This window comes from Actinospica acidithermotolerans (genome assembly GCF_018139625.1).
GTDB classification, from domain to species: Bacteria; Actinomycetota; Actinomycetes; order Streptomycetales; family Catenulisporaceae; genus Actinospica; species Actinospica acidithermotolerans.
Genome location: NZ_JAGSOH010000057.1, coordinates 1 through 45,123 on the forward strand (window position 1 = coordinate 1; position 45,123 = coordinate 45,123).

Here is a 45,123-nt window from a genome sequence, read left to right on the forward strand (position 1 = left end):
TGCGGCCGAAGCGCCGGAACCCGCGCCAACGCCTCAGCCGCCGTCGACGCCTCACCCACCACCTCGAACTCCCCCTCAACCTCCAACAGATCCTTGATACCCCGGCGAACCACCTCGTGATCATCCAGCAGGAAGATCCGCGCCGGGGCGTCGGAGGTGCGCGGCTGCGGGTTCGGCGTCTGCGTCATGAGCACACGCTAGAACCAGCGGTCCGGCTTCGCGCAGGGCCGAAGGTCCCGAGATCCGGCGGGCCCAGGCCCGGGCCGAAGGGCCGCGAGAAGGCGCGACCGAGGGCCCGGGCGGAGCCCGCGCGGCGGGTGGATGGTTTCGGTGCACAGCGAAGACGCGCACGTCACCGAGACCCGGCCCGGCAGGTGCCGGACCAACCGAAGGGACCCAACCACCATGCTGCACGCCGCCCGCTCCCTCGTCCGCTGGCTCGCCGCCCTCACCGGCGCGGCCCTGCTCGTCGCCGGCCCGATCATGATCGGCGTCGGGATCTCCGGACAGCACCAGGTCACCGACCAGCTCACCGCCCAGCAGATCACCTTCCCGGCCAGGGGCTCCGCCTCGCTGCCCGCCGCCGAGGCCGGCTACGCCGGACAGCTGGTCACCACCGGACCCCAGGCCAAGGCCTTCTCCGACATGATCGAAACCCACATCAAGGAGGCCACCGGCGGCAAGACCTACAGCCAGGTCTCCGGCGCGTACATGGCCGCCGCGGCCGACAAGAGCACCCCCGCCGCCACCCTCGCCACGCTCGCGAACCAGCGCCAGACCGCCTTCATGGGCGAATCCCTGCGCGGCTCGCTCCTGTCCGCCTACCAGGCCTGGGAGGTCACCTACCTCGTCATCGGCCTCGGCATCGCCTTCACCGGCATCGGCGCCGTCACGCTGTTCGGCGCGGCCGTCGCCCTCGCCACCGCCCGCCGCAGCCGGAAGATCACCGTCCCGGACACGGCGGCCGCTCTCACCGAGCCCGGCCTGAACGTGTAATGGCCCGTGCAAAGACCGGCACAGCGGCCCGCGCCGATCGGCGCGGGCCGCTCGCGCGTGCGCGGGGTAGCCTTCTGACGTGGCTGTCGACCTGGTGTTGTTGTCGCGGGTGGCCTATCGGGGGCGGGAGATCGCAGGGTCCCGGTTGGGCGGCCTGCTCGCGTTGCTGGCGGACGAGCCGGGTGCAGGGTGCAGCACGTCGCGGCTGGTCGAGAGGCTGTGGACGGACGCGATGCCCGAGCATCCGACGCGGGCGCTCCAGGTGCTGGTCTCCCGCGCGCGGGCGCAGATCGGCGGCGACACGATCGTCAGCACGCCGGTCGGCTACCGGCTGGCGCTGAGCGAGGAGCAGATCGACGCCACCGCTGTATCCGTATATGCCGCGGCCGCCGCGCGGTGCACGCAGGCCGGCGACCAGACCGGAGCACTGGCTCAGTCCGAAGCGGCCCTAGCCCTGTGGGACGGCACTCCGAGCAGTGAGTTCGCACTCGGCGACCCGCTCTCCGAGCTGCGCGCGTCCCGTGCGGCGACGTACCGGTCGCTGGTCCGCGTCCGCGCGCTGGCGCTGAGCGCGCTCGACCGGCGTGCCGAGGCGGCCGAGACGCTCAATGAGCTGATCCGCGAGAATCCGCGCGACGAAGAGGTCCTGGCGCAGCTGCTCCTGCTGGAGGCCGCGACGCTCGGCCCCGCGGCCGCGCTGACGAGGTACGACGCGTACCGCCGCACCCTTCGTGACGAGTTGGGCAGCGATCCGGGCCCGGACATGCAGCGGGTCTACCGCCAGTTGCTGGAGAGCGAGCGGCCGGTCGTACGCCGCGGCATTCCGCACGCGCCCAACGAACTGCTCGGACGCGGCGACGACATCGCCAAGGTGCACGACCTGCTGCGCACCTCGCGCGTCGTCTCGATCATCGGTCCCGGAGGCCTCGGCAAGACGCGCTTGGCGTACGCCGTCGCCGGCGCAGTGGGGCAGCGCGTAGTCCATCTCGTCGCTCTCGCGGCCGTCACCGCCGACGCGGACGTCCTCGGCGAGGTGTCGTCCGCGCTCGGCGTCGCGGAGCGCGGGCCCGCGGCGGCCGGACCGCGCGCCGTCGCGACGGATCCGCTCACCGGCATCGTCAACGCGCTCGGACCCGGCCCGGCGCTGCTCGTGCTGGACAACTGCGAGCAGGTCATCGACGGTGCGACGGAGCTGGTCCGCGACCTGGTGGCCAGGAGCGCGGAGCTGCGCGTGCTCACGACGAGCCGCACCCCGCTCGGCCTGTCGTCCGAGTCCGTGTACTTGCTGCCCGAGCTGAGCCTCACGACGAGCGTCGAGCTGTTCCGCCAGCGCGCGAGCTCGGCTCGGCCGGGCGTCGAGCTGTCCGAGGAGCCGGTGCGCGACCTCTGCCGCCGTCTCGACGGACTGCCGCTCGCGGTGGAGCTGGCCGCGGCACGCGTGCGCGTGATGTCAGTGGCCGAAATCGCGCGACGGCTCGGGGACCGGTTCACGCTGCTGCGCGGCGCCGCGCGGGACGCGCCGGAGCGCCATCGCACCCTGCACGCGGTCATCGACTGGAGCTGGAACCTGCTCACGCCGGACGGCCGGGCGGCGATGCGCGTCCTGTCTGTCTTTCCCGGCGGATTCACGGCCGAGGCGGCGCGGAACGTCCTCGGCCGGGACGGCGCCGTGGACGTGCTGTGGGTCCTGGAGCAGCTGGTGGACCAGTCGCTCGTCCAGGCGCTCGACACCGCCGCGGGGACGCGCTTCCAGATGCTGGAGACCGTGCGCGAGTTCAGCGCGGCGCGACGCGCGGAGGCGGGCGAGGGTGAGGCGGTCGTCGAGCGGTTCCTCGCCTGGGCGCGGGATCTCGCCCTGGCCCACCACGAGGCGATGCTCGGCACGGACGTGGTCACCTCGGCGGCCCTGGCCAGGGACGAGCAGGAGAACCTGCTGCTGGCGCTGCGTCTCGGGCTCGAGCGCGAGGACGGCCCGTCCGTCGTCGCCGCGGCCGCCCTGCTCGGTGCACTGTGGATGTTCGAGGTCGACTTCGCGCGCCTGACCTCGCTGACCGGCCAGACCGCGGGCATGCTCTCCCGGCTGCGGCCGGAGCCGGAGTACGTCGAACTCGCCAGGACGGCCGTCGTGCTGGCCGTCGTCAGCGCCATGATCCTGCAGCACCCCGCCGCCGCGCGGACGCTGGTCGCCCTGCGGCATCTGCCGCCGGCCGCGCCGGACACCGCGGCGCGGGCGATCTGGGCCGTCTTCGCCGCCCTCGTCGAGGCGCGCGACGAGCCGTTCGCCGCGCTGCACATGCTCTGCGACAGCGACGAGCCGATGCTCGCGGCCATGGCGAACATCGTGGCCAGCTTCATGTGGCAGAGCGTCAACGACCCGGACAGCGCGCTGAAGGCCGCGCGGCGCACCCTGGCCGCGTTCGAGGGCAGGCCGTACCCGTGGTTCAGGGTCATGACGCACAGCCGGATCGGCGAGCTGTGCCTCGATCTGGGCCGCGGCGACGAGGCGCACGAGCACTTCGCCGCGACGCTGGCGGTCCTGGCCGAACTGCCGGGCCTCAACGCGTTCGAGAACGGGTCAAGCGCGGCCCGCGTCCGGTCCGCGATGGTGCTGGCCAACCTCCAGCGCGGTGCCGTCGCCGAGGCCGAGCACTGGCTGGAGTTGACGGTGCGCGAGGACGGCGAGGAGGCCGCCGGCCTGCCGACGTTCGTCCTCGTGGCCCGCGCGGAGATCCTGCTCGCGCGCGGCGAGGTCGATGCGGGCCTGGCGCTGTGGAGGCAGGCTGCCGACGCGCTGCGCGACCCGCGCAACCGGGCGCTGAACGAGAAGGCGTACGCCGTCGAGAGCTGGACGCTGGAGGTGGAGGCGATGGCCGTGATCGCGCACGCGCAGCACGGCCGGCTGCACGAGGTCGGCGGGCTCTGCGGCCGTCTGCCGCGCGGCGCCGCGGCGCTGCTCCGGGAGCGGATCGGCAGCCCGGCGGCCTCGTACTCCGACAACCCGATCATCGGGACGATGCTGGTGGCCCTGGCCGCGCTCGACCTCGAGCGCGGGCAGCGGACCGGGGACGCGGCGGCGACCGGCTCCGGCGCGCGGATGATCGCGCTCGCCGAGAGCCTCAGGTTCCACAGCGGTTTCCAGCCGACCATGTCCGCGGGCCGGATCCGCGGGCTCGTCGGGACGGCCGGCAGGCCGGCGTACACCGAAGCGGTATCGGCGTACACCGGCCTGGACTGGAACGAACTGCGGGCCGCCGTGTCCGCGGCCCTGCTGGCCCGCGATCACGATCGCGAGCACGTCAGCGGGCCGCGCTCCGCTTGAACAGGGACACCGACCAGAGGAAGCCCGCGACGGCGAGCCCGAGGCACCAGGCGACGGCGATGAACCCGCTGTGCCCGATCGGCGTGCCCAGCAGCAGGCCGCGCAGGGTGTCGATGACCGGGGTGAACGGCTGGTTGTGCGCGAACCAGCGCACCGCGACCGACATCGTGGCGGTCGGCACGAAGGCGCTGCTGATGAACGGAAGCAGCTGCACGAGGAGTGCGAACCCGCTGGTGCCCTCGACGCTGCCGGCGGCCAGCCCGACCGCGACGGCGAGCCAGCTCAGGGCGAGGGTGAGCAACGCGAGCAGCCCCGCCGCACCCAGCCACTCGAGGACGGTCGCGTTCGAGCGGTAGCCCATCAGCAGCGCGACCCCGACGAGTACGACGGCGCTCACCATCGTGCGGATCAGCGCTCCGACGACGTGGCCGGTCAGCACGGAACTGCGGGAGATCGCCATGGTGCGGAATCGGGCGATGATGCCCTCGGTCATGTCCCTGTTCACCGACTGCGAAGTGGTCGAGGCGCCGTAGCCGACGGTCATCAGCAGGATGCCGGGCACCACGTAGTCGATGTACCTGCCGCCGCTCGGCACCGAGCCCGCGCCGAGCGCGCCGCCGAAGACGCCGACGAACAGCAGCAGGAGCATCGCCGGAACGCCGAGGGCCACGATCAGGGTCACCGGGTAGCGCACGGTGTGCAGCAGACTGCGCTTGAGCATCGTCGCCGAGTCGCGCGCCGCGAAGGTAAGAGTGCTCATCGTCCGGACTCCTTCTGCACGAGGTGGTTCTCAGTGGTCTGGTCATCGTCGTCCGCGGTCTCGCCCGCGGTCTCGTTCGCGGTCTCTCCCGCCTCGGCGGCCGGGCGGCCGGTGAGGGCGAAGAAGACGTCGTCGAGGTCCGGCGTGTGCACGGAGAGCGCGTCGACCTCGATCGCGGCCTCGTCGAGCCGGGTGAGCAGCGCGCGCAGGGCGCCGACCCCGGCGTCGCCGGGCACGTTCAGGAACAGCTCGCCCTCGCGCGAGGAGCCCGCGAGCAGCCGCTCGGCCGAGGCCGCCCGCGCCTCGTCGGGGAACTGCAGCCGGATGTGGCCGCCGGGAACGCGGCGCTTGAGCTCGGCCGGGGTCCCGCTGGCGACGATCCTGCCCTGGTCCAGCACCGCGATCCGGTCGGCGAGCTCGTCGGCCTCGTCGAGGTACTGGGTGGTCAGGAAGATGGTCACGCCGCGGTCGACCAGGTCGCGCACGATCTGCCACATGGTGCGGCGGCTGCGCGGGTCGAGGCCGGTGGTCGGCTCGTCGAGGAAGATGATCTTCGGCTCGCCGACCAGCGTCATCGCCAGATCGAGGCGGCGGCGCATGCCGCCGGAGTAGGTGGAGGCCCGTCGGTCGGCGGCGTCCACCAGGTCGAAGCGCTCCAGCAGCTCGGCGGCGCGCTCGCGCCGCCGGCGGCCGGGCAGGTGGTGCAGGTCGGCCATCAGCAGCAGGTTCTCCCGGCCGGTGAGCAGGCCGTCGACCGCGGAGAACTGCCCGGTGACGCCGATCGCCGAGCGCACGGCCGCGGACTCGCGCACCGGGTCGTGCCCGGCGACCCGCAGCGTGCCGCCGTCGGCCTCGATCAGCGTGGACAGGATGCGCACGGCCGTGGTCTTGCCGGCCCCGTTCGGGCCGAGCAGGCAGAAGACAGTGCCCTCGGCGACGCTCAGGTCGACGCCGTCCAGCACGGCCTTCTCCCCGAAGGACTTACGCAGCCCGGCTGCCGTGATCGCCGGGCTCGGCGCAGCGGTGTTCATGACTCTCCCTCCGTGTCGCGACCGGTCGGCCGCGACAGGCACCAGAGTGCGCTCGGGCGGATTCACCGCCGTTTCACGCCGCTTTCACGGCCCCGGACGCGGTGAAAGCGGTCACACCTCCGGGCCTTCCGGGATGCACGAGCCCGCGCCGGGCGCGAGCCTGGGAAGTGGAGGGAGTGCCGATGACGCAGGGAGTGCCGGACCCGGAGAGCGGTTCCTCGTCGCCTCCCGCCGGACGCCTGCTCGTCCTGCGGACCGCGGCACGCACGCTGGCGGTCATCGCGGGCCTCGTCGTCGCGTACTACAAGCTGCCGATGGACAAGCCGTTCGACGGCGCCTACGCGGTGGGGCTCGTGCTCGGCCTGGTCGGCGTCGCCGTGCTGCTGGCCTGGCAGATCCGGGGGATCGTGAACTCGCCCCACCCGCGCCTGCGCGCGGTCGACGCGCTCGCCTCGACGCTCACGCCGTTCCTGCTGATCTACGCGGCGGCCTACTACCTGATGGAGCGGAGCAATCCCGCCGACTTCACGCAGCTGCTGACGCGGACGGACGCGCTCTACTTCACCGTGACCACGTTCAGCACGGTCGGCTTCGGCGACATCACCGCCCACACGGAGGCGGCCCGCGTCATCGTGATCACCCAGATGATCGGCGACCTGCTGCTCGTCGGCCTCGCGGCCCGCGTCGTGGTCGGCGCGGTCCAGGAAGGCATGCGACGGCGGGTCGAATAGCCGATCCCGGGCCGAACCGGGTCGTAGACCGGCGCGTGTAGGGCATGACGGAGTCAAACACAAGTCTTGGACGGACCCGCCGGGGTTTTCTAAGGTGCTGTCGCCAGCCCTGCCGACTTCCCACGATCGGCAGGACACGATCGAGACCCACCGAGGAGGGCTCGAACCATGACAATGCACATCGGAGTGCCCCGGGAGCGCCTTGCCGGCGAGACACGCGTGGCGGCGACGCCGCGTACCGTCGAGCAGTTGAGCGCACTCGGATACGAAGTGGTCGTCGAGGAGGGCGCGGGAGCACTCTCGTCGTTCCCCGACGAGGCGTACGCGGCGGCCGGAGCGCGCATCGGCGAACCGGAGGAGGTCTGGGCGGCCGACGTCGTGTTCAAGGTGAACGCGCCGGACGCCGCGGAGATCGAGCGGCTGCACGAGGGGGTCACCCTCGTCTCCCTGCTCGCGCCCGGCCTGAACCCCGAGCTCGTCGAGACGCTCGCCGCGAAGCCGATCACGGCGCTCGCGATGGACGCCGTGCCGCGCATCTCGCGCGCGCAGTCTCTGGACGTGCTCAGCTCGATGGCGAACATCGCCGGGTACCGCGCCGTGATCGAGGCGGCGCACGTGTTCGGGCGCTTCTTCACCGGACAGGTCACCGCCGCCGGCAAGGTCCCGCCGGCCAAGGTGCTCGTCGCCGGAGCGGGCGTCGCCGGGCTCGCCGCGATCGGCGCGGCGAGCAGCCTCGGGGCGATCGTCTACGCCACCGACCCGCGCCCGGAGGTCGCCGACCAGGTCAAGTCGCTCGGCGGCGAGTTCCTGGCCGTGCAGTCTGCCGAGGCCGAGGTCAGCTCCAGCGGCTACGCCAAGGAGATGTCGCAGGACTACAACGCCCTCGCCGCGCAGCTCTACGCCGCGCAGGCGCCCGAGGTGGACATCATCGTCACCACGGCGCTCATCCCGGGCCGTCCCGCGCCGCGCCTGATCACCGCGGACATGGTCGCCTCCATGAAGTCCGGCAGCGTCATCGTCGACATGGCGGCCGCGCAGGGCGGCAACGTCGAGGGGACCCGCGCGGGCGAGGTCGTCGTGACCGGCAACGGCGTGACCATCATCGGCTACACCGACCTCGCCGGCCGGCTGCCGGCGCAGGCCTCGCAGCTGTACGGCACGAACCTCGTCAACCTGATGAAGCTGCTCACGCCCGCCAAGGACGGCGAGCTCGTGCTCGACTTCGACGACGTGGTCCAGCGCGGCATCACGGTCGTGCACCGCGGCGAGAAGATGTGGCCGCCGCCCCCGGTCCAGGTCTCGGCCGCCCCGGCCGCGGCCGCCGCCGCACCGGTCAAGGCGGCGCCCGAGAAGAAGAGGATGTCGAACACCCGCAAGCTCACGCTCACCGGGATCGGCATCGCGGCGCTGTGGCTCGTCAACGCGTTCGCGCCGCAGCCGCTGCCCGAGCACTTCACGGTCCTGATGCTCGCCACCGTCATCGGCTACTACGTCATCGGCAAGGTGCACCACGCGCTGCACACGCCGCTGATGTCGGTCACCAACGCGATCTCCGGGATCATCGTGGTGGGCGCGCTGCTGCAGATCGGCAACGGCAGCACGGTCATCAGGGTCCTGTCGTTCGTGGCGATCCTGCTCGCGTCCATCAACATCTTCGGCGGATTCGCCGTGACCCGCCGCATGCTCGGCATGTTCTCGAAGGGCTGACCCGTGACCGCTCAGAGCATCGCCGACGCCGCGTACATCATCGCGGCGCTGTTGTTCATCCTCACCCTGGCCGGGCTCTCGAAGCACGAGACCTCGCGGCAGGGCATCGTCTTCGGCATCGCGGGCATGGCCGTCGCGCTCGCCGCCACGGTCGGCGTGGCGGTCCAGAACGCCGCCGCCATCGCCGTGACGCTGCTGTTCGTCGCCGTCGCGTGCGGCGCCGTGATCGGCCTGTGGCGGGCCCGGATCGTCGAGATGACCGGGATGCCGGAACTCATCGCCCTGCTGCACAGCTTCGTGGGTCTCGCCGCGGTGCTGGTCGGCTGGGACGGGTTCTTCTCCGTCGAGAACAACGCCGGCCAGACCGAATTCGCCGGCTCCCTGCTGCACATCCACCACGCCGAGGTCTTCATCGGCGTGTTCATCGGCGGCGTCACCTTCACCGGCTCGATCGTCGCCAACCTCAAGCTGTCCGGGCGGATGAAGTCCGCGCCGCTGATGCTGCCCGGCAAGAACTACCTCAACCTCGGGGCGCTGGCCGCCTTCGGCATCCTGACCGGCGTCTTCGTCGGCTCCCCGGACCTCGGCCTGCTGATCGCCGTCACCCTCGTGGCCCTCGCCCTCGGCTGGCACCTCGTGGCCTCGATCGGCGGCGGCGACATGCCCGTCGTCGTCTCGATGCTCAACAGCTACTCCGGCTGGGCCGCCGCCGCGTCGGGGTTCCTCCTGAACAACAACCTGCTGATCGTCACCGGCGCCCTCGTCGGCTCCTCCGGCGCGTACCTGTCGTACATCATGTGCCAGGCGATGAATCGCTCGTTCATCTCCGTCATCGCCGGCGGCTTCGGCATGGAGGCCCCGACCAGCTCGGACACCGACTACGGCGACTACCGCGAGGTCAACGCCACCGAGGTGGCCGCGCTGCTGACGAACGCCAAGTCGGTCGTCATCACCCCCGGCTACGGCATGGCCGTGGCCCAGGCCCAGTACCCCGTCGCCGAGCTGACCCAGAAGCTGCGCGACCGCGGCGTGGACGTCCGCTTCGGCATCCACCCGGTGGCCGGACGGCTCCCCGGCCACATGAACGTGCTGCTGGCCGAGGCCAAGGTGCCGTACGACATCGTCCTCGAGATGGACGAGATCAACGACGACTTCGCCGACACCTCCGTCGTCCTCGTCATCGGCGCCAACGACACCGTCAACCCGGCCGCCGCCGAAGACCCCGGCTCCCCCATCGCCGGCATGCCCGTGCTGCGCGTGTGGGAAGCGGCCGACGTCGTCGTCTTCAAGCGCTCGATGGCTGCAGGCTACGCCGGCGTCCAGAACCCGCTGTTCTTCCGCGACAACGCCCAGATGCTCTTCGGCGACGCGAAGAGCATGGTCGAGGAGGTCCTGAGGGCGATCTGACGGCCGTTACATCGCCAGCACGTTTCGAGGCACGCTCCTGGACGACGGTGGTCCGGGGGCGTGCCTCGGTCGTCGTGGAGCGGCGGTGGCCTCAGGTCGGCGGCCGAGGTTCGGCGTGCTGTCGCATCCCGTCCCCCGCCGCTCAATTCGGCTTCGCGGTCGGGTAGCGTCCGATGCATGGATGCTCCCGCCACAGCCGTCCGCGCCCTCGACGAGACCGCCGCCGGAAACGCCGAGGTCGTGCTTCGCTACCTGCGCGTTTTCGAGACCAGGCAGGTGGAGGAGTTTCAGCACATCGTGGCGGAGGACGTGCACGTCCACGGCGCGGGGAGCCACGTGCGGGGCCGCGCCTACCCGGAGAGCTCGGTTCTTTCGCCCGGTCTCTCCAACTGCCGGGTGAAGGTCGACGACCTGTTCGCCGCGGGCGATCGCGTTACGGTTGCCGCCACGCTGACCTACCTGCACGACCGTTCTGGCCACGAGGCGACGATGTCGGTGTGCAAGACATACCGGCTCGACGGCGGGGTGATCGTCGAGTTCTGGGGCGAGACAGACCTCCACGGCTTTCTGCGTCAGCTCGGGCTTGCTCCGGCCGTGATTCCAGACTTCTGATTCCGAGGGCCTTCCATCGGCCTTTGGGCTGAAATCGCGGGCGGAACCGCCGCGCAGGGGGACGCAGGTCGGGCACAAGCAAACCGCGGGGTGCGAAAATCGCCCCGAGACCCCAGCCGCCACCCTGAGCCCCGGCAGTCGCATCCCGCCTGGTCAGGCCGCCGCGCCGTACCAGCGGAAGGTCGGACCAATCCGTTCGCCTGCCGGCGTCGAACACTCGGAAGAACAGTCCGAGTGGAGGGCGAAGGGAGCGGGCGAGCGGATGGCACCGGTGGAGGACGGCGTGGAGCGGACCCCGGCCGCGGCAGGGCGGCCGCGGATCGCGGTGGTGGGCTCGGGCGTGGCCGGGCTGACGGCCGCGTATCTGCTGCAACGGCGGTACGACGTGCTGCTGTTCGAGGCGGACGACCGGCTCGGCGGGCACGCGCACACCCACGACCTGGCCGACCCGCGGGCCGGGGCGCTGGCCGTGGACAGCGGGTTCATCGTGCACAACGAGCGGACGTACCCGAACCTGCTGCGGCTGTTCCGCGAGCTGGGGGTGGCCACGCAGGAGACCGAGATGTCGATGAGCGTGCGCTGCCTGGGCTGCGGCCTGGAGTACGCGGGCGCGAAGGGGCCGCGCGGGGTCTTCGCCCGGCCGGGCAGCCTGGCCGACCCGCGCTTCCTGCGGATGATCGGCGAGATCAGGCGCTTCCACCGGCACGCGCGCAGGCTGCTGGCCGACGGCTCCGAGCTGCGGGAGGCCGTGGTCGGCACCACGCTCGGGCACTTCCTCGAGCAGGGCGGGTACTCGCGCTACTTCGCCGACCACTTCCTGGTGCCGCTGGTCTCGGCGGTCTGGTCGACCGGCCCCGAGCTGGTGCTGCGCTACCCGGCGCGCTACCTGTTCGAGTTCCTGGACCACCACGGCATGCTCAGCGTCACCGGCTCCCCGCGCTGGCGGACGGTGGTCGGCGGTTCGCGCACGTACGTGGAGCGGGCGGCGAAGGGCTTGTCGGCGGTCAACGTCTCGACTCCGGTGCGCGCCGTCCAGCGCGGCGCTTCGGGCGTGACGTTGTGGGATGAGTCCGGGACGCGCCACGAGGCGGACGGCGTCGTGCTGGCCACGCACCCTGACCAGGCGCTGCACATGCTCGCGGACGCCTCCCGGGACGAGAGCGCCGTTCTGGGCGCGATCACGTACTCACGCAACGAGACGGTTCTGCACACCGACGCTTCGGTACTCCCCCGCAGGTCAGCCGCGCGGAGCTGCTGGAACTACCTCGTTCCGCACTGCGGCACGCCGATGGGGCCGAGCACCGAGCGCGCGTTGGTCACCTACGACATGAATCGCCTCCAGCGCTTCGACGCCGAAAAGGACTACCTGGTCACACTGAACGCGACCGATCTGATCGACCCAGCGCAGGTGCTCACTCGGATGGTCTACGAGCACCCCGTCTATACGCCCGAATCGGTGGCGGCGCAGGCCCGCCTGCCCGAGCTGACGACGGCGCGGACGGCGTATGCGGGCGCGTATCACGGCTGGGGATTCCACGAGGACGGATGCGCGTCGGGCGTCGTGGCGGCGGCGGCCTTCGGCGTGCGGTGGTGAGGCGCATCGTGACGGCGCCACGCATCTACGACTGCACGGTTCGGCATGTGCGGACGCAGCCGGTGCGCAACGATTTCACCTATCGGACCGTCATGTGGCTGGTCGACCTCGACAATCTTCCGCGCATCCCGCGCGCCCTCCGCGCGCTCGCCGGGTTCCGAGCGGCCGACCACGTCGGCGATCCGGCGCTCAGCCTGCGGCGCAACGTGGACGCGTACCTTGCGCAGGAGGGGATCGATCTGCGCGGCGGACGCGTCCTGATGCTCGCCGCGGCGCGCTCACTCGGGCACGTATTCAACCCGCTGACCGTCTATTGGTGTCATCGGGAGGACGGCGCGCTCGCCTGCGTGATCGCCGAGGTGCACAACACCTACCGCGGCAGGCACCGGTACCTGCTGCGGCCCGACGAGGCGGGGCGTGCCGAGGCGGAGAAGGATTTCTACGTCTCGCCGTTCTTCCCGGTCAGCGGCCGGTACCGGATGTCCGTGCCCGTGCCCGGCGACGAGCTGGCGCTGAGCATCCGGTACCAGCCGCCGGGCGCGGCCCCGTTCGCGGCCGTGCTGCGCGGCCGCGGCAAGCCGGCCACCACACGGACAGTGCTGAGCCACGCGCTCCGCCAGCCGTCCCCGACGCTGATCGCCGCAGCGCGCATCCGAATGCAGGGAATCAAGCTCTTTTTGAGAGGACTGCCCGTCGTGCCCCGTGAGAAGGAAAATCCCGCCACCGCGCCGGCCGCCGTCGCCGGGCGGATCTCCCGGCTCTACCAGCGGCTGACCGGCGCGCGCGAGCTGCCGATCGGCGTCCGCGCCTGGGACGGCAGCCACGCGGGCCCGGACGGCAAGCCGACGCTCGTGCTCGACTCGCCGCGCGCGCTGCGCCGCCTGGTCTGGGCGCCGAACGAGCTCGGACTCGCGCAGGCGTACGTCACCGGGGAACTCGACGTGGAGGGAGACGTGGCCGAGGGGCTGCGTCGGGTGTGGGCGAGCGTGCGCCCGGAGACACGTCCGCCGCGCATCGCCACACCGGGCAACGCGGCGCGGCTGCTGGCCGGCGCGGTCCGCCTCGGCGCGATCGGCCCGCGTCCCGCTCCCCCGCGCTCGCAGGCGCGCGTGCGCGGAGGGCTGCACACGCCTGCCCGCGACCGCGCGGTGATCGCGCACCACTACGACCTCTCGAACGACTTCTACGCGCTCCTGCTCGACGAATCGATGGCGTATTCGAGCGCGTACTGGAGGTCGGATGCACCCGGCTACACGCTGGAAAACGCCCAGCGCGACAAGCTTGACTTGATCTGCCGCAAGTTGGAGCTCGAACCCGGCATGCGGCTGCTCGACGTCGGCTGCGGCTGGGGCGGGCTGCTGATGCACGCGGCCGAGCACTACGGCGTCACCGGAGTCGGGCTCACGATCTCGCGCCAGCAGGCCGCGTTCATCGCCGACCGGCTGGCGCGGCGAGGCCTGGCGGGCCGGGTCGAGGTGCGCATCCAGCACTTCCGCGAGTTCGTCGAGCCGCACGCCTTCGACGCCGCCGCGTCGATCGAGATGGGCGAGCACGTCGGCGCCGAGGCGTACCCGGCCTACGCGCGCATGGTGCACACCTCGCTCAAGCCCGGCGGCCGCGCGCTGATCCAGCAGATGTCCCGCGCGGCGGACGCGGCACCCGGCGGCGGGCCGTTCATCGAGTCCTTCATCGCGCCCGACATGTGCATGCGTCCGCTCGACGAGACCGTCGTGCAGTGGCGCGCGGCCGGTTTCACGCTGCTCGACACGGAATCGCTGCGTGAGCACTACGCGCGGACGGTCGACGCCTGGCGGTCGAAGCTGGAGGAGGCGTGGCCGAGGGCGGTCGAGCTGGTGGGTGAGGAGACGGCGCGGGTGTGGCGGTTGTACCTGGCCGGCGGACAGCTCGCCTTCGAGCAGGGCCGGATGGGCGTTGACCAGATTCTTCTGACGAAAGCGAGCCATGTCGAACACTGATCTGAGCGCTTGGGCGGTCGGCCTGCCGGTCACGGCGGCCACGTCGCTGGCGCTTTTCACGGTCTTCTTCGCGATCGGAGCGCGAACCAAACGGCATCGGGTGGTGGACGTGGCGTGGGGACTGGCGTTCACGGCTGTGGCGCTGGTGGGCTTCGCGCTCTCCTCCGGTCACGGCGATACCGGTCGCCGGGTTCTCGCGCTGGCACTGACCGCCGTGTGGGGCCTGCGGCTGGCCGCTCACATCGGCTCGCGCTCGCGCGGCAAGCCCGAAGACCCGCGCTACGAGAAACTGCTCTCCAAGGCCCCGGGCTCAGCGCTCTGGTATGCGTTCACGCACGTCTACCTGCTCCAGGCCGCCCTCGTCTGGTTCATCTCGCTGCCGGTCCAGGTCGCGCAGTACGGTCGCGGCACGCTGGGCCCGCTCGCCATCGTCGCGATCGTGCTCTGGCTGATCGGCTTCGTCTTCGAGGCCGTCGGCGACTGGCAGCTCACGCGCTTCAAGGCGGATCCAGCGCATCGCGGCAAGCTGATGAAGACCGGGCTCTGGCGCTACACGCGTCACCCGAACTACTTCGGCGACGCGTGCGTCTGGTGGGGCCTCTTCCTGCTCGCGGCCGACCAGTGGGCGGGGCTGTGCACCATCGCCTCGCCCATCGTCATGACGCTGCTGCTGACCGCGGGCAGCGGGATGCGCCTGACGGACCGGCACATGGCCGACACCCGTCCGGAGTACGCCGAATACATGCGGCGCACCAGCGGTTTCATCCCGCTGCCACCTCGTCATGCCCGCTCCTAGCTCGTAGGTCGTAGGTCGTAGCTCGTAGCTCGTAGCTCCTGGCTCGTAGCTCCTAGATCCCGGCTCCTAGCTCCCAGCTCCCAGGCTGGGAGCTAGGAGCTCTCAGGCCTCGAGGGCGGCGACCATCACCGGCAGCGTCGTCGGCTTGACGCTTCCGCCACTCGGCTCAATCGTCATACCGACGGCGGTCTCGCCGGCCAGTCCCTCGACGAGCAGCGGATGGTTCGGCGTGGACTCCATCAGGCCGACGGAGCGCGCCGCACCCGTGGCCGTCATCAGCCACAGCTGGTAGATCTTGCCCGACGGCGCCGACGCGACCCCGGTGAAGCTCACCGCGACCTCGTTGCGGCTGCGCGAGTCGACGACCAGGGCGGTGCCGCCACCGGTGACCGGCACGCGGGTCGCTGAGGCGTCCGGCGCGGCGAGCAGCTGCGAGATCTGCGTCGACTGCGCGTTCAGGGCGTTGATCTGGTTCTGCTGGTCGGCGACCCGCCAGCCGAGCCCGGCCACGACGAGCGCGAGCACGGCGGCGATCGCCCAGGCCGCGCGCCTGCGCTGCGCACTGCCGCGCTGGGCCGGGACCGCGGCCTGCGGCTCCTGCGCGTGCGGGTCGGTGAGCGGCGGGTCCTGCCGGGTGACGCGGATCCGGGCGTCGACCGCGTCCTTGAGCGAGGCCGGGGGCCGCGTGGCCACGGCGTCCGCCATGACGGCGCCGACCTCGCGCAGCTCGCGGACCTCCGCCGCGCACTCCGGGCACTGGGCCATGTGCTGCTCGAACGCGGCACGTTCGCCCTCGCCGAGGGCGTCGCACACGTACGCGCCGGTCAGCGTGTGCACATCCGCTTCCGTCATGCTCGTCACCTCCCCACCCCCAGGCAGTCGCGCAGCCGGGCGAGCCCGTCGCGCATCCTCGTCTTGACCGTGCCAAGCGGCGCGCCCAGAAGCTCCGCTACCTGCTGATATGTATACCCGCTGTAATACGCCAGGGTCACCGACTCGCGCTGGAGGTCGGTCAGGCCGCCCATGCAGCGGCGCAGTCGCTGGCGCTCCAGCCGGCCCTCGACCGCCTCGGCCACGTCCTCCTCGGGCAGCATCGGCGCGGTCTCCCGCGCGTTGCGCTCCTGCCGGTCGGCCGCCGCCTGCTCGGCCCGGACCCGGTCGACCGAGCGCCGGTGCGCGATCGTCATCACCCAGGCGCGCGCCGAGCCGCGCGCCGGATCGAACCTGCTCGCCTGCCGCCACACCTCGACCAGAACCTCCTGCGCCACCTCCTCGGCCTGCGCCGGGTCGCGCAGGATGCGCGTGGCGAGGCCGTAGACCGGGCCGGAGATCTCCGCGTAGACGTGGTCGAACGCGTCCTGCCGACCGAGGCTGACCCGGCGCAGCCACACGTCGAGCCCCTCCGGTTCCGCGCCGGGCGCCTGGCTCGCGGCGTGCAGCGGTTCCCGGCCGGTCATCCGCGCTCTCCCATCGTCGCCGGAGTCGGCGGCTCAGTCTTCTTCGACAAGGTCATGCCGCCTATTCGGAGCCGTTCTGGATTCGGATTGGTCGACCAGGCACGCCTCGAGCGCGGCGTCGAGCGAGGTCAGCACGAAGGGCACCGGCGGTCGCGCGCGCAGCCAGCCGGGTCCGGCGGGCAGGGTCGCGCTGCGGGCGCGCGCACCGGCCGCAGGCAGGCAGGCGGGGTCGGCGGTGGCGGCGGTCTGCGACCAGACCAGGACGCGGGACGGCTCGATGCGCCGCACGGCCGCGCGCAGGGCCTCGGTCGGGACCGCCGCGCCGAGCATGCAGACGGGCACGCCGCGCCGGCCCAGCTCCGCGCCGAGCACCTCCAGCGGCAGGTGATGCCACTCCCCCGGCGCGGCAGCCAATATCACCGCAGGTCGGCGGGATGCGCGGGCGCTCGTCAGCGCCGGGCGGAACCGGTGCAGCGCGGCGGCGACGCACCACGAGAGCATGTGCTCGACCTCGACGTAGCGCCCCGAGCTCTCGCTCCACTTGCGCCCGACGGCCAGCAGCGCGGGCGCGATCGTGTTCTCCCAGGCGCCGACCACGCCCTCGCGCTCGATCGCGGCCTCGATCAGGTCGAGCACCTGCGCCGTGTCCAGCCGGATCGCGCTGCGGGCCAGTCCGCGGGCCGCCGCGCTCCCGGTCCGGCCGACCGGCAGGGTGTGGCCGCCGCCCGATCGGGACGAAGGCGCCGGGAGCGGCGGATCGGCCGCCTCGTACCCGGCGAGGACGGCGCTCGCGGCCTCGGGCGCGGCGGCGCCGGAGCCGACCAGGCGGCAGAAGCGCTCGAGCCGTTCCATGTCCGCGGGCGAATACCTGCGGTGCGCGCCGGGCACGTGCTCGCGCGGGCCGAGGCCGTAGCGCGTCTCCCAGCTGCGCAGCGTCTCGACAGCGACGCCCAGCCGGCGCGCCGCGGCGCCGATCGTCAGCGCCGGGGCCGGCGGTGCTGGTGCGGACATCGACCCAACCTTTCGCAATAATCTATGCAGAAACTATGCAACTTGCATTCCATGGTAACGCAGAGGATTCTTATGCGCACCCGGAGGAAAGGATCCGTCCGCGATGACCGCGCTGCTCTGGTTCCGCCGCGACCTGCGGCTGCACGACCACCCCGCGCTGCGCGCCGCGATGGAGAACGGCGAGCCCGTCCTGCCCGTCTTCTGCCTGGACGAGCGCCTGCTGCACGGACGCCACTCCTCCGGGGCACGGACGCAGTTCCTGCTCGAGGCACTCGCGGACCTCGGGCAGGAACTGTCAGAAGCCGGCTCGCGGCTGATCGTGCGGCGAGGACGTCCCGAGGACGTCCTGCCGCAGCTCGTCCGCGCGACCGGCGCGAGCCGCGTCCACTACACGCGGGACCTGACCCCGTTCGCACGGCAGCGCGGCCGGGGCGTCGCGGCCGCGCTGAAGGACTCCGGAGCGCAACTCGTCGCGCATCCGGGTGTGTCGGTTGTCGAGGACGCGACGGCGGTCCGCACCAAGGCCGGGGCGCCGTACACCATGTTCACGCCCTTCCACCGCACGTGGGAGCTGGCGCCCAGGCGCAGGCCCCTGCCCACGCCGCGGAACATGCCGCCGTGCCCGGACGTCGAGTCGGAGCCGCTGCCGGGCCTCGAAGAGCTCGGCCTCCGGCAGGAGGTGACAGCCCCCCAGGTCGGCGGCGAGAGCGCTGGCGTCGCGCGCATGAAGTGGTTCCTCGCTGGTCCGATCGAACACTACGGCCGCAACCACGACGCGCTCGACGTCGACGGCACGTCCAAGCTCGGCGCGTACCTGCACCTCGGCTGCATCTCGCCGCGTGCGCTGGAGGCCGCGCTGCCGTCCGCGGCCGGTGCCGACGCGTACCGGCGGCAGCTGTGCTGGCGGGACTTCTACCATCACGTCCAGTACCACCGCCCCGAGAACGCGCGCCTGGAGCACCAGGAGCGCTACCGGGGGACCCTGGAGTGGCCGGGCGACGAGCGGCTGTTCGTCGCGTGGGCCTCAGGCCTCACGGGCTATCCGCTGGTGGACGCGGCGATGCGGCAGCTGCTGAAGGAAGGCTGGATGCACAATCGAGCCCGGATGCTCGCCGGCTGCTTTCTGACCAAGCAGCTCGGCGTCGACTGGCGGCGCGGCGAGGCGTTCTTCATGCGGATGCTGCTCGACGGCGACCAGGCGAACAACAACGGCAACTGGCAGTGGATCGCGTCCGTCGGCGTCGACACGCAGCCCGTCTACCGGCGCCTGTACAACCCCACACTGCACCAGCAGCGCTACGACCCGAACGGGCGATACATCCGCCAGTACGTGCCCGAACTACGGAGCGTGCCGACGCGCTACATCGCCGAGCCGTGGCTGATGCCGATCGACGTCCAGCAGTCCTCACAGTGCACCATCGGAGTGGACTACCCGGAGCCCATCGTCGACCTGCGCGAGGCTCGCGAGAAGGCGCTGGCCCGCTACGGCGCCGCAGTCGAGCCCTGAGACCGGGACTCCACGAGAGCGGCGAACTTCCGCAGCGAGTGCAGCACGCCGAACTCGAACAGCGGGCGCACGAGCATGAAGCCGATCGCACCGAGCTCGCCGCCGGGAATGTCGAGGTCCTCGAACCAGGTCAGCGTCGAGCCGGCGGCCGGGTCTGCCGCCTGGACGATCTCGAACGCGCCGGTCCCGCGCACGACCTTGCCGGTGTGCCAGACCTCGCACCAGGACGGCGGCCGCCACTCGGTGACCTCCATCGTGTCCAGGAAGCCGAAGCGGCCGAAGCCCGTGAACGCCTCGATCCGGCCGCCGACGCCCCGGCCGTCGCCGTCGACGGTCCGCACGGTGGTGGCCGTCATCCAGGCGCTCTGCGACTCCCAGTCGGTCAACGCCGTCCACACCGTCTCGGCGTCGGCCTGCACGCGGATGCTCACGGAGACCCGGTTCATACGCATCGGCAGACTCTCCTCGGTTTCTCGGGATTCTCGGGCTGCTCGGGGTTCTCGGGGCCGCACAGGGATTCCGCTCACGCGACGACGACCACGAGGCTCTCGTACCCCGAGGCGCCGGAGGGATACGGTCCGGCCTGAGCGCTCGGCTGATACGCGCCGGAGTCGTCGGCGGCGCGCACCTGGAGCGAGTGCGTGCCCGGCGTCGCGGCCCAATCGTACGTCCACTGCCGCCAGGTGTCCGGGTTGTCGGCGGCCGCGAGATGCGCGTCCTGCCACGGTTGGTCGTCCACCTGGACCTGCACGGATGCGATGCCGCGGTCGGTCGCCCAGGCGATGCCGGCGACGGTGACCGGCCCGGCATTCAGGTGAGCGAAGGGCCGGGGCACGTCGATGCGCGACTGCGTCTTCATCGTGCCGATCCGCGCGTAGCCGCGCTGCACCCAGTAGGCCTGCTCGGCGGCGAACGTGGTCACGTGCAGGTCGGTGACCCACTTGCAGGCGGACGCGTACCCGTAGAAGCCGGGCACCAGCATCCGGGCCGGGAAGCCGTGCGCGATCGGCAGCGCCTGGCCGTTCATCGCGACCGCGAGCAGCGCATTGCGCCCGTCGAGCACCGACGCGAGCGGCGTGCCGATCGTCATCCCATCCGCCGACTGCGCGATCAGCTGGTCCGCTCCGCTGCGTACGCCGGCGGAACGCAGCAGGCTGGGCAGCGACGCGCCGATCCATCGCGCGTTGCCCACGTACGGGCCGCCGACCGGATCGGAAACGCAGGAGACTGTCATGTCGTGCTCGTGCAGCGGCTGCTTGAGCAGGTCGGCGAATCCGAGCTCGATCGGCCGGTCGACCATCCCGTGGATGCGCAGCGTCCACGAATCGGGACTCACCTGAGGCAGCACCAGGTCCGTGTCGACGCGGTAGAAATCGTCGTTGGAGGTGAAGAAGGGGCTCAGGCCCGCGACGTCCGGGTGCACTCCCGCCGGCAGCGCAGGCGCCGGGTACGCCGGCTTCGGGATGCGCACGGCGGCACGCGCGGCGGAGACGTCGTAGCGCCGGCTTGAGATCAGGTTCGCGCCGAAGCCCACGGCCGCCGAGCTTGCGGCGACGGCACCGGCGGTGACGAGGAACGTGCGGCGGCCGGCGGCCGGCTCGGCCTGCGGCTCGACCTCCGCCGCTGGTTGCGCCGGGGCCGGACCGCGGAACGATCTCACCAGCAGCCGGAGCGCCGCCAACGCCGCGACGCCGCCGATCACGCTCGGCAGCGCCCACGTCCACGTGCTCTCCGGCTCGGAGACCGCCGCGGCCACACCGACCGCCGAGAACAGCACGATGAGCACCGCGCCGTACCGATAGCGCACCAGCGCGAGCACCCCGGCCAGCAGCGCGATCGCGGTCAGCATCGCGAGGATGCCAATGATCAGCATCTCCTTGTCGCGCTCGCCGAAGTGCTCGACCGCGTATTCCTTGAGCGAGGCGGGGGTGAGGTTCACCGCCGCCTCGCCCACCGCGTACACCGGCGCGCTCGACGGCCCGGTGAAGATCGCGACCGCCTCGCCCACGGCCAGTGCGACCGCGGCGGCCAGCGCGCCGGTCAGCGCGCCGGCCCCGAGCCGCGCGGCGAGTGCTCCTGCTCTGGGGCGGGCCCCCGACCACGCGGCCCGGATCGATTTCATCGATCAGCTCGCCGGCATCAGGACGGTGTCGATGATGTAGACCGTCGCGTTCGCGGTCTGCACGTCACCGCACACCACGTTCGCCGTGTTCGAGGACGAGCCGCCGGTGACGGTGAAGGACTCCCCGCTGCCGGAGACGGTCAGGTCGCTCCCCTCCAGCGTCTTGTGCGTACCGGCCAGCTCCGACGGGCTCAGCCGGCCGGAGACCACGTGGTAGGTGAGGATCTTCGTCAGCTCGGCCTTGTTCGCCAGCACCGAGTTCAGCGTGGACGACGGGATCTTCTCGAAGGCCGCGTTCGCCGGCGCGAAGACCGTGATGTTCTGCGCGTTGTTCAGCGTGTCGACCAGGCCCGCCGCCTTGACCGCGCTGACCAGCGTGGAGAGCGCCGGGTTGTTCGAGGCGGCGGTGGCCACCGGGTCCTGCGCCATGCCGGTGAAGCTGCCGGAGCCGGAGGTGGGCACGGCCGAGCAGCCCGAGCCGAAGTCCATCCCGGCGGCGGCCGCGCTCACTCCCGACGAGGCGGTCGCCGCGCTCGAGGTCGCGGCGCCGGTTCCGGAGGATGTCGTCGACGACCCGCTGGAACTGCACGCCGCCAGTCCGGCGCTCAGGGCCAGCGCGGCGACCGCGGCGGGGACCAGGCGGCGATGCGTCCGAATACCACTCATGGGTGAGTCACTCCTCGGTGATGAGAGTTCCGTGATCCTGCTTCGCCGGGCATTCGCCGCCGCGGCCGAGCCGGATTGCCCGGATCCCGCACTTCACCCGTTCGTGCCACCGGACCAATCCGCCCGGCCCCCGGCTACGAATCGATCTCCAGCACCACCTCGCCCGCCGGGGGGCTATCCCGCCTGGACCGCGTGCAGACTCGCGTACGCGCCGTGCGAGTTCAGCAGCGTCTCGTGCGTGCCGACCTGCGAGACGTGGCCGCCGTCCATGACGACGATGCGGTCGGCGTCCCGGATCGTGGAGAGCCGGTGCGCGACGACGAACGTGGTCCGGCCGCGCATCAGCCGCGCCAGGGCCTCCTGGATCAGCGCCTCGGAGCGGGTGTCGAGCGCCGAGGTGGCCTCGTCCAGGATCAGCACCCTGGGATCGCGGATGACCGCGCGGGCGATGGCGAGCCGCTGCTTCTGGCCGCCGGACAGCCGCGCGCCGCGCTCGCCGACGACGGTGTCGAGGCCGGCCGGCAGCTGCTCGACGAATTCGAGCGCGTTCGCGTCCCGGAGGGCGGCGACGATCGCCTCGTCTGATACTTCGTCGAGGCCGTAGCTGACGTTCTGCCGGATCGTGCCCTCGAACAGGATCGTCTCCTGCGGCACCACCGACACGAAGCGGCGGAAGGTGCGCAGGTCGAGCCGCTCCATGTCCACCCCGTCGAGCTCGATCCGGCCGCTGGTCGGCCGGAGGAAGCCGATGACCAGATTGAGCACCGTGGACTTGCCCGCGCCGGAGGCCCCGACGAGCGCGACCGTCTCGCCGGGCCGGACCGAGAAGTCGAAGTGGTCCACGGACGGCCGCTCGGCATCCGGATACGCGAAGCTCACATCGCGGAAGTCGAACGCGCCGCGCGTCTGCTCGACCTCGGCCTTACCCTCGTTGCTCTCCAGGTCGGGCGCCTGCAGCACCTCACCGACCGAGCGCACCGACTCGAGGCCCTTGGTGATCATCGGGGCCAGGTTCAGCAGTCCCGACGTGGCGCCGGTCAGCGTGCTGAAGAACGCGCTGAGCATCACGACGTCGCCCGCGGTCAGACCGAACGCGCCGTAGTAGGCGATGACCGCCGCGCCCGCGAGGCAGCCGACGCCGACCGTGTTGAGCACGATCCAGCTGAGCGAGCCGAACCGTCCGTTCGTCAGGTCCAGGCTCTGGCCCGCCGAGCGCACCCGCCGCAGCGTCCCGTCCATCCGCTCGATCGCGCTGCGCTCGAGGCCGTGCCCGCGGGTGATCGGGATCAGCGAGGTCATCTCCAGCACGCGCGAGGAGAGCTGCTCGACCTCTTCGCGGAAGTCCTCGTTGCGCTGCTTCAGCGGCGCCCGCAGCTTCATCGCGATGAACGCCGCCGCCGGCACGAGCACGACGATCACGGGCAGGAAGCTCGGCGTCCGGTACGCGATGACGACCAGTCCGCCGATCAGCGCGGAGAGCGCGCCGAGGCCGCCGTCGGAGGCCTGCTGCATCATCTGCTCGATGGTCTCCACATCGCGGATGACCTTCGTCTGCAGCACGCCGGAGCTGACCCGCGTGTGGTACCCGATCGACAGCTCCTGCAGCCGCCGGCACAGCGAGATGCGCAGCGTGTTGCTGATCCGCCGGATCGCGTAGCTGTAGCAGCGCACGTAGAGCACGTGGCCGGGATAGTTGAGCAGCAGCAGCGCGAGCATCAGCCCGCAGTTGATCCAGAGCCGGAAGATCGGCTGGTGGCCCACGACGACGTCCACCACGTTCGCCGTGATCAGGGGAAGCAGCCAGGTCGGGCTCGACTTGACCGCGAACAGGACGGTCCCGAGGGCGAGCCTGCCCCGGTCCTCCCGCGCGAGATAGGCGAGCGTGCGCAGCGGGTGCTCGCCCCGGTAGTGATGGTCGATGGGCTCGGCGCAATACGCCATGTCGGACTCCCGTGACGAAGGTACCCGTCGATGATTCCAAAGCCCCACAACGAAAGAAAGGCATTTGCACGCCTCGCTAGGAGTTCGACAGACTTCGACGAGATTCGACACGGATGGCGACCCGCGACATCTACTCGCCCACGGCGGCGCCGTAGGCGAGTAGCGGTGTGCGTAGCGAGCGGTGCGAGGAGCGGTGCGAGAAAACGTCAGCCCAGAAGGGCCTTTTCAGCACCGATGGTGGTGTCCTCGCCGTGACCGGTGTGCACGACCGTCTCATCCGGAAGCGCGAAGAGCTTGGCGCGGATCGAGGCCTCAAGTGTCGGCCGGTCGCTGTAGGAGCGTCCGGTGGCGCCGGGACCGCCGTGGAAGAGCGTGTCGCCGGTGAAAACCGCACTCAGCTCGGGCGCGTACAGGCACACACCGCCGGGAGCGTGGCCGGGAGTGTGCAGCACGCGCAGCGTCGTGCCGCCGACCGTCAGCTCCTGACCGTCGCTCAGATCCGCGTCCCACAGGTAATCCGTATGGGTCAGCTCCCACAGCGGCCGATCGTCCGGATGCAGCAGGATCGGCGCGACAGTCTTCTCCCGCAGCTCGGGGGCGACGCGGACGTGGTCGTCATGCGCGTGCGTGCACACGATCGCCTTCACCCTCCGGTTACCGACCACGGCCAGGATCCCGTCGACCGAGTGCGGGGCGTCGATCACGATGCACTCGTCCTCGTCGCCCACGACCCACACGTTGTTGTCCACGTCGAACGTCTCACCGTCGAGGGAGAAGGTCCCCGAGGTCACGCCGTGGTCGATGCGCGCCGCCATCAGAGGATCACCACGCTGCGCAGGACGTCGCCGTGATGCATCCGCTCGAACGCCGCCTCGATGTCGCCGATCCCGATCTCCTCGGACACGAACGCGTCAAGATCAAGCCGGCCCTGCCGGTAGAGATTCACCAGCGTCGGGAAGTCGCGTGACGGCAGGCAGTCGCCGTACCAGGAGGACTTCAGGGAGCCGCCGCGGCCGAACACGTCGATCAGCGGCAGGTCCGGCACCTTCATCTCCGGCGTCGGGACGCCCACCAGCACGACGGTCCCGGCCAGGTCGCGCGCGTAGAACGCCTGCTTCCACGTCTCCGGACGCCCCACCGCCTCGATCACCACGTCCGCGCCGAACCCGCCGGTCAGCTCGCGAATCGCCTCGACCGGATCGGTGGCCGACGAGTCGACGGTGTGCGTCGCGCCGAGCCTCTTCGCCGTCGCCAGCTTCTTGGCGTCGATGTCCACCGCGATGATCTCGGCCGCGCCCGCCAGCGCCGAGCCCGCGATCGCCGCCGCGCCGACCCCGCCGCAGCCGATCACCGCGACCGACTTGCCCCGGGTGACGCCGCCGGTGTTGATCGCCGCGCCGATGCCGGCCATCACCCCGCAGCCGAGCAAACCGACAGCCGCCGGACGCGCCCGCGGGTCCACCTTCGTGCACTGACCGGCCGCGACGAGGGTCTTCTCGGCGAACGCGCCGATCCCCAGCGCCGGAGAGAGCTCGGTGCCGTCCTCCAAGGTCATCTTCTGCTTCGCGTTGTGAGTGGCGAAGCAGTACTGCGGCTCACCCCGGCTGCACGCCCGGCACTGGCCGCACACCGCCCGCCAGTTCAGCACGACGAAATCGCCCGGCGCGACCTCCGTCACCCCCGGCCCGACCGCCTCGACGATCCCGGAGGCCTCGTGCCCGAGCAGGAACGGGAACTCGTCGTTGATCCCGCCCTCGCGGTAGTGCAGGTCCGTGTGGCACACCCCGCAGGCCTGCACCTTCACCACCGCCTCACCCGGCCCCGGGTCCGGCACGTTGATGGTCACCAGCTCGACCGGCGCGCCCTTGGCCCGCGCGATGACCGCCTTCACCTGCTGCATGCAACACTCCTTCGGGTTGGTAGCGACGTATCGACGTCCACCAGCGATCATCCTCCGATGCGCGCGGGGCCGCTGCCCTTCTTCCGCACACCGGAATGTCGCGACTGCTAGCTTGAGACTCGTGCCCACCGACGAGGAGATCACCCGCCACCACGACTCCGATCCCGACGAGGACCCCTGGGTGCTCGGGCCGCCGAAGCCGACCGTCGTCGAACTCACCCCGTACGACCCGGAATGGCCCGCCCGATTCGCCGCCCTGGCCGACGGCATCCGCGCGGCCCTCGGCGGCACGGCCCTGGAGGTCGAGCACGTCGGCTCGACCTCCGTGCCCGGACTGGCCGCGAAGGACATCATCGACATCGACCTGACGGTCCCCGACTCCGCCGACGAGCCGAGCTACGTCCCGGCGCTCGAGGCGATCGGCTACGTCCTGACGATCCGCGAGCCCTCCTGGCACCAGCACCGCGGCCTGACCCTGCCGGCCCCGCGGGTGAACCTGCACGTGTTCGGCCCGGACTGCCCGGAGACCATTCGCCACCGCATGTTCCGCGACTGGCTGCGCACGCACCCCGACGACCGCGACAGGTACGAGCAGGCCAAGCACGACGCCATCCCCGGCGGCGGCCACGTGATGGACTACAACCGCCGCAAGCAGGACGTGCTCCGGGACATCTACGACCGCATGTTCCGCGCGGCGGGGATGAAGTAGAAGCGGCGGGGATGACGTAGAAAACGCGAGGCGGTGGCGCGGAACCCCGCACCACCGCCGCCGCAACTCAGGTTCTCGGCTAGCTTCCGGTAGCCACGTACAGGTACGAGAGCGCCGAATTGAGCTGCACGGTCAGCGCCGCCGGGATCGTCCCCTCGGTCTTGCCGCTCTGGATGGTGTTGCTCAGCTGCTCCCATTCGCTGTGATACGTCGACCCGGACGCCACGGCATTCTGCACGTCGGCGATCTCGCCGAGCAACGTGGTGGCGATCGTAGTGCTGATCAGGCCACTGCTTTCCGCGCCCTGCACGATCTGCGTCAGCTGAGTCACCGCACCCGCAGTGGACGTAGGCAGCGGCAGCGCCGCATTCTCATTCCACGTCGCTGTCCCGGATGCAGCAGCCGATGCGCTCGCACTCGCACCGGCACCTGCACCGGCGCCGGACGTCGACGCCGACTTCGACGCCGCAGTCGACGCCGCAGCCGCAGCCGCAACAGCCCCGGCGGACGCACTAGCCGTAGGCGCACACGCCGCGCTGCCCGACGAGGCAGCCCCCAGCGCAATACCCGACTTACTGTTCCCGGAGCCAACCGACGAGCCCTGATTGCCCGACGACCCGAACGCGTAACCCGACCCCATGCCGATCGCCAGCAACGCCACGCCACACGCCACCAGCACCCCGGTGCCAAGCCGAGGCCGCTGCCGCCCCGCCGCCGCAGCCGCAGAAACAGCGCCCCCCGCAAGCAGAACAGCCTCCGCCTCAGCCGCCACGGACTCGGACTCGGACGCGGACACAAGCCCCGAAGACGCCGCAGCACCCGAAGAAGCCGCACCCGCCGAAGCACCCGAGGCGGCAGAGCCCCCAGTCAGCCCGCCAGCCTCCGCACCAGCCCCCGCCGCACCGCGAGACTCCGCACCAGAACCGCCAGCAGCACCTTCGGCACCCGCACCGCCGGTTGTAGCCTCGGCGGCTCCGGCACCGGCCGCAACTGCTCCGCCAGCCACACCCTCGGATGCGAACGAAGCGGTTTCCATCTCCGCACCAGCCGCGACCACGGCCGCCGCGACTCCGGCGCCCGCAATCACGCCCAAAGCGCCCGCGCCAGCAGCACCCGCACTCTCACCAGCAGCGCCAGCACTTTCAGCAGCAGCACCAGCGCCCGCGCCTGCTTCGGCCGCTCCCGCTCCGCCCGCGCCTGCGCCAGCCGCGCCTGCTCCGGCCGCGCTAGCGCCCGCAGCTCCAACGCCGTCCGCTCCGGCACCTGCGGCGTTCATGTCGTTCATGTCCGCGCCCGCGCCCGCGCCCGCGCCTTCGCCCGCGCCTGCGCCGTCCGCAGCCAGCTCATCGACGACAGCGTCGGCCACAAGTCCAGCGGCCAGTGCGCCTGCCACGACCTCGGCTGCCACGACACCCGCCTCCGCCGCCGCCACTGCTGCCGTAGCCGCCACCGGGCGCTTCTTCGGCGAGTAGACGACCAGGGCCGGGGCACCGGCCAGGCCGCGAGCGGCCTCCGTCGCCGCCGCGCGGAAGGCGGCGAGCGTGGGGCGGTCCGCTGCGCGCTCGGCCAGGGCGCCGAGCAGGAGGGTCAGCAGCGCGGAGTCTTCCGCCTCTGCCAGCAGGATCCGGACATGCTCGCGGCTGCGCTCGCGCCAGACCGCCAGCAGTTCCGCGGTGCTCGCGGCGCCGGCCGCCTCGATGGCCTCCTTGTGGTAGGAGTCGAGGTTCGCCAGGCCGACCAGCGACGCGTACAGCAGCCAGCCGAGGGCGAAGACGTCCGCCGCCTCGTTGGCGCCGCCGCCGGCGATCCGCTCGGGGGCGAAGAAGCCGGTGACCTGCTCGGCGACCTCGACCTGCTCGTCGTCGGCGGTGGCGAGTCCGGCGACCATGTCCACCAGGCACGCCCGCTTACGCAGGTTCCAGGCCGAGGCCGCGCTGATCCAGCCGTGGCTGTAGCCGGCCTCCAGCGCCTCCTCCAACGCCGCGGCGAGCAGCGCGACGAGGCTCAGCGCCTCCGCGGGCGCCAGCGGACGGCGGACGATGCGGCCGGTCAGCGGCTTGCCGAGGGCGGGCGCCTGCACGGCGAACTCGACCACGACCTCCACGTGCGTGGCCGCGCGGCCAACGGCTCCCGAGGCACCGAGCGTGCGCGAGTCGAGGATCAGCCGCACCTCGCCCTCGTCGAGGACCTGCGGCGTCGCAATGGCTTTCCATGCGCGCATCTCCTCGGCGATGCGGCCGAGGCCCGGTTTGTCGGAGAAGCAGACCCAGACCTCGGAGCCGGTCTCCTGGTCGACGCCGCCCCAGAACTCGCCGGCGCCCAGGTCTTCGTGTCTGCGGACGAGGCGGTATCGCTCCGCGAGGACCATGCCCTCTGATATGCCGATCACGGGCCGCATTCTGCACGTATAGAAGGCCTATGGCAAAGCGGGCAAGGGTCCGAATGGTAGGTCACGAATTACATCCGCGTGAACTGGATCATCAGCCGATGAGTATGACCCTGAAAGTCCTGATTCGATCTACCGGCAATCCGCTGACTCCGCGAGCGCCGCTATTCGCGCGTGACGCGTCTCACGCGGCTGGCATGCGATCATGCGCGACCGGCGATGCCGCTCTTCGACACCCCCGAGGACTCGGCCGCCCATGTGCGGTGTACCGAATGCGGATTCCCGCATTACCTGAATCCGATGACAGCATGCGGCGGCCTGGACCGAAGCGGCTGAGAGTCTCGTCCCCACCAGGCGCGATTTCACATCCTGACGGCGATCCGGCCCGGCGCGAGGGGCGGCCGGGCCGGAGGTGCGTCATCTGGCGCGGCGTCAGAAGTTCTGCAGGCCCGACTGGTCGTAGGCGCCGCCCTGCTGCTGGCTCGGGTCGCCGTAGCCGCCCTGGCCCTGGCCGCCCTGCTGCGACTGGTCGTCGAACTGGGCAGTCTGCTGACCGAGATCCGAGCCGGGCTGGTATCCCTGGAAGCCGGGCTGGTTCTGGTTGTCGAGGTGCTGGTCGTAGCCGCCGTTCTGCAGCTGCTGCGGGTCGACCCCCATCTGCTGGAGCACGTCGGCGTGCTGCCGCGGGTCGACCTGGCCGCCGCCGAGGTTCGACAGCTGCTGGGCAGCCTGCTGGTGGTCGCCGCCGAGCTGGCCGACGAGGTTGGCGATCTGATGCGGGTCGAAACCGACCATCAGGGGTCTCCTTCAGTACGAAATCGGAAGAAATTACGTGATTTCCACCCAAACACCGCAGCTCGCGGACCGCAAAGGCGACGCGCGGGCGCATCCTCGCGGGCGGCGCCGTCGGGTCCGCGCCTTACACGCAGGGTGACCTGGAACGGGTCGGCAAACGGGGGGATTCGGGAATCGGCGTCCGCGAATCACCCACGCAGACCAGTGGACCAGCGGACCAGCGGACCAGCGGACTCCGCGCCGCAAACCGTGAAGGTGACGGCAGGGACGACGCACTCAAGCGCCGGACGACAGCGCCCAACCGCGGGGGGACGACACGCAGTGCACGACGGCCAGCGAAGGGCGGCGCTCGACGGCCAGCGGAGGACAGTGCTCGACGGCCAGCGAAGGGCAGCGCTCGACGGCCAGCGGAGGACAGTACTCGACGGCGGGCGGTGGCGAGAGTCAGGCGACGGCTTCGCGCATCGGCGACCGAGACACAGCAGGCTACGGCGGGACAAGGCAGGCGGAGGCGACTGGCAATACGGCTGGCAGAGGACCGCCAGGCGACGTCTTCGCGCATCGGCGACCGAGACACGTCAGGCGACGGCGGTACATGGCACGCGGAGGCGACTGGCAACACGGCCGGCAGAGGCGACTGGGACATGGCTTGCCGAGGCGGCCGGGACGGCGGCGGGCTTGGGAGTCGACGTTGGGTGTCAGCTGCCGGCAGTTGGGACGCGTGTGCCGATGGAGGTGATCATCAGGTCGACGGCGAGCTCGAAGTTCTCCGGGCGGTCGAGGGAGGGGATGTGGTCGATGAGGGCGGCGAGGTTCGGGTACTGATCGTGCGGAAGCGAGCGGTAGTCGACTTCCCAGGAGCGCAGGTCGGCCTCGCGCTTGGGGGCGTCGAGGGCAAGCAGCGCCGCGTCCATGCTGGCGTAGGCGAGCACGAAGTCGGCGAAGACGCGGTAGCAGCGGGCGGCCTCGGGGTCGGGCAGGCCGGCGCGGCGCATGCAGCCGAGGATGTACTCGACGACCGCGAATTCGTGACGGCGGCGGGCCGTGCGGGCGGCGACCAGTTGGCCGACGTGCGGATGCGCCAGGAACGCGGCGTGGATCCGGCGTGCGATGAAGCGCAGGTCCTCGGCCCAGTCGTCGGTCGTCGGCAGGCCGTCGGAGGTGGCGTCGGCGTGCAGTTCGTCGGTCAGGGCGAGCAGCAGTTCGTCCTTGTCGCGGAAGTGCCGGTAGATCGCGGTCGGGTGCGCGCCGAGCTCGCGCCCGATCCGTTCGAAGGTCAGCGCCTCGATGCCGTCCCGGTCACACACCTTCATCGCGGCCTCGGCGATCACCTGCTGGTTCAGGCTGCCCCGCGCCCGCCGCGCCTTCGGTTCCGCCTTCGACTGCACCCTGGCCTCTGCTTTCGACTGCACCCTGGCCTCCGCATTCGGCCGCGTTTCAGGCTCCGCCTTCGATTGCACGTTCGCCTCCGCATTCGGCCGCGTTTCAGGCTCCGCCTTCGACTGCACGTTCGCCTCCGCACTCGGCCGCGTTTCAGGCTCCGCCTTCGATTGCGCGTTCGCCTCCGCACTCGGCCGCGCTTCAGGCTCCGCTTTCGACTGCACGTTCGCCTCCGCATTCGGCCGCGTTTCGGGCTCCGCGTCCCGCCGCGCCTTGGATTCTCGAGCATCCGGCCGCGCCGTGGTCTCCCCCTTCGACCGCGCCTTCGGTTCCGTTTCGGGCTGCGCCTTGGCCTTGGCTGTCATCGTCCCGCGTCCTTCCCGCCGTCCCCGGATCCGCACCGGGATGCTACCTGTCTCGCCCCGGGCCGGCCCGGGCGCACGCCTCAGTCGCCGTCCCGGTCGGCCCGCTGGGGGAGCGTCGTACCTCGTCATCCTCCCGAAACATGATAGTCACGCCTATTGACTATCTCCTTGATTATCTACAGACTGACGGCTCGAACCGCTGCTCGTGCCCCGCCCCTGCTCCCCGCTCCCGGAGGCGCCCCATGGCCAGCACCATCGGTACAGAGACCGAATCGCCCGCTCCCCCGAGCGCCGCGTCGGTCGAGGTCCGGTCCATCGACTACGTGCCGCAGAACGAACGGCACGGCACGACGCGGCACCTTGGCGCCGTCTGGTTCGTGAGCAACATCAACCTCACCGCGATGGCCACCGGCGTCACCGCGCTGAGCATCGGCGCCGGGCTGATGTGGACGATCATCGCGACCGTCGTCGGCTCGCTGTTCGGCTCGTTCTTCATGGCCTTCCACTCGGCGCAGGGCCCGCAGCTCGGCCTGCCGCAGCTGGTGCAGTCCCGGCCGCAGTTCGGCTACCTCGGCGCGGCGCTGACAGTGTGGGTCTTCGCCCTGGTCAACTACGTGGCCTATAACACCTCCGACGCGCTGCTCAGCGGCGACGCGATGCACACGCTGTTCGGGCTCGACACGAACGCCGGGTACTTCGTCGCCGCCATGATCGCCGCGATGATCTCGCTGTTCGGCTACCGGTGGATCCACACCGTCAGCCGCTGGCTGACCTGGCCGCTCGTCGTCGTCATGGTCGTGCTGACCGTCGCGGCGCTCTCGAACGCTACGCTGCCCTCCGGCGCTTTCTCGCTCGGCGCGTTCCACGCCGGACCGGTGATGACCGTGTTCGTCATCGTCGCCGGCTTCCAGCTCGGCTGGGCGCCCTATGTCTCGGACTACTCGCGGTATCTGCCCGCGAAGGTCGGCGTGCGCTCGACGTTCTGGTGGACGTATCTGCCCAGCGGCTTGTCGGCGATCTGGGTGTTCGTGATCGGCGCCGTCGCCTCCGCGGCCTACCCGACGGCGACTCCGGTGGACGCCTTCAAGAAGGCCGCCGACAGCCTGTTCGGCGGACTCGGCGCGATCGTCGTGTTCTCGCTGCTGGTGGGGCTGCTCGCCGTGATGGCCATCAACCAGTACGGCGGCATGATGTCGATGATCTCGATCAAGGACTCGGTCTCCCCGGTCAGTCCGACCCGGCGGATCAGGGCGGTCTGCATCGCCATCATGTTCCTGCTGGTCTGGGGCGTGGCCCAATTCGTCGGCATCGACCGGTTCAACTCGTTCTACGGAAACGTGCTGATCTTCCTGACGTACATCTTCACGCCGTGGACCGCGATCAACCTGGTCGACTACTTCTGGGTGCGCCGCGGCCTGTACTCGGTCAAGGAGATCTTCAACCCGCGCGGCATGTACGGGCGCTGGGGCTGGCGCGGTAACGTCGCCTACCTGGTCAGCATGCTGGTGATGCTGCCGTTCATGGTCACGACGCCGTACACGGGCTTCCTGGCCGCGCGGCTGTCCGACGTGGACTACTCGATGTTCATCGGCCTGCCGGTCGCGGGCCTGCTCTACCTGTACTTCTGCCGCAGCCTGGACCTCCCGGCGGAGCGGCGGATCGTGGAAGAAGAGGGAATTCTCACCGATGCGCACAGCTGAGTACGCAGATCTGCTGCTGACCGGCGCCCGGGTCCGCTCGGGTGCCGGGAGGTGGTCCGAGGCGGTCGCGGTGCGCGGCGGCCGGATCGCCGCGGTCGGCACCCGGGCCGAGCTCGCGGCGCTGGCCGGGCCGCGCACCCGGGTCGTGGACGCGGGCGGCCACGGCCTGGTCGTGCCGGGCTTCCAGGACGCGCACGTCCACGCGCCGTTCGCCGGGCGCAACCGGCTGCGGCTGTGGCTCAACGACCTGGCGGGCCGTCAGGCGTACCTGGACGCGATCGCCGAGTACGCGCGCACGCACCCGGACGAGCCGTGGATCGTCGGCGGCGGTTGGGCGATGGAGTACTTCCCCGGCGGCACGCCGCGCAAGGAGGACCTCGACGCGATCGTGCCGGACCGGCCCGTCTTCCTGTTCAACCGCGACGTGCACGGCGCGTGGGTGAACTCCAAGACGCTGGAGATGGCCGGGATCACCGGCGAGACACCGGACCCCGCGGACGGCCGGATCGAGCGCGACCCGGCCACCGGCGAGGCGACCGGCACCGTGCACGAGGGCGTCGCCTACCGGATCAACGAGCACGTCGTACCGGAGCCGACCCGCGCCGAGTGGGAGGCGGCGATCCTGAACGCGCAGGAGTACCTGCACGGCCTCGGGATCACCGGGTGGCAGGACGCGTGGGTGACGCCGCAGACCCAGGCCGCGTACGAGACGCTCGCCGCGGACGGCCGGCTGACCGCCCGCGTGGCCGGCGCGCTCTGGTGGGAGCGCACCCGCGGCCTCGAGCAGATCGACGACCTGCGGGCCCGGCGCGAGCAGGCGCTGAAGGTACGGGCGCCGGGCCACGCGCTCGGCTCCGGCTTCCACCCGACGACGATCAAGATCATGACGGACGGCATCCTGGAGAACCACACCGGCGCGCTGTTCGAGCCCTACTGCGACGGCTGCGGCGGGCACGGCGCCGACGACGCCGAGAGCTCCGAGTCGGGCCACGGGGCGGGCCGGGGCCTGACGTACGTCGAGCCGGAGCTGCTCGCCGCGGCGCTCGCCGAGCTGGACGCGGCCGGCTTCCAGGTCCACATGCACGCGATCGGCGACCGGGCCGTGCACAACGCGCTCAACGCGGTGGCCGCGGCCAAGGCGGTCAACGGCCCGAGCCGCAACCGGCACCACATCGCGCACGTCCAGGTCATCCGGCCGAGCGACATCGCGCGCTTCGCCGAACTGGACGTGATCGCCAACTGCCAGGCCTACTGGGCCCAGCACGAGCCGCAGATGGACGAGCTGACCGTGCCGTTCCTCGGGCCGGAGCGGGCGGCGCAGCAGTACCCGTTCGCGAGCCTGCTCGCGGCGGGCACCCGGCTGGCGATGGGCAGCGACTGGGCCGTGACCACGGCGAACCCGCTGGAGCAGCTCGAGGTGGCGGTGACCCGGATCGACCCGGAGCACCGCGACAACCCGTCGTTCCTGCCCCTGCAGCGGCTGACGATCGATCAGGCCTTCGACGCGTTCACGGCCGGCTCCGCATACGTGAACCACGACGATCAGGGCGGCCGGATCGAGCCCGGCGCCCGGGCCGACCTCGTGCTGCTCGACACGGACGTGTTCGATCCGGAGTTCACCGCGAACGGCCGGGCGCCGATCGCCGACGCGAAGGTGAAATTGACGATCGCGGCGGGCGAAGTCGTCTATGAGGCTTAGGAGCCGAGTCACGCGGCCTGGGTCATGGGGTTCGCGAGCCGCCGGCCCACCATGTGCTTGCGCTTGGGATCCTCCGTAGGTTCCGGCAGCCCCTTCGGCCGCCGCGCGCCATCCCGGCAACCCGGCCTTCCGGCGATCAGTGGCAGACCTTTGAGATTCCGCACAGAACCGCCTTGGCGCTGAACGGGGGCGCCCGGACATCCGTATCCCGAGGTGAGACCTCTGATGCGCAGTGCTCCGAGAGAGGCAGGCCCCGAATGTACGATCTCGCCGCCGCACCCGTGCCGACGACGCCCGCGATCGTGCCCGCGTCCCTCCGCGTCACCCTCGCCTACGGCCAGGACCTGGTCAGCGCCGAGTTCTCCGGGCTGCGGCCGCTGCCCTCGGCGCCCACCGTGTACTCGGCCTTCCACTGGACGGCCGCCCCCGACCAGGTGCCGACCCTCGCCGTCGCGCCGGTCTTCCTCGGCGTCGGCGAGGGCGGCTGCCTGTTCGTCGACCTGGCCCTCGCGCCGAGCGTGATCACGGTCACCGGCCGGCAGCGGGTGCGCGAGGAGCTCGGCGCCGAGCTGGCCAACCGGCTCGGTGCGGCGATCCGCGACGGCGCGCGCCGCTTCGCGGTGGTCGTCGCGGGCCGGCCCTTCCACCCGGACCTGCTCGTCGTCGACCCGATCCTGGTGGAGCGGCTCGACGACTTCGACCCGGCCCGGCTCGCCGACCACGTCGACGTCTGCTTCGTCGTCTGCGCGCTGACCGCCCCCGCCGACGCCCAGGCCATCCACCGGCTGAGCACCCCGCGCCCGGGCCGGCGGATCGTGCCTATCCTGGTCGACGAGGTGGTGGCCGCCGACTGGTCGCTGTTCGCCCGCTGAGGCGGCCGCCGGCCCGCTCCGGCCGGGACGATCGGCACGGGATTACGGCGTCGGCCCGACCGAGCCGGTTTCCGGTGCCGGTGAACGATTCCCCGCCGCTCTGCGTACCGCGGAGCATGGGAGGATCACGCCACAGGCGACGACGACGCAACGAGCCACCCACGCCGATCGAGCTGCTGCTCAGCGACCCCGCCACGGTACACGCCGCGACCGATGCCTTCGCGCGCGCCGAGCAGCCGGAGAACGCGGCGTGGCCGTTCGTGGCCTCGGTGGGCCTGCGCACGGTCACGTTGCGCTGGGCGTTCGGGACGGCCGCGTCCGTGCCCGAGCCGCTGGCCCCATGGCGTCCCGGGCGAGACCCCCGGGTGTGGATCGCGGACCGAGACGAGATCGGCGTAGGGGGCCCAGCCGCCGACCCCGGCGCCGCGAACGCCACGCTGGCCATCGGCCAGTTCGAGGAGACAGTGGTCTTCATCAACACCTCGCGCGCGCCGGGGCCCATCGCGGTGGCCGGCGGTGCCGACGAGGACTCCGTCCTGCTCCGCGAGCTGATCGCACGCCAGGCCCGCAGCCTGGGCGCGGAATGGCTGCAAGACGGCGCCGCCAACCGCGGCGGCGACGGCGAGCGCCGCGGCGCGTGGTGGCCGATGGAGATCGAGGGCGACGCGATCGTGCTGCTGGGCCTGGCGATCGCCCGCATGTTCACGGCCGACGAAGCGCGCCTGGCCTGCGAGCTGATGCAACGCACTGCGACCGAGGAACGGCAGCGCCAGACGTACGTCGTCGGCCGCGAGATGGAGGCGATCGAGGCCCCCGCCGCTGCGACGGCACCGGCGGCGGCCTCGGAGCCCGCCGCCGATTCCGCGTCCAGTCCCGAGACCGAGTACATCGACAAGTGGCGCAGGCTCGGCTACGTCGAGGATGAGTCCGAACCGGCTACCCCGGAGAACGCCGACCTCGAGGACTGGCTACGCCAGGTCAAGGCCGCCGCAGCTACCCGAGTCGAGCCCGCGTCGGTGGCGAGGGCCGCCGCCCCGACAGCGGCTCCCGCTGTGGCGTCGGCTCCCGCTGTGGCGTCGGCTCCCGCTGTGGCGTCGGCTGCGGCTGCGGCGACGGTTCCGGCTGCGGCAGCGGCTCCCGCTGTGGCGGCGTCGTCTGTGTTGTCGTCGACTTCGGTTCCGGTCCCGGCGCCGACTTCGACTCCGATCCCGGCCCCGGATTCGGCGCACTTGACCCCCGCCTCGGCGGCGTCGGCTTCAGGTTCGGCCGCTCCGGGCTTACCCGAGGCTCACACCCTGGCCACGACCGGCGCGCAGCCCGCACTGCAGACGGCCTCAGAACTTCCGGTCAGCGGCGCCAATCTCGCGGCCGCCTCCGCCTCCACCCCCGCGTCGTCCACCTCACCGGTGCCGCCGCCGGTGGCCTCGACGTCCTCCGTGCAGGACGCGCCGTCCAGCGCGGGCAGCCCCGCTCGCACCTTCGCGCCTTCCCCCGCCCCTGTCGAGGACGACCTCGACGACTGGGCCTCAGGCTTCGCCGTCTCCTCGGCGGACCAGACCGCGCACCGCTGACCACCCCGCACCCGCACGCTCAGTCTCAACCGCCGCACACCGCAGCGCACAGAAAAAAGGACCAGCAACGCCATGCGATTCGCCGTGACCGTCCAGGGCCGCAGCAGTACGCGGCACGTGCTCGTCGGCGCGGGGCCCGACACCCCGCTCGGGCAGGCGACGGCCGCCATCGCCGACGCGCTCGAGGAGCCGGGCACCGAGCTCTACCACGGCTCGCGCCGCCTCGACCCGGAGGCGCTGCTCGCCGACGCCGGACTGCTCGAGGGCGCGAGCGTCTCGTTCGCCGGCACGCCCGCCCTGCCCGAGGAGCCGCCGCCGCTGCTCGAACTGCACACCGTCTCCGGACTCGGCGCGGGCTCGATCTACCCGCTGCCGGCCGGCCGGCACACCGTCGGATCCGCCGGCCGCAGCGCGATCCCGATCGCCGGGGCCGCGCCGTTGGCCGCGGAGATCACCGTGACGCCGGACGGGGTCGTCTCCGTGCTGCTGCACGACGGCGCCGAACTGATCGCCGTCGTTCCTCCGCCGCCGGCGCCCGAGCCCAAGCCGCAGCGCGGCGAACCCGTGGTGCCCAAGCCGATTCCGCCCGCACCCGAGCAGCCGCCCGGCGGCGGATCCGGCGCCGTCTGGTGGCACCGGGACGCCGACCTGGTCGTCCGGGACACGGTGCTGCGCTGGGCCGAGCCGACCGCGCCCGACTCCTCGGTGCAGCCGACCGAGGACGGTGTCGGGCTGGACTTCAACCGGCCGCCGCGGATCGTGGAGCCGGTGCCGCAGCGCCGGCACCGCATCCCGCATCGGCCGGTGTTCCGCGGCCGCAACCCGTTCCCGATGGTCATGGTGATCGCCCCGGCGATCATGGGCTTCACCATGGCGTACCTGCTGCACAACCTGCTCTACAGCACGTTCGCGTTCTTCTCTCCCGTCTTCGCCGTGGCCAACTGGATCACCTCGCGGCGCAACGGACGCAAGAAGTACAAGCGGGACCTGGCCGAGTACTACGTGCTCAAGGCCGAGAAGGAGCGGATGATCGAGCAGGCGGTGCGCGACGAGCGCGTGCTGCGGCTGAATCTCACCTCCGACCCGGCCGCGCTGCGGCTGATCGCCACCGGCCCCGGCAGCCGGCTCTGGGAGCGGCGCCGGCGCGACCCCGACCACCTGGTGCTGCGGCTCGGAACGGCGGATCAGCCCTCGATGCACGAGATCGAGGACTCGGACCGCGGCGGCGAGTTCAGCGACCGCGTGCGCTGGACCGTGCCGAGCCTGCCGGTCGGCTTCGCGCTGGCCGATCGCGGCGTGGTCGGCATGGCCGGCCCCGCGGAGCGGATCCGGCCCCTGGCCGGCTGGCTGCTCGCCCAGATCGCGGTCCTGCACAGCCCGCACGGCGTGCGCCTCGCCGTCCTGACCGACCCGGACCGCGCGGCGGACTGGGAGTGGCTGCGCTGGCTGCCGCACCTGCGCTCGCCCTACGCTCCCACGCTGCTGATCGGCAACGACGCGGAGACCGTCGGGCACCGCCTGTCCGAGCTCACCGGCACGCTGACCCGCCGTCAGGAGGCCGCGAAGTCGCCGACCGCGCGCGCCATCTTCGCCGACCCCGACCTGGTGATCCTGGTCGACGGCGCACGCCGGATGCGCGATCTGCCCGGCATGATGCAGCTGTTCACGGACGGCCCGCGGATGCGGATGTTCTTCATCTGCGTGGACAGCGAGATGCGCATGCTGCCCAAGGAGGCCAGCTCCGTCATCGTGGACGACGGCGAACGGGTGACGCTGCGCCAGGACGGCCTGCCCGAGTTCGCCGGGATCCGGCCCGACCTGGTCGGCCCCGACTGGTTCGAGGCCGTGGCCCGCGCGCTCGCCCCGCTGCGCGACGCCACGATCGACGAGGGCAGCGTGCTGCCGGACCGGCTGCGGCTGACCGAGCTGCTGGACCTCGAATCCCCCGACGCCGACGTCATCGCCCGGCTCTGGCAGTCGCAGCCCGCCTCGACCGTCGCGCCGATCGGCATGGGCTACGACGGTCCGCTGGCGATCGACCTGGCGCAGGACGGCCCGCACGCGCTGATCGCGGGCACCACCGGCTCCGGCAAGTCGGAGCTGCTGCAGACCCTCGTGGCCTCGCTGGCCGTGGCCAACCGGCCCGACGAACTGACGTACCTGCTCGTCGACTACAAGGGCGGCTCGGCCTTCCGCGACTGCGTGAACCTGCCGCACACCCTCGGCATGGTCACGGACCTGGACGGCCACCTCGTGAACCGCGTGCTGGAGTCGCTGGCGGCCGAGCTGCGCCGGCGCGAGCGGCTGCTGGCCGAGTACGGCGCGAAGGACCAGCCCGACTACCTGATGAAGCGCCGGCTCGAGCGCGGGATGCCGCCGCTCCCCCGGCTTCTGCTGATCGTGGACGAGTTCGCGACTCTGGTGCGCGAGGTACCGGATTTCATCCCCGGCATGGTCTCGCTGGCGCAGCGAGGCCGTTCGCTGGGCATCCACCTCGTGCTGGCCACGCAACGCCCGGCCGGCGTCGTGTCCCCCGACATCAAGGCGAACACGAACCTGCGTATCGCGCTGCGGGTGCTGGACCCGAACGAGAGCAAGGACGTCATCGACACGTCGGACGCGGCGCTGATCCCGACGAACCTGCCTGGCCGCGCGCTGGTGCGGCTCTCGCACCGCTCGGTCACCGCGTTCCAAGCGGCTTACAGCGGCGCCCCGTTCCACACCACCGAGCAGCCCGCGACGCCCGCGTCGGCGGTCGAAGTGCCCTGGCTCAAGCTCGGAAGGCAGGAGGACCTGCCGCTCGCGACCCCCGTCGCCGCGCCCGAGTCCGAGTACGCGGAAACCGACCTTTCGATGCTCGTCCAGGCCATGCGGCGTGCCGCCGAGGACATGAAGATCGAGCCGCAGCCGCGCCCCTGGCTGCCGGAACTCCCCGAGCACATCACCCTCGCCGCCCTCCACGAGCTGGCCTCGTCTTCCCGCGCCACGGCGGTCCCCGGCGAGCCGAGCCCGTTCGGCGCGGCCGCGGAGCCCGGCGGCGAACTGCCGCCGATCGCGATCGGCATCGAGGACCTGCCGGTCATCCAGGAGCAGCGTCCGGTGATGCTGGACCTGAAGACCTTCACCCACCTGGCGATCCTCGGGACGGCCCGATCTGGCCGTACGCAGGCGCTGCGCACCCTCGCGGGCGCGCTGGCCGAGCGCTACGCGACCGCCGAGGTGCACATCTACGCCATCGACGCGGCGGGCGGCGGGCTCTCAGTGCTCGACGCACTCCCGCACACCGGCGCCGTCGTGGGCCGCGGCGACCTCGAGCGCATCGACCGCCTCCTGACCCGCCTCGCCGAGGAGCTGACCCGCCGCCAGGAACTTCTCGCGGAACACCACAGCAGCAACCTGACGGAGCTGCGCGCCGCGATGCCGCCGGGACCGCGCCCGGGCCACCTGATGCTGTTCGTCGACGGCTGGGAATCGCTGCACGCGACCATCAGCGAGCACGAGAACGGCCGCCTGCTCGACGAGGTACACCGCCTCCTGCGCGAAGGCACCGCCGCCGGCGTCCACCTCGTCATCGCCGGCGACCGCGGCCTGTCGAATGGCCGCATGAGCAACCTGATCGAGCACCGTGTGATGCTGCGAATGAGCGACCGCAACGAGTTCATGGTCCTCGGCATGCGCGCCCAAGAGGTACCCGTCCGCGTGGCCCCGGGCCGCTGTTGGCAGTCCGGCAGCATCGCCGAGATGCAGTGGGCGCTGCTGACCGAGGACCCCTCGGGCCAAGCCCAGGCCGAGGCACTGCGCCGCATCGGCCGCAACGCCGCCCAGCGCGACGCGGGCACGCTCCAGGTGAACAAGCCCTTCACCGTAGGCAAGCTGCCCATCGGCATCGAGTTCGCAGCAGCGTTCCGTCAGCTCACCGAACTTAAGCCGCTGGTCGGCCTCCTAGGCATCGGCGCCGACGAAACCGGCCCTGTCACGGTCGACTTCACCGGCCGCGGCTACGCCTTCGCCGTCGCGGGCCCCAGCGGCAGCGGCAGGTCGAACACCTTGGCCACCCTGGCCATCTCCCTCCTGGCCGGCCGCACCAAGCTCCTCGTCATCACCCCCCGCGAGTCCCCGCTCCGCCGCCTGGCCGCCGATCCCAACGTGCGCGTCCTGGCGAACGCCCAGCCCGAAGCCAAGGACATCGAGGAGAGTCTCGAGCAGCTAGGCGCCCCCTGCGTCGTCATCATCGACGACGTGGACCTGCTGGTCGGCGCCCTGGCCCTGGACGCCCCCCTCAGGAACCTGGTCAGAACGGGCCGCGACCGCGGCATAGGCCTCGCCTACGCGGGCTCCGCCGAGGGCCTCCAGGTCCCCACCGGCTGGATCAGCGAGGCCCGCCGCTCCCGCGCGGGCGTCCTCCTCCAGCCTCAGTCCATGAACGAAGGCGACGTCATCGGCGGCCGCCTCCCCATGGAAATCGTCCGCCGCCCCCTCAAGCTGGGCCGGGGCTACGTGGCCCACCAGACCACGGGCGCCGCCACCGCCATCGCCCTGCCCCTGACCGAACTCCGCGAAGGGGCGCCGCCGAGTAGGGCGGAGTATTCACGCTGTATGCGTGCTCCTGACCCCGTCGGCGGATGACGCTGTTTGGCGTCGTCTGGCGGTGGATTATCTCGACGGGGTGCAGCAGCATCGATCTGCCGACGCTTCCAGGGCGGCGCGCTTAGCGCAACCGCGGCGTGCGGCGCTGAGGCGCCGGTCCGCGCGGCGCCGCCCGGCCGCCGCGAGCCCGACACTCATGCTTACCCGCGGGAGTGAACCACCCGCCGCCAGGCAGCGGGCAGAACGCACACCGGCAAGAGTCCGATACCCCGTCATGCGCGATCGCGGCACAAACGGTGGCAGCATATTAGGACCCGCATGTCGAACGTTCAGGCCGAGTTCTCGATCTGTCGCGCGGCTCTGGCGCCGCCGAGGCCCCGGGGCCAGCCCCGCTGGCGTGTCCCGAAGAAATTCCCAATGGGCCGATGGGCTGGATGTCTGTATCCACGAGGCCTAGCCGAAATCGATTGCGTGCGAGGCTGAGCGACTTCGCCGTCACGCGGTCCGCCGACCGCATGGAATGATTGAGCTGTCGGCACATATCCCGCGCGCTTTATCCGCCCTCGGATCTTGAGGTCCGGAGGCGCGTCTGCTCAGCCGCTGCCCTGCGAAACCAGGGCACGAGAAAATCCCGTGTGCTCGCCAAGCCCGCCGCCTCAGAAGCCTCAGCCCAATCCTTGAATTGAGGCTCTGAACGGTCGTGAAGCTGACCGGCGGCACCCGCACCGTGAACAGGACCCTGGAGGCCAAATCGCGTGCCCTGGCCGGGTTGAAGGGTTATGTCATCAACCTCGAATCCTGCCCCGCCGGCTCCCCGATCACGCCAGAGTTCGTCATCGGCGCCTACCACCGGCTCTTCCAGATCGAGAAGTCGTTCCGCATGTCAAGGCACGACCTTCGAGCCCGGCCTATCTACCACCGCACCCGCGACTCGATCGAAGCGCACCTGACCATCGTGTTCGCAGCCCTGGCCGTCGGGTGCTTCATCAAGGAGCGCACTGGCTGGTCGATCCGCAGGTTCATCCAGACCGCCCGCCGCTACCGCACCATCGAGACCCAGGCCGGCACCCACACCATCACCGCCGCCGACCCGCTCCCCGACGACCTCGCCCAAGCGCTCGACCACATCCACCGCACTGACACGCGCTGATCCTGGCCGGCCGGGCTACCGACCGCCGGAGGTGGCTGCACCGGCCGGGCCGGCGCCCATCGGCAAGCCGAACGGCAGCTTCCCGTACTCCTCGACCGCCAGCGGGTACCGCTCAAATGACGGCAGCCAGTCCGTGTCGATCACGGCGGTCAACACCGCGTGCAGCCAATCGCTGAAGTCCATCTCGTGCCGCACGATCTGCCCGACGACCTTGGAGGAGACCAGCACACGCCATCGGTCACCCGCAGGTTCCAGGCAGAGCAAGTCTCCTTCCACGGTCGAGCCCCACAGCAGCAGCCCGCCGTCCGCTGGGAGAAGGTCGATCTCCTCGCCCTCGTTCCAATCGGCGACGGACTCGTACAGCGAACCGACGAAGCCCAGCGTCCGCGGGCCCGAGACCTGAAAGTACCCCTCCCACGTCGCATCGCCATAGGCCGCCAGGAGCAATAGGAAGTCCGGCGGCAAGCTGATGCCCCAGCGCTCCTCCAACTGGTGCAACTCGGCTTCACCGCCCGCCCGCAGTGGCTCACCCAGCAGCGGTCGAAAGTCGAGCACGTCCCGCATGCGATCGCCTTCATCTCGATGGTGCGACGAACCTACAGCACAACCCCCTCACGGGCGCGGAGAGCATCAAGCCGACCCCAACGGCCAGCGTTGCGCACTAACTTGAGCCAAGTCGAATCGACCGGACCTCATCACACCATCCACACGCGAACCACAGCCGAACCAGCCTCCCCGCGGGTGTCTGAGCTGGGCCGCAGGAGACGATGATGTTGATCTCGAGGGTGACTTTCAGTTTGAAACTGCAGCCGGTCCTGCCAACGCAACGGGTGGGAGGGTGGGCAAGCGCAAACCACGGGGCGCAGCCCCGATAACCCCGGCCGGCAGCGGAACGCAGGCCTCAGCGGTCTACGTACGTCGGCTGGCTAGCCGAGGGCTGCGATCGTCAGAGCGCTGCGGAGCAGGCGGCCGTGGCGGCCTCGCCAGAGGAAGGCTCCGGCGTCCTGCTTGGGCCAGAGGAGGTAGTGCATGCTGCCCAGGACTGCCGTCTCCGGCCCGCGGCGGAAGGCGAGCTTGGCCGACTGGCCGCCGTCCAGGTGGTGGACGGTCTCTGCGTCTTGGCCGTCGGCCTCGAGGATGCGGGCGGTTTCGGAGCAGGAGACGCCCTGGAAGCCCTTGGCCAGCGGGGCGCCGTCGAAGACGCGCAGGCGTAGGACGTCGTCGGTCAGGGCGATCAGGGTGCGGGCGTAGCGGGCGCCGGGGAGGAACGGCGAGAGGCCTAGCGACTCGTCGTAGCCGTCCAGGGCTTCGCCGCGGGCGGCAGCGGCGGCGCTCGGGCCGATGGAGAAGCCTGATGCGATGGCGGCGGCTTCGAGGTCGTCGATGGAGATGATCTCGACTTCGTCGCCGGGGCGGACGTCTCCGATCACGTCGGAGGTGCCGCGGAGGACGAATGCGCCTTCGAAGAGGTCCGCGCCGCCGGCATGGTGGACGGACGTGACGACGTGGCGCTTGGTGTCGTCAGTCAGGGCTATGACAAGGTCGATGACCTCGTCGGTTGCGGCGGGAGTGCGGTTTTGGGCGCGGTTTACGCCGCGGAGCAGGGCTACGCGCTCGGCCTCGGTGTACTCGACGCGGCAGTTCGCGGCGCCGTAGACGGTCAGGAACCCGGCGTCGGCGGGCCGTACGGGGGCTTTGGAGCCGATCCAGCCGTAGCAGCGGTCGGCTATGCGCAGGGTTCCGCGTGCGTCTAGCTCGCGTAGTTGTACGCGGCCGTCGCGGCCGACTATGAACGCTGGCTTGGCGACGGTGGGCAGCGAGACCGTCATGCCGTCGCGGGCGCAGAAGTCCAGGCAGAACTCGGCCGGCTCGTAGTCGGCGTCGTCGGAGATGAAGGAGAAGGAGCCGGTGACGGCGGCGAGCATCGTTTCTGCGGTGTCGCGCGCGTGGCCGCTCGGGCGCACTTCGGTGCCGTTGACGAGGTCGGGGAGGTAGAAGCCGTTGGTGGCGCTGTGGACGTTGAGTCTGGCACGGCTCGTGTCCACGGCTAGCTCGTAAGAGTTGGTGAAGCGGTCGCGGCCGAGGTCTATCGTACGGGCGGAGAAGGTCACGCCGGGGGCGATCTCCTGGTCGCAGGGGGTCAGCCGGATGGCGAAGGGCTCTTGGTCCTTGGCGATCGACTCTACGTCCAGTCGGCGGGTGCCGAAGGCCCCGCGGACTTGGACTACCTCGTCGCCTTCCGCTGTGTAGGTCAAGCGGTCAGGGACGTCGAAGAGGGCTGTCGGGGGGTCCAGTGGGGCGGCGAGCGGGGTGTCGCTGAAGGCTGTGGGGAAGGTTGATGCGAAGGGGCTGGCGGGCGCAGCCAGCTCTGTGAGG

At 71.2% G+C, this 45,123-nt stretch carries 33 protein-coding genes and 1 pseudogene; 17 read left to right on the forward strand and 17 right to left on the reverse strand.

Annotated features, from left to right (window positions below):
• On the reverse strand, nucleotides 1-188 hold a 188-nt coding region (locus KDK95_RS19240; protein ID WP_372463354.1), incomplete at its 3' end, for a response regulator transcription factor.
• 217 nt (nucleotides 189-405) lie between these two features.
• Between KDK95_RS19240 and KDK95_RS19245 the strand changes: the two genes are divergently transcribed.
• Both KDK95_RS19245 and KDK95_RS19250 read left to right on the forward strand, forming a co-directional pair.
• On the forward strand, nucleotides 406-996 hold the full coding sequence (locus KDK95_RS19245) for a hypothetical protein (protein WP_212519594.1): 591 nt from the start codon (nucleotides 406-408) through the stop codon (nucleotides 994-996).
• A gap of 79 nt (nucleotides 997-1,075) precedes the next feature.
• Nucleotides 1,076-4,315 carry an ATP-binding protein gene (locus tag KDK95_RS19250; protein WP_212519595.1) on the forward strand — a complete coding sequence of 1,080 codons (3,240 nt, stop codon included), beginning with the start codon at nucleotides 1,076-1,078 and terminating at the stop codon, nucleotides 4,313-4,315.
• Here KDK95_RS19250 and KDK95_RS19255 read toward each other — a convergent pair.
• Both KDK95_RS19255 and KDK95_RS19260 read right to left on the reverse strand, forming a co-directional pair.
• Entirely contained in the window at nucleotides 4,293-5,075 is a 783-nt protein-coding gene (locus KDK95_RS19255) for an ABC transporter permease (protein ID WP_212519596.1), read from the reverse strand. The two genes, KDK95_RS19250 and KDK95_RS19255, sit on opposite strands and share 23 nt — an antisense overlap.
• Complete coding sequence (locus KDK95_RS19260; protein WP_212519597.1) at nucleotides 5,072-6,106, reverse strand: ATP-binding cassette domain-containing protein; 1,035 nt, start codon at nucleotides 6,104-6,106, stop codon at nucleotides 5,072-5,074. The genes KDK95_RS19255 and KDK95_RS19260 overlap by 4 nt, the downstream gene beginning before the upstream one ends.
• 182 nt (nucleotides 6,107-6,288) lie before the next feature.
• Between KDK95_RS19260 and KDK95_RS19265 the strand changes: the two genes are divergently transcribed.
• The 7 genes from KDK95_RS19265 (at nucleotide 6,289) to KDK95_RS19295 (ending at nucleotide 14,929) form a co-directional block, all read left to right on the forward strand.
• A complete protein-coding gene (locus KDK95_RS19265) occupies nucleotides 6,289-6,837 on the forward strand; it encodes a potassium channel family protein (protein ID WP_212519598.1) in 549 nt (182 codons plus the stop codon).
• A gap of 174 nt (nucleotides 6,838-7,011) precedes the next feature.
• Nucleotides 7,012-8,544: a Re/Si-specific NAD(P)(+) transhydrogenase subunit alpha gene (locus KDK95_RS19270; RefSeq protein ID WP_212519624.1), complete on the forward strand. Its 1,533-nt coding sequence runs from the start codon at nucleotides 7,012-7,014 to the stop codon at nucleotides 8,542-8,544.
• A gap of 3 nt (nucleotides 8,545-8,547) precedes the next feature.
• Nucleotides 8,548-9,951 carry a Re/Si-specific NAD(P)(+) transhydrogenase subunit beta gene (gene pntB / locus KDK95_RS19275; protein WP_212519599.1) on the forward strand — a complete coding sequence of 468 codons (1,404 nt, stop codon included), beginning with the start codon at nucleotides 8,548-8,550 and terminating at the stop codon, nucleotides 9,949-9,951.
• Nucleotides 9,952-10,128: 177 nt separating this feature from the next.
• Nucleotides 10,129-10,563: an ester cyclase gene (locus KDK95_RS19280; RefSeq protein WP_212519600.1), complete on the forward strand. Its 435-nt coding sequence runs from the start codon at nucleotides 10,129-10,131 to the stop codon at nucleotides 10,561-10,563.
• A 262-nt stretch (nucleotides 10,564-10,825) separates the two neighbouring features.
• Nucleotides 10,826-12,157: an NAD(P)/FAD-dependent oxidoreductase gene (locus tag KDK95_RS19285; RefSeq protein ID WP_212519601.1), complete on the forward strand. Its 1,332-nt coding sequence runs from the start codon at nucleotides 10,826-10,828 to the stop codon at nucleotides 12,155-12,157.
• A gap of 8 nt (nucleotides 12,158-12,165) precedes the next feature.
• A complete protein-coding gene (locus KDK95_RS19290) occupies nucleotides 12,166-14,133 on the forward strand; it encodes a DUF1365 family protein (RefSeq protein WP_307844464.1) in 1,968 nt (655 codons plus the stop codon).
• Complete coding sequence (locus KDK95_RS19295) at nucleotides 14,120-14,929, forward strand: DUF1295 domain-containing protein (RefSeq protein WP_212519602.1); 810 nt, start codon at nucleotides 14,120-14,122, stop codon at nucleotides 14,927-14,929. The genes KDK95_RS19290 and KDK95_RS19295 overlap by 14 nt, the downstream gene beginning before the upstream one ends.
• A 102-nt stretch (nucleotides 14,930-15,031) precedes the next feature.
• Here the strand turns inward: KDK95_RS19295 and KDK95_RS19300 are convergent, their stop codons facing one another.
• Genes KDK95_RS19300 through KDK95_RS19310 form a run of 3 tightly spaced genes read right to left on the reverse strand, consistent with a single transcriptional unit; the run spans nucleotide 15,032 to nucleotide 17,397 of the window.
• Nucleotides 15,032-15,781 carry an anti-sigma factor gene (locus KDK95_RS19300; RefSeq protein WP_212519603.1) on the reverse strand — a complete coding sequence of 250 codons (750 nt, stop codon included), beginning with the start codon at nucleotides 15,779-15,781 and terminating at the stop codon, nucleotides 15,032-15,034.
• Nucleotides 15,782-15,786: 5 nt separating this feature from the next.
• The gene (gene sigK, locus KDK95_RS19305) at nucleotides 15,787-16,386 is read right to left on the reverse strand and encodes an ECF RNA polymerase sigma factor SigK (RefSeq protein ID WP_212519604.1); all 600 of its coding nucleotides are present in this window, start codon (nucleotides 16,384-16,386) and stop codon (nucleotides 15,787-15,789) included.
• A 33-nt stretch (nucleotides 16,387-16,419) separates the two neighbouring features.
• Complete coding sequence (locus tag KDK95_RS19310; RefSeq protein WP_212519605.1) at nucleotides 16,420-17,397, reverse strand: MerR family transcriptional regulator; 978 nt, start codon at nucleotides 17,395-17,397, stop codon at nucleotides 16,420-16,422.
• Nucleotides 17,398-17,500: 103 nt separating this feature from the next.
• Between KDK95_RS19310 and KDK95_RS19315 the strand changes: the two genes are divergently transcribed.
• Nucleotides 17,501-18,904, forward strand: a complete 1,404-nt coding sequence (locus tag KDK95_RS19315; protein WP_212519606.1) for a cryptochrome/photolyase family protein — start codon at nucleotides 17,501-17,503, stop codon at nucleotides 18,902-18,904.
• On the opposite strand, the gene KDK95_RS19320 is transcribed toward KDK95_RS19315, so the two are convergent.
• The 6 genes from KDK95_RS19320 to KDK95_RS19345 all read right to left on the reverse strand — a co-directional run bounded on the left by KDK95_RS19320 (nucleotide 18,880) and on the right by KDK95_RS19345 (nucleotide 25,533).
• Nucleotides 18,880-19,356 (reverse strand): SRPBCC family protein, encoded by a 477-nt coding sequence (locus KDK95_RS19320; RefSeq protein ID WP_212519607.1) that lies wholly within the window; start codon nucleotides 19,354-19,356, stop codon nucleotides 18,880-18,882. The two genes, KDK95_RS19315 and KDK95_RS19320, sit on opposite strands and share 25 nt — an antisense overlap.
• Before the next feature lie 71 nt (nucleotides 19,357-19,427).
• Nucleotides 19,428-21,026 (reverse strand): molybdopterin-dependent oxidoreductase, encoded by a 1,599-nt coding sequence (locus KDK95_RS19325; protein WP_212519608.1) that lies wholly within the window; start codon nucleotides 21,024-21,026, stop codon nucleotides 19,428-19,430.
• A gap of 3 nt (nucleotides 21,027-21,029) precedes the next feature.
• Nucleotides 21,030-21,692, reverse strand: coding sequence for a fasciclin domain-containing protein (locus KDK95_RS19330; protein WP_212519609.1), 663 nt, complete (start codon nucleotides 21,690-21,692; stop codon nucleotides 21,030-21,032).
• 174 nt (nucleotides 21,693-21,866) lie between these two features.
• A complete protein-coding gene (locus KDK95_RS19335) occupies nucleotides 21,867-23,633 on the reverse strand; it encodes an ABC transporter ATP-binding protein (RefSeq protein ID WP_212519610.1) in 1,767 nt (588 codons plus the stop codon).
• Nucleotides 23,634-23,839: 206 nt separating this feature from the next.
• Nucleotides 23,840-24,448 (reverse strand): MBL fold metallo-hydrolase, encoded by a 609-nt coding sequence (locus tag KDK95_RS19340; RefSeq protein ID WP_249161543.1) that lies wholly within the window; start codon nucleotides 24,446-24,448, stop codon nucleotides 23,840-23,842.
• The gene (locus tag KDK95_RS19345) at nucleotides 24,448-25,533 is read right to left on the reverse strand and encodes an S-(hydroxymethyl)mycothiol dehydrogenase (RefSeq protein ID WP_212519611.1); all 1,086 of its coding nucleotides are present in this window, start codon (nucleotides 25,531-25,533) and stop codon (nucleotides 24,448-24,450) included. Before KDK95_RS19345 ends, KDK95_RS19340 begins: the two co-directional genes overlap by 1 nt.
• A 121-nt stretch (nucleotides 25,534-25,654) precedes the next feature.
• Between KDK95_RS19345 and KDK95_RS19350 the strand changes: the two genes are divergently transcribed.
• A complete protein-coding gene (locus KDK95_RS19350) occupies nucleotides 25,655-26,242 on the forward strand; it encodes a GrpB family protein (protein WP_212519612.1) in 588 nt (195 codons plus the stop codon).
• 79 nt (nucleotides 26,243-26,321) lie between these two features.
• On the opposite strand, the gene KDK95_RS19355 is transcribed toward KDK95_RS19350, so the two are convergent.
• The 3 genes from KDK95_RS19355 to KDK95_RS37770 form a co-directional block, all read right to left on the reverse strand.
• Nucleotides 26,322-28,631, reverse strand: a complete 2,310-nt coding sequence (locus tag KDK95_RS19355) for a protein kinase family protein (protein WP_212519613.1) — start codon at nucleotides 28,629-28,631, stop codon at nucleotides 26,322-26,324.
• Between the two features lie 429 nt (nucleotides 28,632-29,060).
• Nucleotides 29,061-29,423, reverse strand: a complete 363-nt coding sequence (locus KDK95_RS19360) for a hypothetical protein (RefSeq protein ID WP_212519614.1) — start codon at nucleotides 29,421-29,423, stop codon at nucleotides 29,061-29,063.
• A gap of 698 nt (nucleotides 29,424-30,121) precedes the next feature.
• The gene (locus KDK95_RS37770; RefSeq protein WP_212519615.1) at nucleotides 30,122-30,835 is read right to left on the reverse strand and encodes a TetR/AcrR family transcriptional regulator; all 714 of its coding nucleotides are present in this window, start codon (nucleotides 30,833-30,835) and stop codon (nucleotides 30,122-30,124) included.
• Nucleotides 30,836-31,410: 575 nt separating this feature from the next.
• On the opposite strand from KDK95_RS37770, the gene KDK95_RS19370 reads away from it, so the two are divergent.
• The 6 genes and pseudogenes from KDK95_RS19370 to KDK95_RS19395 form a co-directional block, all read left to right on the forward strand.
• Entirely contained in the window at nucleotides 31,411-32,868 is a 1,458-nt protein-coding gene (locus KDK95_RS19370) for a purine-cytosine permease family protein (protein WP_212519616.1), read from the forward strand.
• The gene (locus KDK95_RS19375; protein WP_212519617.1) at nucleotides 32,855-34,567 is read left to right on the forward strand and encodes an amidohydrolase; all 1,713 of its coding nucleotides are present in this window, start codon (nucleotides 32,855-32,857) and stop codon (nucleotides 34,565-34,567) included. The genes KDK95_RS19370 and KDK95_RS19375 overlap by 14 nt, the downstream gene beginning before the upstream one ends.
• A gap of 257 nt (nucleotides 34,568-34,824) precedes the next feature.
• Nucleotides 34,825-35,439, forward strand: a complete 615-nt coding sequence (locus tag KDK95_RS19380; RefSeq protein ID WP_212519618.1) for a hypothetical protein — start codon at nucleotides 34,825-34,827, stop codon at nucleotides 35,437-35,439.
• A gap of 116 nt (nucleotides 35,440-35,555) precedes the next feature.
• Nucleotides 35,556-37,010 carry a hypothetical protein gene (locus tag KDK95_RS19385; RefSeq protein ID WP_212519619.1) on the forward strand — a complete coding sequence of 485 codons (1,455 nt, stop codon included), beginning with the start codon at nucleotides 35,556-35,558 and terminating at the stop codon, nucleotides 37,008-37,010.
• Between the two features lie 72 nt (nucleotides 37,011-37,082).
• Nucleotides 37,083-41,636 (forward strand): FtsK/SpoIIIE domain-containing protein, encoded by a 4,554-nt coding sequence (locus KDK95_RS19390; RefSeq protein WP_212519620.1) that lies wholly within the window; start codon nucleotides 37,083-37,085, stop codon nucleotides 41,634-41,636.
• Between the two features lie 661 nt (nucleotides 41,637-42,297).
• Nucleotides 42,298-42,747: pseudogene (locus tag KDK95_RS19395) on the forward strand (IS1634 family transposase); the annotation flags it as partial.
• A gap of 15 nt (nucleotides 42,748-42,762) precedes the next feature.
• Here KDK95_RS19395 and KDK95_RS19400 read toward each other — a convergent pair.
• Together KDK95_RS19400 and KDK95_RS19405 are read right to left on the reverse strand one after the other, a co-directional pair.
• Complete coding sequence (locus KDK95_RS19400) at nucleotides 42,763-43,311, reverse strand: SMI1/KNR4 family protein (protein ID WP_212519622.1); 549 nt, start codon at nucleotides 43,309-43,311, stop codon at nucleotides 42,763-42,765.
• Between the two features lie 362 nt (nucleotides 43,312-43,673).
• On the reverse strand, nucleotides 43,674-45,123 hold a 1,450-nt coding region (locus KDK95_RS19405), incomplete at its 5' end, for a hypothetical protein (RefSeq protein WP_212519623.1).

What these genes read in the sequence shown, in the direction of transcription:
- KDK95_RS19245 (WP_212519594.1), top strand. Translation starts at nt 406, where the DNA reads ATGCTGCACGCCGCCCGCTCCCTCGTCCGCTGGCTCGCCGCCCTCACC.
- KDK95_RS19255 (WP_212519596.1), bottom strand. Translation starts at nt 5,075, where the DNA reads ATGAGCACTCTTACCTTCGCGGCGCGCGACTCGGCGACGATGCTCAAG.
- KDK95_RS19260 (WP_212519597.1), bottom strand. Translation starts at nt 6,106, where the DNA reads ATGAACACCGCTGCGCCGAGCCCGGCGATCACGGCAGCCGGGCTGCGT.
- KDK95_RS19265 (WP_212519598.1), top strand. Translation starts at nt 6,289, where the DNA reads ATGACGCAGGGAGTGCCGGACCCGGAGAGCGGTTCCTCGTCGCCTCCC.
- KDK95_RS19270 (WP_212519624.1), top strand. Translation starts at nt 7,012, where the DNA reads ATGCACATCGGAGTGCCCCGGGAGCGCCTTGCCGGCGAGACACGCGTG.
- KDK95_RS19280 (WP_212519600.1), top strand. Translation starts at nt 10,129, where the DNA reads ATGGATGCTCCCGCCACAGCCGTCCGCGCCCTCGACGAGACCGCCGCC.
- KDK95_RS19285 (WP_212519601.1), top strand. Translation starts at nt 10,826, where the DNA reads ATGGCACCGGTGGAGGACGGCGTGGAGCGGACCCCGGCCGCGGCAGGG.
- KDK95_RS19295 (WP_212519602.1), top strand. Translation starts at nt 14,120, where the DNA reads ATGTCGAACACTGATCTGAGCGCTTGGGCGGTCGGCCTGCCGGTCACG.
- KDK95_RS19300 (WP_212519603.1), bottom strand. Translation starts at nt 15,781, where the DNA reads ATGACGGAAGCGGATGTGCACACGCTGACCGGCGCGTACGTGTGCGAC.
- sigK (WP_212519604.1), bottom strand. Translation starts at nt 16,386, where the DNA reads ATGACCGGCCGGGAACCGCTGCACGCCGCGAGCCAGGCGCCCGGCGCG.
- KDK95_RS19310 (WP_212519605.1), bottom strand. Translation starts at nt 17,397, where the DNA reads ATGTCCGCACCAGCACCGCCGGCCCCGGCGCTGACGATCGGCGCCGCG.
- KDK95_RS19315 (WP_212519606.1), top strand. Translation starts at nt 17,501, where the DNA reads ATGACCGCGCTGCTCTGGTTCCGCCGCGACCTGCGGCTGCACGACCAC.
- KDK95_RS19320 (WP_212519607.1), bottom strand. Translation starts at nt 19,356, where the DNA reads ATGCGTATGAACCGGGTCTCCGTGAGCATCCGCGTGCAGGCCGACGCC.
- KDK95_RS19325 (WP_212519608.1), bottom strand. Translation starts at nt 21,026, where the DNA reads ATGAAATCGATCCGGGCCGCGTGGTCGGGGGCCCGCCCCAGAGCAGGA.
- KDK95_RS19330 (WP_212519609.1), bottom strand. Translation starts at nt 21,692, where the DNA reads ATGAGTGGTATTCGGACGCATCGCCGCCTGGTCCCCGCCGCGGTCGCC.
- KDK95_RS19335 (WP_212519610.1), bottom strand. Translation starts at nt 23,633, where the DNA reads ATGGCGTATTGCGCCGAGCCCATCGACCATCACTACCGGGGCGAGCAC.
- KDK95_RS19340 (WP_249161543.1), bottom strand. Translation starts at nt 24,448, where the DNA reads ATGGCGGCGCGCATCGACCACGGCGTGACCTCGGGGACCTTCTCCCTC.
- KDK95_RS19345 (WP_212519611.1), bottom strand. Translation starts at nt 25,533, where the DNA reads ATGCAGCAGGTGAAGGCGGTCATCGCGCGGGCCAAGGGCGCGCCGGTC.
- KDK95_RS19360 (WP_212519614.1), bottom strand. Translation starts at nt 29,423, where the DNA reads ATGGTCGGTTTCGACCCGCATCAGATCGCCAACCTCGTCGGCCAGCTC.
- KDK95_RS19370 (WP_212519616.1), top strand. Translation starts at nt 31,411, where the DNA reads ATGGCCAGCACCATCGGTACAGAGACCGAATCGCCCGCTCCCCCGAGC.
- KDK95_RS19375 (WP_212519617.1), top strand. Translation starts at nt 32,855, where the DNA reads ATGCGCACAGCTGAGTACGCAGATCTGCTGCTGACCGGCGCCCGGGTC.
- KDK95_RS19380 (WP_212519618.1), top strand. Translation starts at nt 34,825, where the DNA reads ATGTACGATCTCGCCGCCGCACCCGTGCCGACGACGCCCGCGATCGTG.
- KDK95_RS19385 (WP_212519619.1), top strand. Translation starts at nt 35,556, where the DNA reads ATGGGAGGATCACGCCACAGGCGACGACGACGCAACGAGCCACCCACG.
- KDK95_RS19390 (WP_212519620.1), top strand. Translation starts at nt 37,083, where the DNA reads ATGCGATTCGCCGTGACCGTCCAGGGCCGCAGCAGTACGCGGCACGTG.
- KDK95_RS19400 (WP_212519622.1), bottom strand. Translation starts at nt 43,311, where the DNA reads ATGCGGGACGTGCTCGACTTTCGACCGCTGCTGGGTGAGCCACTGCGG.